This is a genomic window from Brevundimonas sp. MYb52 (assembly GCF_002979535.1).
GTDB lineage: Bacteria > Pseudomonadota > Alphaproteobacteria > Caulobacterales > Caulobacteraceae > Brevundimonas.
On sequence record NZ_PCPB01000001.1, the window covers coordinates 1 to 52,625 of the forward strand.

At 66.2% G+C, this 52,625-nt stretch carries 66 protein-coding genes and 1 pseudogene (1 of these 67 running past the window's edge); 56 read left to right on the top strand and 11 right to left on the bottom strand.

Annotated features, from left to right (window positions below):
• Positions 1 to 235: 235 nt before the first annotated feature.
• The 3 genes from CQ039_RS00005 to CQ039_RS00015 all read left to right on the top strand — a co-directional run bounded on the left by CQ039_RS00005 (position 236) and on the right by CQ039_RS00015 (position 3,312).
• Positions 236 to 1,384, top strand: a complete 1,149-nt coding sequence (locus tag CQ039_RS00005; protein WP_105563627.1) for a GNAT family N-acetyltransferase — start codon at positions 236 to 238, stop codon at positions 1,382 to 1,384.
• A gap of 17 nt (positions 1,385 to 1,401) precedes the next feature.
• Entirely contained in the window at positions 1,402 to 2,310 is a 909-nt protein-coding gene (locus CQ039_RS00010; protein ID WP_105563684.1) for a cupin-like domain-containing protein, read from the top strand.
• Positions 2,311 to 2,415: 105 nt separating this feature from the next.
• Positions 2,416 to 3,312: a GIN domain-containing protein gene (locus tag CQ039_RS00015; protein WP_105563628.1), complete on the top strand. Its 897-nt coding sequence runs from the start codon at positions 2,416 to 2,418 to the stop codon at positions 3,310 to 3,312.
• Between the two features lie 163 nt (positions 3,313 to 3,475).
• Here CQ039_RS00015 and CQ039_RS00020 read toward each other — a convergent pair whose 3' ends face one another.
• On the bottom strand, positions 3,476 to 4,222 hold the full coding sequence (locus CQ039_RS00020) for a porin (RefSeq protein ID WP_105563629.1): 747 nt from the start codon (positions 4,220 to 4,222) through the stop codon (positions 3,476 to 3,478).
• A 595-nt stretch (positions 4,223 to 4,817) separates the two neighbouring features.
• On the opposite strand from CQ039_RS00020, the gene rpsJ reads away from it, so the two are divergent.
• The 29 genes and pseudogenes from rpsJ to CQ039_RS00165 all read left to right on the top strand — a co-directional run bounded on the left by rpsJ (position 4,818) and on the right by CQ039_RS00165 (position 20,476).
• Entirely contained in the window at positions 4,818 to 5,123 is a 306-nt protein-coding gene (gene rpsJ / locus CQ039_RS00025) for a 30S ribosomal protein S10 (protein ID WP_105563630.1), read from the top strand.
• Between the two features lie 23 nt (positions 5,124 to 5,146).
• A complete protein-coding gene (rplC, locus tag CQ039_RS00030) occupies positions 5,147 to 5,887 on the top strand; it encodes a 50S ribosomal protein L3 (protein WP_105563631.1) in 741 nt (246 codons plus the stop codon).
• A complete protein-coding gene (gene rplD, locus CQ039_RS00035; RefSeq protein ID WP_105563632.1) occupies positions 5,887 to 6,525 on the top strand; it encodes a 50S ribosomal protein L4 in 639 nt (212 codons plus the stop codon). The genes rplC and rplD overlap by 1 nt, the downstream gene beginning before the upstream one ends.
• Positions 6,525 to 6,830: a 50S ribosomal protein L23 gene (locus tag CQ039_RS00040; RefSeq protein ID WP_105563633.1), complete on the top strand. Its 306-nt coding sequence runs from the start codon at positions 6,525 to 6,527 to the stop codon at positions 6,828 to 6,830. The genes rplD and CQ039_RS00040 overlap by 1 nt, the downstream gene beginning before the upstream one ends.
• Before the next feature lie 4 nt (positions 6,831 to 6,834).
• Entirely contained in the window at positions 6,835 to 7,671 is an 837-nt protein-coding gene (gene rplB, locus CQ039_RS00045; protein ID WP_105563634.1) for a 50S ribosomal protein L2, read from the top strand.
• A gap of 2 nt (positions 7,672 to 7,673) precedes the next feature.
• Positions 7,674 to 7,952 (top strand): 30S ribosomal protein S19, encoded by a 279-nt coding sequence (gene rpsS, locus CQ039_RS00050; RefSeq protein ID WP_105563635.1) that lies wholly within the window; start codon positions 7,674 to 7,676, stop codon positions 7,950 to 7,952.
• Positions 7,953 to 7,955: 3 nt separating this feature from the next.
• Positions 7,956 to 8,336 (top strand): 50S ribosomal protein L22, encoded by a 381-nt coding sequence (gene rplV, locus CQ039_RS00055; RefSeq protein WP_105563636.1) that lies wholly within the window; start codon positions 7,956 to 7,958, stop codon positions 8,334 to 8,336.
• Positions 8,336 to 9,079: a 30S ribosomal protein S3 gene (rpsC, locus tag CQ039_RS00060; protein ID WP_105563637.1), complete on the top strand. Its 744-nt coding sequence runs from the start codon at positions 8,336 to 8,338 to the stop codon at positions 9,077 to 9,079. The genes rplV and rpsC overlap by 1 nt, the downstream gene beginning before the upstream one ends.
• 6 nt (positions 9,080 to 9,085) lie before the next feature.
• Positions 9,086 to 9,526 carry a 50S ribosomal protein L16 gene (gene rplP, locus CQ039_RS00065; protein ID WP_105563638.1) on the top strand — a complete coding sequence of 147 codons (441 nt, stop codon included), beginning with the start codon at positions 9,086 to 9,088 and terminating at the stop codon, positions 9,524 to 9,526.
• Entirely contained in the window at positions 9,523 to 9,720 is a 198-nt protein-coding gene (gene rpmC / locus CQ039_RS00070) for a 50S ribosomal protein L29 (protein ID WP_105563639.1), read from the top strand. Before rplP ends, rpmC begins: the two co-directional genes overlap by 4 nt.
• Positions 9,721 to 9,730: 10 nt before the next feature.
• Positions 9,731 to 9,973: a 30S ribosomal protein S17 gene (rpsQ, locus tag CQ039_RS00075; protein ID WP_105563640.1), complete on the top strand. Its 243-nt coding sequence runs from the start codon at positions 9,731 to 9,733 to the stop codon at positions 9,971 to 9,973.
• Positions 9,974 to 9,991: 18 nt separating this feature from the next.
• Positions 9,992 to 10,360, top strand: a complete 369-nt coding sequence (gene rplN / locus CQ039_RS00080) for a 50S ribosomal protein L14 (protein ID WP_021698481.1) — start codon at positions 9,992 to 9,994, stop codon at positions 10,358 to 10,360.
• A 1-nt stretch (position 10,361) separates the two neighbouring features.
• Positions 10,362 to 10,670 carry a 50S ribosomal protein L24 gene (rplX, locus tag CQ039_RS00085; protein WP_105563641.1) on the top strand — a complete coding sequence of 103 codons (309 nt, stop codon included), beginning with the start codon at positions 10,362 to 10,364 and terminating at the stop codon, positions 10,668 to 10,670.
• Positions 10,670 to 11,230, top strand: a complete 561-nt coding sequence (rplE, locus tag CQ039_RS00090; RefSeq protein WP_105563642.1) for a 50S ribosomal protein L5 — start codon at positions 10,670 to 10,672, stop codon at positions 11,228 to 11,230. The genes rplX and rplE overlap by 1 nt, the downstream gene beginning before the upstream one ends.
• Positions 11,231 to 11,249: 19 nt before the next feature.
• Positions 11,250 to 11,555, top strand: a complete 306-nt coding sequence (gene rpsN, locus CQ039_RS00095; protein ID WP_105563643.1) for a 30S ribosomal protein S14 — start codon at positions 11,250 to 11,252, stop codon at positions 11,553 to 11,555.
• A gap of 15 nt (positions 11,556 to 11,570) precedes the next feature.
• Entirely contained in the window at positions 11,571 to 11,969 is a 399-nt protein-coding gene (gene rpsH, locus CQ039_RS00100; protein WP_105563644.1) for a 30S ribosomal protein S8, read from the top strand.
• A gap of 1 nt (position 11,970) precedes the next feature.
• A complete protein-coding gene (rplF, locus tag CQ039_RS00105) occupies positions 11,971 to 12,504 on the top strand; it encodes a 50S ribosomal protein L6 (RefSeq protein WP_105563645.1) in 534 nt (177 codons plus the stop codon).
• Between the two features lie 3 nt (positions 12,505 to 12,507).
• The gene (rplR, locus tag CQ039_RS00110) at positions 12,508 to 12,864 is read left to right on the top strand and encodes a 50S ribosomal protein L18 (RefSeq protein ID WP_105563646.1); all 357 of its coding nucleotides are present in this window, start codon (positions 12,508 to 12,510) and stop codon (positions 12,862 to 12,864) included.
• Between the two features lie 13 nt (positions 12,865 to 12,877).
• Positions 12,878 to 13,483, top strand: a complete 606-nt coding sequence (gene rpsE, locus CQ039_RS00115) for a 30S ribosomal protein S5 (RefSeq protein WP_105563647.1) — start codon at positions 12,878 to 12,880, stop codon at positions 13,481 to 13,483.
• A gap of 5 nt (positions 13,484 to 13,488) precedes the next feature.
• A complete protein-coding gene (gene rpmD, locus CQ039_RS00120) occupies positions 13,489 to 13,683 on the top strand; it encodes a 50S ribosomal protein L30 (RefSeq protein WP_105563648.1) in 195 nt (64 codons plus the stop codon).
• A gap of 165 nt (positions 13,684 to 13,848) precedes the next feature.
• A pseudogene (gene rplO, locus CQ039_RS00125) lies at positions 13,849 to 14,310 on the top strand (50S ribosomal protein L15); the annotation flags it as partial.
• A 279-nt stretch (positions 14,311 to 14,589) separates the two neighbouring features.
• Positions 14,590 to 15,969: a preprotein translocase subunit SecY gene (gene secY, locus CQ039_RS00130; RefSeq protein ID WP_105563650.1), complete on the top strand. Its 1,380-nt coding sequence runs from the start codon at positions 14,590 to 14,592 to the stop codon at positions 15,967 to 15,969.
• A gap of 21 nt (positions 15,970 to 15,990) precedes the next feature.
• Positions 15,991 to 16,551, top strand: coding sequence for an adenylate kinase (locus CQ039_RS00135; RefSeq protein ID WP_105563651.1), 561 nt, complete (start codon positions 15,991 to 15,993; stop codon positions 16,549 to 16,551).
• Positions 16,552 to 16,652: 101 nt separating this feature from the next.
• Positions 16,653 to 17,330, top strand: coding sequence for an energy transducer TonB (locus CQ039_RS16915; RefSeq protein WP_199188057.1), 678 nt, complete (start codon positions 16,653 to 16,655; stop codon positions 17,328 to 17,330).
• Between the two features lie 137 nt (positions 17,331 to 17,467).
• Positions 17,468 to 17,836, top strand: coding sequence for a 30S ribosomal protein S13 (gene rpsM / locus CQ039_RS00145; RefSeq protein WP_105563653.1), 369 nt, complete (start codon positions 17,468 to 17,470; stop codon positions 17,834 to 17,836).
• Between the two features lie 16 nt (positions 17,837 to 17,852).
• The gene (gene rpsK, locus CQ039_RS00150; RefSeq protein ID WP_105563654.1) at positions 17,853 to 18,242 is read left to right on the top strand and encodes a 30S ribosomal protein S11; all 390 of its coding nucleotides are present in this window, start codon (positions 17,853 to 17,855) and stop codon (positions 18,240 to 18,242) included.
• A gap of 94 nt (positions 18,243 to 18,336) precedes the next feature.
• Positions 18,337 to 19,356 (top strand): DNA-directed RNA polymerase subunit alpha, encoded by a 1,020-nt coding sequence (locus tag CQ039_RS00155; RefSeq protein ID WP_105563655.1) that lies wholly within the window; start codon positions 18,337 to 18,339, stop codon positions 19,354 to 19,356.
• A gap of 119 nt (positions 19,357 to 19,475) precedes the next feature.
• A complete protein-coding gene (rplQ, locus tag CQ039_RS00160) occupies positions 19,476 to 19,892 on the top strand; it encodes a 50S ribosomal protein L17 (RefSeq protein ID WP_105563656.1) in 417 nt (138 codons plus the stop codon).
• Between the two features lie 95 nt (positions 19,893 to 19,987).
• Positions 19,988 to 20,476 carry a GNAT family N-acetyltransferase gene (locus CQ039_RS00165; protein WP_105563657.1) on the top strand — a complete coding sequence of 163 codons (489 nt, stop codon included), beginning with the start codon at positions 19,988 to 19,990 and terminating at the stop codon, positions 20,474 to 20,476.
• A gap of 41 nt (positions 20,477 to 20,517) precedes the next feature.
• On the opposite strand, the gene CQ039_RS00170 is transcribed toward CQ039_RS00165, so the two are convergent.
• Together CQ039_RS00170 and CQ039_RS00175 are read right to left on the bottom strand one after the other, a co-directional pair.
• A complete protein-coding gene (locus tag CQ039_RS00170) occupies positions 20,518 to 21,375 on the bottom strand; it encodes an ABC transporter permease subunit (RefSeq protein ID WP_105563658.1) in 858 nt (285 codons plus the stop codon).
• A complete protein-coding gene (locus CQ039_RS00175) occupies positions 21,365 to 22,285 on the bottom strand; it encodes an ABC transporter ATP-binding protein (protein ID WP_105563659.1) in 921 nt (306 codons plus the stop codon). The genes CQ039_RS00170 and CQ039_RS00175 overlap by 11 nt, the downstream gene beginning before the upstream one ends.
• 100 nt (positions 22,286 to 22,385) lie before the next feature.
• Here CQ039_RS00175 and CQ039_RS00180 point away from each other — a divergent pair, with 100 nt between their 5' ends.
• The 4 genes from CQ039_RS00180 to bla all read left to right on the top strand — a co-directional run bounded on the left by CQ039_RS00180 (position 22,386) and on the right by bla (position 27,421).
• On the top strand, positions 22,386 to 23,612 hold the full coding sequence (locus CQ039_RS00180) for an ectonucleotide pyrophosphatase/phosphodiesterase (RefSeq protein ID WP_105563660.1): 1,227 nt from the start codon (positions 22,386 to 22,388) through the stop codon (positions 23,610 to 23,612).
• A 68-nt stretch (positions 23,613 to 23,680) separates the two neighbouring features.
• Complete coding sequence (locus tag CQ039_RS00185) at positions 23,681 to 24,988, top strand: TCR/Tet family MFS transporter (RefSeq protein WP_105563661.1); 1,308 nt, start codon at positions 23,681 to 23,683, stop codon at positions 24,986 to 24,988.
• 99 nt (positions 24,989 to 25,087) lie between these two features.
• Positions 25,088 to 26,476 (top strand): trypsin-like peptidase domain-containing protein, encoded by a 1,389-nt coding sequence (locus tag CQ039_RS00190; RefSeq protein ID WP_105563662.1) that lies wholly within the window; start codon positions 25,088 to 25,090, stop codon positions 26,474 to 26,476.
• A gap of 66 nt (positions 26,477 to 26,542) precedes the next feature.
• Entirely contained in the window at positions 26,543 to 27,421 is an 879-nt protein-coding gene (gene bla, locus CQ039_RS00195; RefSeq protein WP_199188411.1) for a subclass B3 metallo-beta-lactamase, read from the top strand.
• Here bla and CQ039_RS00200 read toward each other — a convergent pair.
• Positions 27,418 to 27,840, bottom strand: a complete 423-nt coding sequence (locus tag CQ039_RS00200) for a VOC family protein (protein WP_105563664.1) — start codon at positions 27,838 to 27,840, stop codon at positions 27,418 to 27,420. The two genes, bla and CQ039_RS00200, sit on opposite strands and share 4 nt — an antisense overlap.
• A gap of 87 nt (positions 27,841 to 27,927) precedes the next feature.
• On the opposite strand from CQ039_RS00200, the gene CQ039_RS00205 reads away from it, so the two are divergent.
• The 11 genes from CQ039_RS00205 (at position 27,928) to CQ039_RS00255 (ending at position 35,233) form a co-directional block, all read left to right on the top strand.
• A complete protein-coding gene (locus tag CQ039_RS00205) occupies positions 27,928 to 29,235 on the top strand; it encodes a replication-associated recombination protein A (protein ID WP_105563665.1) in 1,308 nt (435 codons plus the stop codon).
• 7 nt (positions 29,236 to 29,242) lie between these two features.
• Positions 29,243 to 29,632 (top strand): hypothetical protein, encoded by a 390-nt coding sequence (locus tag CQ039_RS00210; RefSeq protein ID WP_105563666.1) that lies wholly within the window; start codon positions 29,243 to 29,245, stop codon positions 29,630 to 29,632.
• A 68-nt stretch (positions 29,633 to 29,700) separates the two neighbouring features.
• Positions 29,701 to 30,141, top strand: a complete 441-nt coding sequence (locus CQ039_RS00215) for a hypothetical protein (RefSeq protein WP_105563667.1) — start codon at positions 29,701 to 29,703, stop codon at positions 30,139 to 30,141.
• An 84-nt stretch (positions 30,142 to 30,225) separates the two neighbouring features.
• Positions 30,226 to 30,954 carry an RluA family pseudouridine synthase gene (locus CQ039_RS00220; protein ID WP_105563668.1) on the top strand — a complete coding sequence of 243 codons (729 nt, stop codon included), beginning with the start codon at positions 30,226 to 30,228 and terminating at the stop codon, positions 30,952 to 30,954.
• Positions 30,955 to 31,028: 74 nt separating this feature from the next.
• Positions 31,029 to 31,523, top strand: coding sequence for a hypothetical protein (locus CQ039_RS00225; RefSeq protein ID WP_105563669.1), 495 nt, complete (start codon positions 31,029 to 31,031; stop codon positions 31,521 to 31,523).
• Positions 31,524 to 31,572: 49 nt separating this feature from the next.
• Positions 31,573 to 31,971, top strand: coding sequence for a fluoride efflux transporter CrcB (crcB, locus tag CQ039_RS00230; RefSeq protein ID WP_105563670.1), 399 nt, complete (start codon positions 31,573 to 31,575; stop codon positions 31,969 to 31,971).
• Complete coding sequence (locus CQ039_RS00235; RefSeq protein WP_105563671.1) at positions 31,968 to 32,963, top strand: RluA family pseudouridine synthase; 996 nt, start codon at positions 31,968 to 31,970, stop codon at positions 32,961 to 32,963. The genes crcB and CQ039_RS00235 overlap by 4 nt, the downstream gene beginning before the upstream one ends.
• On the top strand, positions 32,960 to 33,637 hold the full coding sequence (locus CQ039_RS00240) for an HAD-IA family hydrolase (RefSeq protein WP_233190232.1): 678 nt from the start codon (positions 32,960 to 32,962) through the stop codon (positions 33,635 to 33,637). Before CQ039_RS00235 ends, CQ039_RS00240 begins: the two co-directional genes overlap by 4 nt.
• A gap of 8 nt (positions 33,638 to 33,645) precedes the next feature.
• A complete protein-coding gene (locus tag CQ039_RS00245) occupies positions 33,646 to 34,410 on the top strand; it encodes an ATP12 family chaperone protein (RefSeq protein WP_105563672.1) in 765 nt (254 codons plus the stop codon).
• 80 nt (positions 34,411 to 34,490) lie between these two features.
• Positions 34,491 to 34,937: a hypothetical protein gene (locus CQ039_RS00250; protein WP_105563673.1), complete on the top strand. Its 447-nt coding sequence runs from the start codon at positions 34,491 to 34,493 to the stop codon at positions 34,935 to 34,937.
• Positions 34,934 to 35,233, top strand: coding sequence for a transcriptional regulator (locus CQ039_RS00255; RefSeq protein ID WP_105563674.1), 300 nt, complete (start codon positions 34,934 to 34,936; stop codon positions 35,231 to 35,233). Before CQ039_RS00250 ends, CQ039_RS00255 begins: the two co-directional genes overlap by 4 nt.
• 4 nt (positions 35,234 to 35,237) lie before the next feature.
• Here CQ039_RS00255 and CQ039_RS00260 read toward each other — a convergent pair whose 3' ends face one another.
• Complete coding sequence (locus tag CQ039_RS00260) at positions 35,238 to 36,005, bottom strand: pseudouridine synthase (protein WP_105563675.1); 768 nt, start codon at positions 36,003 to 36,005, stop codon at positions 35,238 to 35,240.
• Between the two features lie 312 nt (positions 36,006 to 36,317).
• Here CQ039_RS00260 and CQ039_RS00265 point away from each other — a divergent pair, with 312 nt between their 5' ends.
• Positions 36,318 to 36,812: a hypothetical protein gene (locus CQ039_RS00265; protein WP_233190233.1), complete on the top strand. Its 495-nt coding sequence runs from the start codon at positions 36,318 to 36,320 to the stop codon at positions 36,810 to 36,812.
• 15 nt (positions 36,813 to 36,827) lie between these two features.
• On the opposite strand, the gene CQ039_RS00270 is transcribed toward CQ039_RS00265, so the two are convergent.
• Positions 36,828 to 37,454 carry a DUF938 domain-containing protein gene (locus CQ039_RS00270; protein ID WP_233190234.1) on the bottom strand — a complete coding sequence of 209 codons (627 nt, stop codon included), beginning with the start codon at positions 37,452 to 37,454 and terminating at the stop codon, positions 36,828 to 36,830.
• Between the two features lie 215 nt (positions 37,455 to 37,669).
• Here CQ039_RS00270 and CQ039_RS00275 point away from each other — a divergent pair, with 215 nt between their 5' ends.
• Complete coding sequence (locus tag CQ039_RS00275) at positions 37,670 to 39,520, top strand: phosphoenolpyruvate carboxykinase (GTP) (RefSeq protein ID WP_199183514.1); 1,851 nt, start codon at positions 37,670 to 37,672, stop codon at positions 39,518 to 39,520.
• Positions 39,521 to 39,568: 48 nt separating this feature from the next.
• Positions 39,569 to 40,579 carry an FAD-binding oxidoreductase gene (locus tag CQ039_RS00280; RefSeq protein WP_199183515.1) on the top strand — a complete coding sequence of 337 codons (1,011 nt, stop codon included), beginning with the start codon at positions 39,569 to 39,571 and terminating at the stop codon, positions 40,577 to 40,579.
• A 9-nt stretch (positions 40,580 to 40,588) separates the two neighbouring features.
• On the opposite strand, the gene CQ039_RS00285 is transcribed toward CQ039_RS00280, so the two are convergent.
• A complete protein-coding gene (locus tag CQ039_RS00285) occupies positions 40,589 to 41,323 on the bottom strand; it encodes a TonB family protein (protein ID WP_105564994.1) in 735 nt (244 codons plus the stop codon).
• A 129-nt stretch (positions 41,324 to 41,452) separates the two neighbouring features.
• Between CQ039_RS00285 and CQ039_RS00290 the strand changes: the two genes are divergently transcribed.
• Positions 41,453 to 42,259 carry a transglycosylase SLT domain-containing protein gene (locus tag CQ039_RS00290; protein ID WP_105564987.1) on the top strand — a complete coding sequence of 269 codons (807 nt, stop codon included), beginning with the start codon at positions 41,453 to 41,455 and terminating at the stop codon, positions 42,257 to 42,259.
• Positions 42,260 to 42,356: 97 nt separating this feature from the next.
• Positions 42,357 to 43,499, top strand: coding sequence for a DUF2336 domain-containing protein (locus tag CQ039_RS00295; protein WP_105564988.1), 1,143 nt, complete (start codon positions 42,357 to 42,359; stop codon positions 43,497 to 43,499).
• A gap of 72 nt (positions 43,500 to 43,571) precedes the next feature.
• Here CQ039_RS00295 and CQ039_RS00300 read toward each other — a convergent pair whose 3' ends face one another.
• The 3 genes from CQ039_RS00300 to CQ039_RS00310 form a co-directional block, all read right to left on the bottom strand.
• Positions 43,572 to 44,045, bottom strand: a complete 474-nt coding sequence (locus tag CQ039_RS00300) for an Hpt domain-containing protein (RefSeq protein ID WP_105564989.1) — start codon at positions 44,043 to 44,045, stop codon at positions 43,572 to 43,574.
• A gap of 62 nt (positions 44,046 to 44,107) precedes the next feature.
• A complete protein-coding gene (locus tag CQ039_RS00305; protein WP_105564995.1) occupies positions 44,108 to 44,884 on the bottom strand; it encodes an NAD kinase in 777 nt (258 codons plus the stop codon).
• 31 nt (positions 44,885 to 44,915) lie between these two features.
• Positions 44,916 to 46,049: a DUF2336 domain-containing protein gene (locus CQ039_RS00310; RefSeq protein ID WP_105564990.1), complete on the bottom strand. Its 1,134-nt coding sequence runs from the start codon at positions 46,047 to 46,049 to the stop codon at positions 44,916 to 44,918.
• A 164-nt stretch (positions 46,050 to 46,213) separates the two neighbouring features.
• On the opposite strand from CQ039_RS00310, the gene CQ039_RS00315 reads away from it, so the two are divergent.
• The 4 genes from CQ039_RS00315 (at position 46,214) to CQ039_RS00330 (ending at position 52,225) form a co-directional block, all read left to right on the top strand.
• Positions 46,214 to 46,978 carry a class II aldolase/adducin family protein gene (locus tag CQ039_RS00315; protein ID WP_105564991.1) on the top strand — a complete coding sequence of 255 codons (765 nt, stop codon included), beginning with the start codon at positions 46,214 to 46,216 and terminating at the stop codon, positions 46,976 to 46,978.
• Positions 46,975 to 47,748 (top strand): hypothetical protein, encoded by a 774-nt coding sequence (locus tag CQ039_RS00320; RefSeq protein WP_105564992.1) that lies wholly within the window; start codon positions 46,975 to 46,977, stop codon positions 47,746 to 47,748. The genes CQ039_RS00315 and CQ039_RS00320 overlap by 4 nt, the downstream gene beginning before the upstream one ends.
• A gap of 110 nt (positions 47,749 to 47,858) precedes the next feature.
• The gene (locus tag CQ039_RS00325; RefSeq protein ID WP_105564993.1) at positions 47,859 to 48,992 is read left to right on the top strand and encodes an efflux RND transporter periplasmic adaptor subunit; all 1,134 of its coding nucleotides are present in this window, start codon (positions 47,859 to 47,861) and stop codon (positions 48,990 to 48,992) included.
• Complete coding sequence (locus CQ039_RS00330; protein WP_199183544.1) at positions 48,992 to 52,225, top strand: efflux RND transporter permease subunit; 3,234 nt, start codon at positions 48,992 to 48,994, stop codon at positions 52,223 to 52,225. Before CQ039_RS00325 ends, CQ039_RS00330 begins: the two co-directional genes overlap by 1 nt.
• A 140-nt stretch (positions 52,226 to 52,365) precedes the next feature.
• Here CQ039_RS00330 and CQ039_RS00335 read toward each other — a convergent pair whose 3' ends face one another.
• On the bottom strand, positions 52,366 to 52,625 hold the 3' portion of the coding sequence (locus CQ039_RS00335; protein WP_105564753.1) for a cytochrome c family protein. Its footprint extends 250 nt past the window's final position; 260 of the gene's 510 nt are visible here — the last part of the coding sequence; its start codon lies beyond the right edge, outside the window; its stop codon occupies positions 52,366 to 52,368.

The following is a 52,625-nucleotide window of genomic DNA, read 5'->3' on the forward strand; positions in this document are numbered from 1 at the left end:
GCAAGCGCGGCGGGCCAAGTAAAGCGTAACAAGGCGGCCTCCCGGAGCAATCCGGGGGGCCGTTTTGCCGTTGGGGCCGAAAGGCGCGCTCGCCCGATTGAGACAGGTCAAGGTCGGCCGGCAGAGCCTGGGTCATGGGTCGTTCACCATGGCTTTCAACCGTGTCGAAACGGACCAGGGCTAGAAGCGCGAAGCGGAATGGAAATTGCTGCTCGTTTCGCGCAAAGGGGGATTTATGATCGGCGCACTGACTGTTGATATTCGCGATCTCGCAAGCCTGACGGCGGGCGAGCGCGCGCAATGGTCCGCGTGGGTCGCCGCCGATCCGGATCTGGCCAGCCCCTATTTCCGCGTCGAGTTCGCGCAGATCGCGGCGGGGATCAGCCCCGGCTGCGCCCTGGCCGTGTTCAAGCGGGACGGGGAGGTGGTCGGCTATTTCCCCTATCAGAAACGCGGCGCGTCCATTCTGCCCATCGCGGCGCCGATGAACGACTACCACGGGGTCATCGGTCCCGTTGCGCTTCGGCCGTCGCTGGCCGAAACGGCGGATCTGCTCGGCGCGCCCCGCTTCAGCGTCAACGGCTGGGTGGGCCGTGAGCCGGATCGAGTTCCGAGCGAGAGCTTCCGCACCGCCATTTGTGACCAGGGTGGCTATGAGGCCTGGTATGCAGCGCGTCGAAAGGCGTTTGGCAAATACTTCAAGGACAAGGAACGCGCTCGGCGCAGCATGGCGGCAGAGTTCGGCAAGGTCGAAGTTCTGATCGGTCAGCGCGACCCGGCCTTGCTAGACGAACTGATCGCATTGAAACGCGAGCAGTACCGGCGCACGCGTCGCCACGACATCTTCGCCTGCGGCTGGACCCGAGACCTGTTGCACGCCCTGATGGCCTATGATGGCGCTGACTTCGGCGCGTCGTTGGCCATCCTGCGCGTCGGCGGTCAGGTGGCTGCGCTTGAGTATTCGCTTCACGCCGGCCAGCGCTACCATTTCTGGTTCCCTGCCTATGTGCCTGCTCTGGCGCGCTGTTCGCCGGGCATCCTGCTGAGCATGGAGACGATCCGGTTGGGCTCGGAGCAGGGCTTCCGAGATTTCGACTACGGCTTTGGCGGCGAGGCCTACAAGCGCTACTTCTGCGACACGGTGCAGCCGGTCGTCGAGGCGACAATCCTGCGGCCGGGCTTGAGCGCGGCTCTTGGCCAGGCGGGGGCGTCGCTGCTGTCCCTGGCGGGCGCGGATCGTGGGCGGCGGATCGGCCAGAGCGTGAGGCGGCGCTGGAACGCCATCGAAGCCTGCGAGGTGACGCCCTCGGGTCGGCTGCGCGGCGCCGCCCAGGCCGCCGGCGCGGCATTGTCCAAGGTCGCCAGCCGTGGGAAAATCTCATGATGAAAGAGGATCAGTCGATGTCCGACCGTCGCACACGCTATCCGGGCCCCATCGCGCAGGCCGGCGTGATCGCGCATGACCTGATCGCCCAGGGATTCGCCGAGGACGCCGCCCTGGCGGCCCTGCTGGATCGCTATCCGGCCGAGTTGTTTGACATCAACCTGTACGACTACGACGACGAAGGTCAGGTCTCGTTGCGGACCGGGGCGCGCGGGCGGCTGGACGGGGCGCAGCTTCTGGAGGCGATCCAGCAGGGCAGGCTGTGGGTCAATCTGCGCGACGTGGAGACCGGCTGGCCCGAGCTGTGGGCCGCGGCCATGGCTGAGTTCAAGAAGGTCGAGGCGGCCTATCCCGGCCTGAAGGCGGTCAAGAACGCAGGGCAGTTGATCCTGTCGTCGCCCAAGGCGCGGGTGCCCTATCATTTCGACGCCGCCGGGGTGGTGTTGTTCCACCTGCGCGGCCGCAAGCGGATCTTCGTCTATCCGGGCGACGAGGGCCATCTGCCCGAGCGCAACATGGAGCAGGTGGTGGCGCGTCAGACGACCGAGGAACTGCCCTATACCCTGGCCTTTGAAGATGACGCCCATGTGGTGGACCTGGAGCCGGGGCAGGCGCTGACCTGGCCGCTGTATGCGCCGCACCGTGTCGAGAACCTGGATCGGTTCTGCGTCTCCCTGTCGATGGACTTCCAGACCTGGCCGTCGCGATTCCGCAACGGGGCGCTCTACACCAATGCCGTGATGCGCAGCCGGGGCGGTTCGCCGCGCTTTACGGACCAGATGGGGCAGGGCGCGCTGGCGGCGCGCTGGGCGGCGTCCCTGGCTCTGCGTCGCATGGGCGCGCTCAAGAGCAAGATCGCCCACTTTGAGCGTGAGTTCGAGCCCGAGGTCGGCGCGGCCGACGGGGCGGGGGCGCTCAAGGCCTGAGTGACGGAAGATCGGTTTCTTACAACGACTTCATGACCTCGATTTAAAATGACTTGGGCGGCGGGCGCGGCCAGTTTCATCTCACATCTGGAGAGGGACACCGCCATGAAGATCGCCGTTTACGCCGCCGCCTCAGCCGCCGTACTGACCGCGCTGGCCGCCGCGCAGCCCGCCGCTGCGCAGGAGGCCGAGATCCGCAATGCGGTGGCGCGCGTCATCGTCATCCCCGAGGATCGCGCCGACATCGCCGTCGAGATCACGCCGGGCTCGGCCGACCTGCCGCAACTGACGGTCGAGCGGCGAGGCGACAAGGTGCGCATCGACGGCGGCCTGGGGCGCCGCCGCAGCGTGATGCAGTTCAGCAACGACAGCATCCGCGAGTGCAACAACGGTCGGGCCGACGCCCGTCAGCCGGGCGAGGGCGCGACGGTCGTCCTGGCCGGCAAGGGTCGCATCCGACTGGAAGATGCGCCGCTGGTGGTGCTGCGCACCCCGCGTGACGTGGATGTGGAATCGGGGAGCGGCGTCTATGGCGCGGTCGGCCGCGGGGCGCGCTCCGTGGAACTGGGCGCCGGCGGTTGCGGCAACTGGACCGTGGCGAATGTCGATGGTCGCCTCGACATCGGCGTGGGCGGCTCTGGCACGGTGCGCGCGGGAACCTCGCGGTCCCTGGAGGCGTCGGTCGGCGGCTCCGGCTCGATCTTCGCCGGGGCGACCGGGGCCCTGGAAGCCAATGTCGGGGGGTCCGGCAGCATCGCTGTGACCAGCATCAACGGTCCGGCGGATGTCTCCATCGGCGGGTCGGGCGACGTGACCATTCGGGGCGGCCGCGCCACGAGCATGGACGTGGCTGTGGCCGGTTCGGGCAATGTCCGCTTTGATGGCGTCGCCGCCAGCCTGGACGCCTCGATCGCCGGATCGGGCGACGTGCGGGTAAGCGAAGTGACGGGCGTGGTGTCGCGTTCGATCGTCGGTTCGGGCGAGGTGCGCGTCGGACGCTGATCCGATCTCCCTTGCTACGGAAGAAGGCCCGGGAGCGTGGAACCCCCCGGGCCTTTTTGCTGCGCGGCGTGCGGCGCCCAGGTTGCGCGCAAAGAAAAGCCCCGGCGGATTGCTCCGCCGGGGCTCCTCGCTTCGACCGGAAGGTCGAAGGTCGTTCGTTGGCTTAGAAGCCGCGGAGCGGCAGGCCAGCCAGGGTGCGGCCCAGGTTGGCGCCGGCGCGGTCCAGCGACTGCAGGGTGCCACCGAAGTTGTAGCGAGCGCCGATCATGAAGACGTCGGCGTCGACGTCGACGTTGGCGAAGTCGCTCGAGACGCGCTGGTACGTGCCGGTGACGCTGAACGGGCTGTTGGCGAACTGGTACTCAGCGCCGGCGCCGTAGGCCCAAACGTCGGCTTCGCCTTGGTCGGCGTCGACGTTCGAGTACGACACGCCAGCGTTCAGGCGGAACGACGGGTTGACGTAGTAGGCAGCGTCGCCGCCGACGGTCCAGGCGTCAGCGCCGTCCAGGTCGGAGTAGGAGACCAGGCCGGTCAGGGTAGCCGAGGCCAGGTACTTCTGGACTTCAGCGCCGACCGTGAAGGTCTCGTCGTCGCCCAGGTCCGTGACGCCGGCGAAGCCGCCGATGCGCAGGTCGGAACCGAAGGTCTTGGTCAGGTGGGCGGCAGCGGCGACCGTGGTGTCGTCGCCGAAGTCGCTGTCAGCATAGTTGACGGCCCCGTTGACGGTGACGGTCCATTCCGGGGCGACCTTGAAGGCGCCGACGCCGTCCAGGTTTGCGCCGTCGGTCTTGAAGCCTTCAGCGTCGGTGTGGACGTAGGCGATGCCGGCCGAGCCGACAGCGTCTTGAGCAAAGGCGGGAGCGGCGATCAGGGTCGCGGCGGCGACGGAGGCGAGGAAGACGGTTTTCATTATGATTATCCTTTTTGTGCGCCGCCGGGTTCGCACCGTGGCGGCAAGGGGAAGATAGGCCCCGCTTTGTCGGTTTGCCGTTACGAACTTGTCATATTTCAGTGGTTTGGGGCCAATGTTGCCGATGGGTGACGCATTGCGGCACGTTTGCGTCGGCACGCGGTGCGGGATTGCGGCGAACCCTTAACGGGGGCGTCATGTCGCCCCGCTTTCGCCTCAGGCGTTAAGCCGAGCGCTGAATCTGACGTCTGACGAGCCCTATATATAGAGTCCAGGGGAGGGAGCGCAGACGGTCGGGCCGCGAGTCGCAAACCCCCGCCACGTCTCGGTTTCCGCGCTTGACGAAAAAGGAATCGAAGGGCATAAGCACCCTTCTTGTTGGACCGGCTGTGCACTCTCGGGTGCAGACGCGGTTCGCAGGGACGACCTAAGTTACTGTTCTTTGCAGCATTCTTGGGATTTTACGGCCTTCGCGGGAAACTGCGTGGGCCAATCGTTTTTGCGGATTTGCGTTCCTTGGGGCTCTGCCCGAGGCTTCGGTCTTTGAAATGGTTCACAGGGACGCGGTTCCGACCGCTTGGGAATAACAACCGATATGGATCAAAGCATCCGCATCAGGCTCAAGGCCTTCGATCATCGCGTCCTCGACTTTTCGACGCGCGAGATCGTCAACACCGCTAAGCGCACCGGGGCGACCGTTCGTGGTCCGATCCCGCTGCCGACCCTGATCGAAAAGTTCACCGTGAACCGCTCGCCGCACGTCGATAAGAAGTCGCGCGAGCAGTTTGAAATCCGCACGCACAAACGCGTGCTCGACATCATCGACCCCACCCCGCAAACCGTGGACGCGCTCATGAAGCTCGACCTGTCGGCCGGTGTGGACGTCGAGATCAAGATTTAAGAAAGAAAGAGGCGGGATCCGACATGCGTACGGGCGTGATCGCCAAGAAACTGGGAATGACGCGCGTCTTCGCTGAAGACGGCGCACATATTCCGGTCACGGTTCTGCAGCTTGATGGCTGTCAGGTCGTGGGTCAGCGCACTCAAGAGCGGGACGGCTACGTCGCCCTGCAACTGGGTGCCGGAACCAAGAAGGCAAAAAACACCAACAAGGCTCAGCGCGAAGTTTTCGCCAAGGCCGAGGTTGAACCTAAGCACTATGTGACCGAGTTCCGCGTTGACGCGGAAGGTCTGCTGGACGTGGGCGCCGAACTGTCGGCCGATCACTTCCTGGCGGGTCAAAAGGTCGACATCCAGGGCGAGACCATCGGTAAGGGCTTCGCTGGCGCCATGAAGCGCTGGAACTTCGGCGGTCTGCGCGCCACGCACGGCGTCTCGCTGTCGCACCGCTCGCACGGCTCGACTGGCCAACGCCAGGACCCGGGCAAGACCTTCAAGGGCAAGAAGATGGCTGGCCACTACGGCCAGGAAGTCGTCACCCAGCAGAACCTGACCGTCGTCCGCGTGGACGCCGAGCGTGGCCTGATCCTGATCAAGGGCGCTGTCCCCGGTCACGACGGCAGCTACGTCAAGGTTCGCGACGCCGTTAAGAAGGCTCGCCCGGCTGACGCTCCCTTCCCGGGCGCTGTGAAGTCGGCTGCTGCTCCGGCTGCTCCGGCTGCTGCTGCTCCGGCAGTGGAAGCCAATGAAGGCGGTGAAGCGTAATGAAACTCTCGGTCATCAAACTCGACGGCAAGGCTGCCGGCGACGTGGAACTGTCGGAAGCCGTCTTCGGCATCTCGGACATCCGCGGCGACCTGCTGGCTCGTTACGTCAACTGGCAGCTGGCCAAACGTCGCGCCGGCACGCACAAGGTTCAAACCCGCAACGAGAACTCTCGTACGGGCAAGAAGATGTACAAGCAAAAGGGCACCGGCGGCGCTCGTCACGGTTCGCGCCGTGCACCGCAGTTCGTCGGCGGTTCGCGCGCCTTTGGTCCGGTTGTCCGTGACCACGGCTACTCGCTGCCGAAGAAGGTCCGCGCCCTGGCTCTGCGTCACGCTCTCAGCTCGAAGGTCAAGGCCGGCGATCTGATCGTGGTCGACAGCGTTTCGGTCAAGGAAGCCAAGACGGCCTCGCTGCGCGAGACCTTCGGCAAGCTCGGCTGGACCAAGGCTCTGATCATCGCGGGTCCGGAAGTCGAAACCAACTTCGGCCTGGCCGCTCGCAACATCCCGCACATCGACGTCCTGCCGAACGCCGGCCTGAACGTCTATGACATCCTGCGGGCCGACAAACTGGTGCTGACCAAGGCGGCTGTCGAAGCCATCGAGGCGCGCTTCGCTGAGAAGGAAGCCGCATAATGGCCGCCGCTCAACCCACCGCCAAGCACTACGACACCATCCTGGCTCCGATCATCACGGAAAAAGCCACGATCCTGTCGGAGCAGAACAAGGTTGTCTTCCGCGTCGCCGGCACGGCGACCAAGGACGAGATCGCTGCTGCGGTCGAAAGCCTGTTCAAAGTCAACGTCCTCAAGGTCAACACCCTGGTTCAAAAGGGCAAGACCAAGCGTTTCCGGGGTATCCTGGGCCGTCGCGTGGACATCAAAAAAGCAATCGTGACGCTGGCCGATGGTCAGTCGATCGACGTGACGACGGGGCTCTAATCAGATGGCTCTGAAGCATTACAATCCGACGTCGCCGGGCCGCCGCGCCCTGGTGCTGGTCGACCGGTCCGAGCTCCACAAGGGCCGTCCCGAGAAGTCGCTGACCGAAGGCCTGACGAAGTCCGGCGGTCGTGGCGCAGGTGGTCGTATCGCTGTCCGCTTCCGCGGCGGCGGCGCCAAGACCCTGTACCGCAAGATCGATTTCAAGCGTCGCAAGTTCGACGCCATCGGTACGGTCGAGCGTCTGGAATATGACCCGAACCGCACGGCCTTCATCGCTCTGGTGACCTACGCCGACGGCGAGAAGACCTACATCATCGCGCCGCAACGCCTTAAGGCCGGCGACACGGTGATCTCGGGCGAAAAGACCGACGTGAAGCCGGGCAACGCCATGCCGCTCCGTTCGATGCCGGTGGGTACGATCATCCACAACATCGAAATGAAGCCGGGCAAGGGCGCTCAGCTGGCCCGTTCGGCCGGCGCCTATGCTCAACTGGTCGGCCGCGATCAGGGCTACGCCCAGATCCGTCTCGGCTCGGGCGAGCTGCGTATGGTCCTGGACGCCTGCATGGCCACGGTGGGCGCGGTTTCGAACCCCGACCACATGAACCAGAACCTCGGCAAGGCCGGTCGCGTTCGTCACATGGGCTGGCGTCCGCACGTTCGCGGCGTCGCCATGAACCCGATCGACCACCCGCATGGTGGTGGTGAAGGCCGGACCTCTGGTGGTCGTACCCCGGTTACGCCGTGGGGCAAGGACACCAAGGGCACCCGCACCCGCAAGAACAAGGCTACGGATAAGTTCATCATCCGTACTCGCCACGTGAAGAAGGCTCGCTAAGAATGGCCCGCTCCTCCTGGAAAGGCCCGTTTGTCGACGGGTATCTGCTCAAGAAGGCCGACGCCGTTCAAACGTCGGGCCGCAAGGATGTGATCAAGACCTGGTCGCGTCGCTCCACCATCCTGCCCCAGTTCGTCGGTCTGACGTTCGGCGTCCACAACGGCCAGAAGCACGTGCCGGTGATGGTCAACGAAGACATGGTCGGCATGAAGTTTGGCGAGTTCGCCCCGACCCGGTCGTTCCCGGGTCACGCGGCGGACAAGAAGGCCAAAAGGAAGTAACTGATGGCCAAGTCCAACAACCCCCGCCGCGTCGGCGCCACCGAGGCTCGCGCCAAGCTGGTCAACGTTCGCATCAGCCCTCAAAAGCTGAACCTGGTCGCCGCTTCGATCCGCGGTCTGCCGGTTCAGAAGGCGCTGAACGAGCTGGAATTCAGCCGTAAGCGTATCGCCACCGACGTCCGCAAGGTTCTGTATTCGGCCGTTTCGAACGCCGAGAACAACCACAACCTCGACATCGACAACCTGGTTGTCGCTGAGGCCTTCGTGGGCAAGAACCTGGTGATGAAGCGCTTCGCGAGCCGCGCTCGTGGTCGCTCGTCGCGCATCCTGAAACCGTTCAGCGAGATCACGATCGTGGTCCGTGAAGCCGGCGAGGCCGCCTGATGGGACAGAAAATCAATCCGGTCGGTCTGCGCCTCGGCGTCAACCGCACGTGGGACAGCCGCTGGTTCGCCGGCGGCGCCGACTACGCTCGCCTGCTGCACCAGGACCTGAAGCTGCGCACGTGGCTCAAGGAACGCCTGGTCGCCGCTGGCGTCTCGCGCATCATCATCGAGCGTCCGCACAAGAAGTGCCGCGTGACGATCTACGCCGCCCGTCCGGGCGTCGTGATCGGCAAGAAGGGCGCTGACATCGAGAAGCTCCGCAAGGACATCTCGGCTCGCACCGAAGGCGAAGTTCACCTGAACATCGTCGAAGTCCGCAAGCCGGAAACCGACGCGCAGCTGATCGCTGAGAACATCGCACAGCAGCTGGAGCGCCGGATCGCCTTCCGTCGCGCCATGAAGCGTTCGATGCAGTCGGCGATGCGTCTGGGCGCCAAGGGCGTTCGGATCAACGTCTCGGGTCGCCTCGGCGGTGCTGAAATCGCTCGTATGGAATGGTACCGCGAAGGTCGCGTGCCGCTTCACACCCTGCGTGCCGACATCGACTACGGCTTCTATGAAGCCAAGACGACCTACGGCATCATTGGCGTGAAGGTCTGGGTCTTCAAGGGTGAAGTGCTCGAGCACGATCCCATGGCTCAGGACAAGCGTTGGGCCCTGGAAGCCTCGGGTCCGTCGTCCAACGAAGGCCGTGGCGGCCCCCGCGGTGATCGCGGTCCGCGCCGTGGTCGTGAGGGCTGATAGGTCATGTTGCAACCTAAAAAGACCAAGTACCGCAAGGCCTTCAAGGGCCGCATCCATGGCTCGGCCAAGGGTGGTTTCTCGCTGAACTTCGGCTCCTACGGCCTGAAGACGGTGGAACCCGAGCGTATCACTGCTCGCCAGATCGAAGCGGCTCGCCGCGCGATCACGCGTCAGATGAAGCGTCAGGGCCGCGTCTGGATCCGGGTCTTCCCGGATCTGCCCGTCACGGGCAAGCCGGCTGAAGTCCGGATGGGTAAGGGCAAGGGCGCTGTGGACCATTGGGCCGCACGCTGCCACCCGGGCCGCATCCTGTTCGAAATCGACGGCGTGCCGGACGATGTGGCTCGCGAAGCTCTGCGCCTCGGCGCGGCCAAGCTGCCGGTCCGCACCAAGGTGGTCACCCGCCTCGACGCCGGCATCGCTCACCTTGAGGAAGCGGCATGACCAAGATCGCCGATCTCCGGGGCCAAACCCCCGACCAACTGGCCGACGAGCTGCTGAAGCTCAAGAAGGAACAGTTCAACCTGCGCTTCCAGGCCGCCACCGGTCAGATGGAAAAGACTCACCGCGTTGGTGAAGTCCGCAAAGACATCGCTCGCATCTCCACGCTTCTGCGTGAGAAGCGCGCAGCGGTTTAAGGAAACACCTATGCCCAAACGTATTCTTGAAGGCGTGGTCGTGTCCGACAAGGGCGACAAGACGGTCGTCGTGAAGGTCGAGCGCACTCTGCTGCACCCGGTCCTGAAAAAGATCGTCCGTCTGTCCAAGAAGTACCACGCTCACGATGAGGGCAACGCCCTCAAAGTCGGCGACGTCGCACGCATCGTCGAGTGCGCCCCCAAGTCCAAGCTGAAGCGTTGGGAAGTCGTTTCCCCCGCCTCGGCTTCCTAAAGAAAAGGATCGGATCCTATGATCCAGATGCAAACTAACCTGGAGGTCGCCGATAATTCGGGCGCTCGCCGGGTCATGTGCATCAAGGTGTTGGGCGGCTCCAAGCGCCGCTACGCCTCGGTGGGCGACACCATTGTCGCCTCGGTGAAGGAAGCTATTCCTCGCGGCCGCGTGAAGAAGGGCGACGTTGTTCGCGCCATCGTCGTGCGCACCGCCAAGGACATCCAGCGCAAGGACGGCTCGGTCATTCGTTTTGACAAGTCGGCCGCCGTCATCGTCAACAAGCAAAACGAGCCGGTCGGCACGCGGATCTTTGGCCCGGTTCCTCGCGAACTGCGCGCCAAGAACCACATGAAGATCATCTCGCTGGCTCCGGAGGTCCTGTAATATGGCCGCCAAGATCAAAAAGGGCGACAAAGTCGTCGTCCTGACCGGCAAGGACAAGGGACGCACCGGCCAGGTGCTGAAGGTTCTGCCGACCGAAAACCGCGTCGTCGTGCAAGGCGTCAACATGGTTCAGCGCCACACGCGCCCGACCCAGGCTGACCCGCAAGGCGGCATCAAGCACAAGGAAGCCTCGCTTCACCTGTCGAACGTCGCGATCGCCGACGCCAACGGCAAGGCGACCCGCGTCGGCTTCAAGGTCGAAGGCGACGCCAAGGTTCGCTTCGCCAAGACCACGGGAGACGTCATCTAATGGCTGACACCAAGTACACGCCGCGTCTCAAGACCGAATATCAGGCTCGCATTCGCGCCGCCCTGAAAGAGCAGTTCGGTTACACCAACGAGATGCAGATCCCCAAGCTGGACAAGATCGTCCTGAACATGGGTATCGGTGAAGCTGTCGCAGACTCCAAGAAGGCCAACGCGGCCCTCAAGGACCTGACGGCCATCGCCGGCCAGAAGGCCGTCGCCACCAAGGCTCGTAACTCCATCGCCGGCTTCAAGCTGCGTGAAGGCATGGTCATCGGCGGCAAGGTTACGCTGCGCGGCGCCCAGATGTACGAATTCCTGGACCGGTTCATCACGATCGCGCTGCCGCGCGTGAAGGATTTCCGCGGCCTGAAGGGGACTTCGTTCGACGGTCGCGGCAACTACGCCACGGGTCTGAAGGAGCACATCGTGTTCCCCGAGATCAACTACGACCAGATCGACCAGATGTGGGGCATGGACATCGTTGTCTGCACCACGGCCAAGACCGATGCGGAAGCCAAGGCTCTCCTCACCGAGTTCAATTTCCCGTTCATCAAGAACTGAGCGGGAAGGGAAGAGAACAATGGCTAAGAAAAGCGCCGTAAACCGTAACGAAGCCGTCAAGGCCCTGGTTGCGAAGTATGCCGCAAAGCGGGCTGCCCTTAAGGCGACCGCCAACGACGAGAGCCTGCCGCTGGAAGAGCGTTTTGACGCTCGCCTGAAGCTGGCTGAGCTGCCGCGCAACTCGGCTCCGTCGCGCATCCGCAACCGCTGCGAAGTGACGGGCCGTCCGCGGGCCTTCTACCGCAAGCTGAAGATGAGCCGGATCGCCATGCGCGAGCTGGGCAACCTGGGGCAGATCCCCGGCCTGACCAAGTCGAGCTGGTAAGGGGAGCGAACAGATATGATGATCAACGATCCCCTGAGCGACATGATCGCTCGCATCAAGAACGCGGCGACCCGCAAGCGTTCCAAGGTGCTGACCCCGGCCTCGCGTCTGCGCCAGCGCGTCCTCGACGTGCTGCAGGACGAAGGCTACATCCGCGGCTATTCGCTGGTTCAAAACCCTGGCGAGTTCCCGCAGTTCGAGATCGAGCTGAAGTACTTCGACGGCCAGCCGGTGATCGCTGAGATCGCCCGCGTGTCGAAGCCCGGCCGTCGCGTCTATTCGGCCATCGGCGATCTGAAGCCGATCAAGAACGGCCTCGGCATCTCGATCCTTTCGACTTCGAAGGGCGTCATGTCTGACGCCAACGCCCGCGACGCTAACGTCGGCGGCGAAGTCCTCTGCAGGGTCTACTGATATGTCCCGTATTGGCAAGAAAACCATCGCTGTGCCGAAGGGCGTGACTGTCACGCTCAACGGTCAGACCGTCTCGGTGAAGGGTCCCAAGGGCGAACGCTCGTGGACCGTGGCCGAAGAAATCGAAATCACCCAGGGCGACGAGGGCCTCTCGCTGGCCCCGCGTATGGACACGCCTCGCGCTCGCGCGATGTGGGGTCTGTCGCGCACCCTGGTCGACAACATGGTTGTCGGCGTGACCGACGGCTTCGAGAAGACCCTGGAACTGGTCGGCGTGGGTTACCGCGCTGCCCTGAAGGGCCAGGCTCTGTCGCTGCAGCTCGGCTTCTCGCATGAAGTCGACATCGCGCCGCCGGCCGGCGTCACCTTCGTCGTGCCCAAGCAAACTGAGATCAAGATCCAGGGCGCTGACAAGCAAGTCGTGGGTGAAATCGCCGCCGTGATCCGCAAGCTGCGTCCGCCGGAGCCCTACAAGGGCAAGGGCGTGCGTTACTCGGGCGAAAAGGTCCGGCGCAAGGAAGGCAAGAAGAAGTAAGTCATGGCTCTTTCTCTGCAACAACAAGCCAAGCGCCGCGCCGAACGCAACCGTCGTCGCCTCAAGGCTGTCGCCAACGGCCGTCTGCGTCTGTCGGTCTTCCGTTCGGACAAGAACATCTCGGCTCAAATCATCGACGACGCCCAGGGCGTCACGGTGGCCGCCGCCTCGTCGCTGGAAGGCGGCAAGGGTTCCAAGGGGTCGGACGTCGCCGCAGCTGCTGCGATCGGCAAGCTGATCGCCGAACGCGCCAAGGAGAAGGGCGTCACCGACGTCGTCTTCGACCGCGGCGGCTACATCTATCACGGCCGCGTCAAGGCGCTGGCGGAGGCCGCGCGTGAAGCCGGCCTGAACTTCTAAGGGATCGAGAAGCATGGCTCGTGAACCCCAACGCGGACAAGGTGGTCAGAACCGCGACCGCCGCGACCGTAACGCTCCCGCTGTCGATGGCCCGGATTCGGACATCGTCGAAAAGCTGGTGCACATCAACCGCGTCGCCGCCACCGTTAAGGGCGGCCGTCGTTTCTCGTTCGCAGCCCTGATGGTTGTGGGCGACGGCAAGGGCCGGGTCGGCTTCGGTCATGGCAAGGCGCGTGAAGTGCCGGAAGCCATCCGCAAGGCGACTGAAGAAGCCAAGAAGACCATGATCCGCGTTCCGCTCCGCGAGAACCGCACCCTGCACCACGACGGCAACGGCCGTTGGGGCGCCGGCAAGATCATGATGCGCGCTGCCCCTCCCGGCACGGGCGTCATCGCTGGTGGTCCGATGCGTGCGGTCCTCGAAACCCTCGGCGTCCAGGACGTCGTCGGCAAGTCGACCGGTTCGTCGAACCCGTACAACATGATCCGCGCGACCTTCGAAGCTCTGAAGGTTCAATCGTCGCCGCGTCAGGTTGCTGCAAAGCGTGGCAAGAAGGTCGCTGACCTGATGGGCCGCCGCAACGACGGCGCTTCGGCGCCTGAAGCAGTCGAGGGCTGATAGACATGGCCAAGAACGAAAAAGCCACCGTCACGGTCCGCCAGACGGCCAGCCCGATCCGCCGCAAGTCGGATCAGCGCGCCACTCTGTCGGGTCTGGGTCTGAACCGCATCGGCCGTGAGTCGACGCTGGAAGACACCCCCTCGGTCCGTGGGATGATCGCCAAGGTCGCCCACATGGTCGAAGTGGTCGAAAAATAAGACGTTGCGCCCTCTCCCGGAAACGGGGGAGGGCGTTTCTCTTTTGAAGAAGCATCTTGCGATGCTGAGACGGGCCGCTTAGAAGCGGCCTTCAATTTATCCAACGCCGAGTCAGGTGCGATCAATTCGATCAACCTGGCGCTAGCACCCGAAAGGATCAGGCACATGAAACTGAACGAAATTCGCGACAACGAAGGCGCCCACAAGAAGCGCATGCGCGTCGGCCGCGGCCCGGGTTCGGGCAAGGGCAAGACCGCCGGTCGCGGCGTCAAGGGTCAGAAGTCGCGTTCGGGCGTCGCCATCGGCGGCTTCGAAGGCGGTCAAATGCCGCTCTACATGCGTATGCCGAAGCGCGGCTTCAACAACCCGAACGCCCTGAAGCTGGCTGAAGTGAACCTGTGGCGCGTGCAAGAAGCCATCGACGCCGGCAAGCTGGACGCCAAGGCTGAAATCAACGGCGCCGCGCTGGTGGCCGCCGGCGTGATCCGTCGCGTCAAGGACGGCGTGCGCGTCCTGGGTGAAGGCGAACTGAAGGCCAAGCTGAACCTGGTCGTGTGGTCGGCCTCGGCCGGCGCCATCAAGGCCATTGAAGCCGCCGGCGGTTCGGTTGAGCAACAGCGCATCGCCGCTGAAGCCAAGGCCGCTGCTCGCGTCGCCAAGCGCGAAGCCGCCAAGGGCAAGGCTCCGGCCGCCAAGGCTCCGCTGGGCGACGCCAACAAGATCTCGGCCCGCGCCAAGCGCGCCGCGGCCAAGGCCTAAATCGATATCGTCATCCCGTGCGAGCGTCGCTGATGCGGCGTTCGCCGGGATCATCCGCACCGGGATGACGAAATTCATGAAAGCGGCCCTCGCAAGACGGCCGCTTTCCGCCTATCTGACGACGGGCATAGTCGTGGGGACCGCCTAATGGCTTCGGCCGCTGAACAACTCGCCGCCAATATGAACATGGGCTCGTTCGCGAAAGCGACCGAGCTGCACAAACGCCTGCTGTTCACGCTGGGCGCGCTGCTGGTCTATCGGATCGGCACCTATGTTCCGATTCCGGGCATCAATTCCGAGGCCTTCCTGGCCTTCTTCCAGAACCCTGATGGCCAGCGCGGCATCCTGGACATGTTCAACATGTTCTCGGGCGGCGCGGTCGAGCGTATGGCCGTCTTCGCGTTGAACGTGATGCCCTACATCTCGGCCTCGATCATCGTGCAACTGATGGGCGCGGTTTACCCGCCCTGGGAGAAGCTGAAGAAGGAAGGCGGCGAAAGCGGCCGCAAGCAGCTCAACCAGTACACCCGTTACCTGACGGTCTTCCTGGCCCTGGCCCAGTCCTTCGGCATCGCCGCTGGCCTGAACGCCCAGGCCGGTCTGATTGACCAGCCGGGCATCTTCTTCATCATCTCGACGGTCACCACCCTGACCGGCGGCACCATGTTCCTGATGTGGCTGGGCGAGCAGGTGACGGCGCGCGGCGTCGGCAACGGCATCTCGCTGATCATCTTCGCGGGTATCGTGGCGGTTCTGCCGTCCACCGTGGCGCGTCTGCTGGGCCTTGCCCAACAGGGTCAGATGTCCGCTTTCACCTTGCTGTTCATCGCCGTCATGGCCGTGGCTGTGATCGTCTTCATCGTCTTCATGGAGCGCGCCCAGCGCCGCCTTCTGATCCAGTATCCGAAGCGCCAGGAAGGCAACCGCATGACGGGCGGCGAGCGTTCGTTCCTGCCGCTGAAGGTCAACACCGCCGGCGTCATTCCCGCCATCTTCGCCTCGTCGCTGCTGATGCTGCCGACGACGGTCGCCACCTTCACCGCTCAGGCCAACCTGCCTGAGTGGATGAGCTGGCTGCCGCTGGTGACGGCGCAGCTGACGCACGGCCAGCCGCTGTTCATGATCCTGTATGCGGTCCTGATCGTCTTCTTCTGCTTCTTCTACACCTCGATCACCTTCAACCCTGAGGACACGGCGGAGAACCTGCGCAAGTACGGCGGCTTCCTGCCGGGCATCCGTCCGGGCAAGCGCACGGCCGAGTATCTGGACTATGTCCTGACGCGCCTGACGGTGATCGGCGCCGCCTACATCACCGCGGTCTGCCTGCTGCCGGAGTTCCTGGTCAGCAGCCTGGGCAACAGCCTCTACTTCGGAGGAACGTCTATCTTGATCGTCGTCTCGGTCACGATGGACACTGTCGCTCAGATTCAGTCCCAACTGCTGGCGCACCAGTACGAGGGTCTGATCAAGAAGGCCAAGCTGCGTGGTCGTGGCGGTCGGGGCGGCGCCGCCCCCGCCCGACGCTAATCGGGTAGGGGAGCCCGCAAGATGAACCTGATCCTGTTCGGGCCGCCCGCGGCCGGCAAGGGCACGCAAGCCAAGCGTCTGGTCGAGGAGCGGGGCATGATCCAGCTCTCGACCGGCGACATGCTTCGCGCCGCGATCGCTTCCGGCTCGGAACTGGGCCTCAAGGTCAAGGACGTGCTGGCGCGCGGCGACCTGGTCACCGACGAGATCGTCATCGCCCTGATCGAGGATCGTCTGCCGGAGGCCGAGGCCGCCGGCGGCGCCATCTTCGACGGCTTTCCGCGCAATGTGGCCCAGGCCGAAGCCCTGGACGCCATGTTGGCCAAGCGCGGCGCCCAGATCGATCGGGTCGTTCGCCTGAAGGTCGATGACGCCGCCCTGACCGCCCGCATCGGCAAGCGTTTCGCCGAGCAGGGCCGCCCGGACGACAATCCCGAGACCTTCAAGGACCGCCTGGCCGTCTATAACGCCCAGACCGCGCCCCTGCTTCCCTACTATCAAGCCCAGGGCAAGCTGACTGAGATCGACGGCATGGGCGACATCGCCACGGTCGCCGCCGCTATCGACGGCGCCCTGGTCTAGCCTCTGATCTGAAGCGGGTTTCGGGCGTTAGACGTTCGGGTATCCGCTTTCATGGGGCGCACATGAGCAGAAGATCGTCGTCTCGAAGCGCCAGGTTCGCCATGGCGGGCGTGGCTGTCGGGGCGCTGCATCTGGCTCTGTTCGGACTGCTGGGGCATCTTCGGCCCGTCACGCCATCCACGTCATTGTCACGGCCGGTCGAGGTAGAACTCGTCCGGCCGTCGCCAATTCTCCCCTTGCCGGCGCCACCCCCGCCGAAGCCCGCGCCGGTCGAGGGCGGCGGCGCCCCTGCCGCGCCTTCGCGGGTTCATCTGCCGCCGAAGAAGATCGAACGCCCGCCCGAGGTGACGGCGCCGCCCAAGCCTGCGCCCGAGCCGCCGATGATCGTGGGCGCGGCCCCCGATGTCGGCCCGGCGCCGGGGCAGGGGCTCGGCGGCGAGGGCAATGGGTCCGGCGCAGGGCAGGGCGCCGGTTCGGGGCTCGGGGCTGGGGACGGCCCGCCGCGCCTGATCCAGGGGCCGACCAAGGACCAGATCCGTCGGCTTCACCCGCGCGAGGCCTTTCGCCAGCGCCTGAACGGCAGCGCCCGGATCGCCTGCCGCATCCGGCTCGACATGCGGCTGGAGGATTGCCGGGTCGTCGACGAGGCGCCGCCGGGTAGAGGATTCGGCCAGGCGGCTCTTGCGGCTTCGTCGTATTTCCGCTTTCGTCCTCCCACGCGCGACGGTCGCCCTGTTGAAGGACGAGAGATCACTGTGGGTGTGGAGTTCATGCCATGACGGGACGCGCTTGGCGTGCGCCCGTTGACGCACAGAGAATCCCCTGTATAAGGGCCGCTTCCGCGAAGGGCGCACACGCTCCTGGTCTGTTGACCGGAGCGGTTTCCGCGTCTGTTTAAGCGTATCTGGAGATTCTCGTGGCCCGTATCGCTGGCGTCAACATTCCGACCAACAAGCGCGTCGAAATCGCGCTTCAGTACATCCATGGCATCGGCGCGCACGCCGCCAAGGAAATCACCGCGAAGGTCGGCATTGAGCCCGCTCGCCGCGTCAACTCGCTGACCGATGCTGAAATCCTGCAGATCCGTGAAACGATCGACAAGGATCACACCGTCGAAGGCGACCTGCGTCGCGAAACCTCGATGAACATCAAGCGTCTGATGGACCTGGCCTGCTACCGCGGCCTGCGTCACCGTAAGGGCCTGCCGGTCCGCGGTCAGCGCACGCACACCAACGCCCGCACCCGCAAGGGCCCGGCCAAGCCGATCGCCGGCAAGAAGAAGTAAGAGAAAGAGCTGACCGATGGCTAAGGAACCGGGTCGCGTTAAGCGCCGCGAACGCAAGAACATCACGTCGGGCGTGGCTCACGTGAACGCCTCTTTCAACAACACCATGATCACGATCACGGACGCCCAGGGGAACGCGATTTCCTGGTCCTCGGCCGGTCACATGGGCTTCAAGGGTTCGCGTAAGTCGACCCCTTACGCCGCCCAGATGGCTGCTGAAGACGCCGGCAAGAAGGCTCAAGAGCACGGCGTGAAAACGCTGGAAGTCAACGTCTCGGGTCCGGGTTCCGGCCGTGAGTCGGCGCTTCGCGCTCTGCAGGCCGTCGGTCTGACGATCACGACCATCCGCGACGTCACGCCGATGCCGCACAATGGTTGCCGTCCGCCCAAGCGCCGCCGCGTCTAATCGCGACAGCGTTTCAGGCACCCCCAATCTCCGTCGGCTCCACCATGGCCTCGTCGACAAGGCCGGAGCCGACGAAATCCGTTCGAGGGACTCTATGATCGAAAGAAACTGGCAAGAGCTGATCCGTCCCGAGAAGCCGCAAGTCGAGGGCGGCTCCGACCCGCTGCGCAAGGCGCGTCTGGTCGCTGAGCCCCTCGAGCGTGGTTTCGGTGTGACGCTCGGCAACGCGCTTCGTCGCGTTCTGCTGTCCTCGCTGCAAGGCGCGGCGGTCACGGCCATCCAGATCGACGGCGTTGTTCACGAGTTTTCGTCGCTGGAAGGCGTGCGGGAAGACGTGGTCGACATCGTTCTGAACATCAAACAACTGGCGCTGCGCATGCACGCCGAAGGCCCCAAGCGCATGACCCTGCGCGCCACGGGCCCCGGCGTTGTGACGGCGGGCCAGATCGAAGCTCCGGCTGACATCGAGGTTCTGAACCCCGACCACGTCATCTGCACCCTGGACGACGGCGCTTCGATCCGCATGGAACTGACGGTCCAGAACGGCAAGGGCTACGTCGCCGCCGAACTGAACCGTCCGGAAGATGCGCCGATCGGCCTGATCGCCGTCGACGCCCTGTACTCGCCGGTCAAGCGCGTCGCCTATCGCGTCGAGCCGACCCGTCAGGGCCAGTCGATGGATTACGACAAGCTGATCCTGGAAGTTGAAACCAACGGCGCCGTGTCGCCGGTTGACGCGGTGGCTTACGCCGCCCGCATCCTGCAAGACCAGCTGCAGATCTTCATCACCTTCGATGAGCCGACCAAGGCTGTTGAGGCGACGGACGGCAAGCCCGATCTGCCCTTCAACCCGGCCCTGCTCAAGAAGGTCGACGAACTGGAGCTGTCGGTCCGCTCGGCCAACTGCCTGAAGAACGACAACATCGTCTACATCGGCGACCTGATCCAGAAGACCGAGGGCGAAATGCTTCGCACCCCGAACTTCGGCCGCAAGTCGCTGAACGAGATCAAGGAAGTTCTCGCGACGATGGGCCTGTCGCTCGGCATGGACGTGCCGAACTGGCCGCCCGAAAACATCGAAGATCTGGCCAAAAAGTTCGACGACCAGATCTGATCATCAACCCTCCGCCCAGCGCCCTTCGGGGCGCGGATGGGGCGGTTAGAATGAACAAGGCCCCAGGTCCCGCCCCTTTTGTTAAGGCCGGAAACCAGGGTTGAGTAGGAGAGACCCCGATGCGCCACGGCGCCGCTTACCGCAAGCTCGGCCGTACGGTCAGCCACCGCCAAGCCATGTTCGCCAACATGGCCGCCTCGCTGATCAAGCACGAGCAAATCACGACCACCCTGCCCAAGGCGAAGGAACTGCGTCCCTTCGTTGAGAAACTGGTCACGCTGGCTAAAAAGGGCGACCTGCACGCTCGTCGTCAGGCCATCAGCGCCGTCCGCGACGTGCCGCAAGTCGGCAAGCTGTTCGAAACGATCGGCCCGCGCTACGCTGAACGTTCGGGCGGTTACATCCGCATCATGAAGGCTGGCTTCCGTCACGGCGACAACGCCGCGATGGCCGTGATCGAGTTTGTCGATCGCGACGTCGAAGCCAAGGGCAAGGACTCCGGTCCGGTCTTCGCCATCGAGGGCGACGAAGCCTGATCGGCTTCTTCAACCTGAAGATATGAAAGGGCGGCTGGAGCGATCCAGCCGCCTTTTTCATTGTCCGCCGCGACGCCGGGGGCGATAGAGCCTCTATGAGGACGCCTGAAGATCGTATCGTCGCCTATACGCCCGCGGGCCGCGCGGCCTGGAAGGCCCTGAACACGGGATGGCTGGTGGAGGGCGGGTTCGCGCTGGAGGCCAAGGACCATCTGACGCTGGATGACCCCGAGGCGCAAATCCTGGCCAAGGGCGGGCATATCTTCTTCGCTGAGCGCGACGGGGTTCCGGTCGGTTGTTGCGGCCTGATCGCCATGAACGACGGCGGCTATGAGGTCACCAAGATGACGGTGCTGCCCGACGCGCGGGGCGGGGGGCTGGCGTTGCGCCTGCTGCAGGCCTGCGAGGCGGCGGCGCGGGCTGCTGGCGCGCACCGCCTCTATCTGGAAACCAGCTCGACGCTGGGGCCGGCACTGGGCCTCTACGCCCGCTTCGGCTTCGTGAACCTGCCGCCGCAACCGACGCCCTATGCGCGAGCGGACGTCTGGATGGAGAAGCGGCTCATCTCTCAGGCGAAGATCTGAGTTTGGACGCGAGCGCGTCCAAACCGATTTCGCTCTAGCCGCTACTCCTTCGACAGGTCCTGACGGGTGAACCACCACAGGGCCAGGGCGAATGGCGTGAAGCTCCAGAGGGCCAGGCTGGCGACGGCGCGCCAGGCGACGCCGTCCTGCAGGACCGCTGCGGGGACGCCGCCCAGGATGGCGGCCTTCAGGGTTTCATAGGCGACGCCGGGGAACAGCAACTGGGTCTGCCAATCGACGGAACTCCACCCCAGAAGCGGGGTGGCGGTGACCAGAAGCTCTTGGGCGACGCCGACGACCAGAGGCACGAACAGGGCGGCGAGCAGCGAGCGCGTCAGCGTCGCGGCCAGCAGGCTGAGCAGCAGGAACTGGATCACCCGCACATAGGCCAGCAGGAACAGCAGGCCGAAGGTTCGCGCCTCTTCGCCGCCGAAGCGGAAGACGAGGTCCTGGTCGAGGATCAGCCCCTTGGCGACGGCGCCGATCAGGGCGGCGGCCAGGAACAGCAGCAGGCCGATCAGGGTCATCAGCTTGACGGCCCCGGCCTTGCCCATGATCAGGTTGGCTCGGCTGTTGCGGGCGGTGATCAGGCGCCAGGTCTCCCAGCGATAGTCGCCGGCGAAGATGGTCGCCGCGCCGATCAACAGGAAGGCCAGCAATCCGGGGTTGGCCAGTTGGCCGGCGGCTGAGACCAGGGCGGCGCCCACATCAAGGACGCCGTTGGCCGCCGTCAACTGGGGCGGCAACTGCTCGCCCATGCGCTCGACCCTGGAGTCGAAGACGGCGCCGCCGATGGTTCCGGCCAGCATGACAACCGGCACGAAGATCAGGCTCCACGACAGAACCGTGCGGTTGCGCGTCAGGCGATAGGCTTCGGAGCGGATGGCGTCAGCCAGCATGGAGAGACTCGCGGATTTGCGCCTCGGTGCGCGCGGGGCCGGTCTCGGCCATGAAGACGCTTTCCAGATCGGCGCCAACCCAGCGGGCCTCGTCGATGTCTACACCCTGTTCGATGAGGGCGCGCAGCAGGGCAGGGCCTTCGGCGCGCGGAATGGCGGCCAGAACGGCGTCGCCGTCCAGCGTGGCCTTGTCGCCCAGCACGCCCATGATCCGGGCCAGAGGCGTGGCCGACAGGCGCAGGCGCTCGCCGGATGCGGTCAGTTCGCTGACCTTGCCCTCGGCGGCCAGGGTCCCGCGGTTGAAGATGGCGACGCGGTCGCAGACGCGCTGGACCTCGAGCAACTGGTGGCTGGCCAGGATGATCGTCACGCCGTCGTCGTCGGCCAGGCTGCGGATCAGCGCGCGCATTTCCTGGATGCCGGGCGGGTCCATACCGCTGGTCGGCTCATCCAGGATGACGAGGTCCGGCTTGGTCATCAGGGCGGCGGCGACGCCCAGGCGCTGTAACATGCCGACCGAGAAGCCGCGCACCTTGCGATTGGCGGCTTCGGTCAGGCCGACCCGCTCCAGCCAGGCGTCGATGGCGGCGTCCTTGCCGCCATGCGCCAGGGCCAGCCATGCCAGCACCTGACGCGCGGTCATGTAGGGCGGGAAGCGCGGCGTCTCGATCATGGAGCCGATGCGGCGCATGACGGCGGGATCGCCCGCGTGCTGGCCCAGGACCCGGACCTCGCCCGCCGTCGGCCGGATCAGGCCCAGCAGGATGCGGAACAGGGTGGACTTGCCGGCGCCGTTCGGGCCCAGCACGCCGTAAACCCCGCCGCGCGGGATGGAGAGGCTGAGCCCGTCCAGGGCGCGCACGGCGCCATAGGTCTTGGTCAGGCCGGTCGTTTCGATAACAGCGGTCATGCGGCAGAGCTTGGCCCGATGGGGATAAGCGGACAAGGCGTCTTCTGCCTGTCGCAGATTAAGCTTAGGCAATCTCCCCGAAGTGGCTTCGGAGTTCCCCATGTTTTCTCGCGTCGCGGGCCTGTGTCTGGCCCTGCTGTTGACCGCCTGCGCTACTACGCCGGCTGAGACCCCGGAATCGCAGGTCGCCGAGCCGCCGCTGGTGATGCTGATCTCTATCGACGGGTTCCGCGCTGACTATCTGGACCGGGGCGTCACGCCCAACCTGTCGCAACTGGCGGGTGAAGGAGCGACGGGGCCGATGCGACCGTCCTTCCCCAGCGTGACCTTTCCCAACCACTATACCCTGGTGACGGGCCTGCACCCCGACCACCACGGCATCGTCGGCAACAACATGATCGACGCCGAGTTGGGCCGGTTCTCGCTGGGCAACAAGCAGGCCGTGACCGACCGTCGTTGGTGGGATCAGGGGGAGCCCATCTGGGTCTCGGCCGAGAAGGCGGGCGTCAAGACCGCCACCATGTTCTGGCCGGGGTCCGAGGCCGACACGCACGGCGTTCGCCCCTCCTATTGGACGACCTTCGATCAGGGGATGCCCGGCGACGCGCGCGTGGATCGCGTGCTGCAATGGATGGATCTGCCGGCGGATCAGCGGCCGCAACTGACCACCCTCTATTTCGACATCGTCGACACCCAGGGGCACCACTATGGCCCCGACGCGCCCGAGACGGTCGAGGCCATCCGTTCGGTCGACGCCTCCATCGGCCGTCTGGTCGAGGGCTTGAAGGCGCGGGGCCTCTATGAGCGCACGGTGCTGGTGGTGGTGTCCGACCACGGCATGGCCGCGACCTCGCCCGAGCGGGTGACCTGGATCGACGACTTGATCGACCCCGCCGCCATTCAGATCGTCTATTCCGGCGCCGCCACCTTCCTGAACCCGGTCGCCGGTCGCGAGACTGAGGTCGAGGCGGCGCTGCTGGGCTCGCGCCCGCATCTGGACTGTTGGCGCAAGAGCGAGATTCCGGCGCGGTTCGTCCTGGGTTCCAACCCGCGCGTCTCGGCCATCGTCTGCGCCTCCGAGCCGGGCTGGACCTTCACGACCAGGGCGCGTCCGGTGACCAAGCCGGGCGGGGCGCACGGCTATGACAACTTCTCGCCGGACATGGCCGCCATCTTCATCGCCCACGGTCCGGGCGTGGTGCAGGGACGGCGGCTGGCCGACCTGGACAGCGTGGACGTGCAACCCTTCCTGGCGCGTCTGCTGGCCATCGACGCGCCGCACGGCGACGGGCGGGCGGAGGATACGCTGCCGGTAACCAGGCGCTGATCTGCGCATCGGGGATGGGCGCGCCGGGACGTCGTCGCTAAAAGAGCGTTCCAACAGATCGGCGTTCCATGTCCCTACATCACCCCAAGGTCCGCCGTGCGGCGATCGCCTTCATCCTCGTGACCGCGGTGCTGGACATCGTGGCCATGGGGATCGTCATTCCGGTTCTGCCGCATCTGATCGAGGAGTTCGTCGGCTCGAATGCGCGGGCGGGGCTGCTGAACGGCGTCTTCGTGGCGCTGTGGGCGGGGATGCAGTTCCTGGCCTCGCCGGTGATCGGTTCGCTGTCGGACCAGTATGGGCGTCGTCCGGTCATCCTGATCAGCTGCGCTGGGCTGGCGGCGGACTATGTGTTGATGGCGCTCGCGCCGAGCCTGTGGTGGCTGGCGGTCGGGCGGTTGATCGCGGGGGTCACCTCGTCCAGCTTCACCACCATCTACGCCTACATGGCCGACATCACCGAACCGGACAAACGCGCGCGGGCCTATGGCCTGATCGGCGCGGCCTTCTCGGGCGGCTTCGTCCTGGGGCCGGTGCTGGGCGGTTTCCTGGGCGAGTTCGGGCCGCGCGTGCCCTTCTGGGTCGCCGCCTTCATGTCGGGCGTGGCCTTCCTCTATGGCCTGTTCATCCTGCCCGAGAGCCTGGCGGTCGAGAAGCGGATGAAGTTCAGCTGGCGGCGGGCGAACCCCATCGGGGCCATGATCCTGCTGAAACGTCACGCCGAGCTGACGGGCCTCGCGGTCGTGAACTTCCTGCTCTATTTCGCCCACCACGTCTTCTCGGCGGTCTTCGTCCTCTATGCCGGGCTGAGATATGACTGGGGGCCGTGGCAGGTGGGGATGCTGCTGGCCCTGGTCGGTGTGCTGGACATGATCGTCCAGGGCGTCCTGGTCGGGCCGGTGTCGAAGAAGCTGGGCGACCGGATGACCATGATCCTGGGCCTGTGCGGCGGCACGGTGGGCATCGCCCTGATGGGTTGGGCCCCGACGGGCGTGGCCTTCATTATCGCCATGCTGCCTAACGCCCTGTGGGGCCTGGCCATGCCGACCCTGCAGTCCCTGATGACCCGGCGGGTCAGCGAGAGCGAGCAGGGCCAGTTGCAGGGGGCGAACATGAGCGTCGCCTCCATTGCCGGGGTGGCCTCGCCGCTGTTCTTCGGGTGGGTCTATTCGGTGTCGGTGGGGGAGGGCTTTGGGCCGGTGAGGACATGGCTGAGCGGCGTCGGCATAGATTCGACACTCGCGTCGGTGGTGGTGGACGCCATTTCGACGCCGGGCCTCGCCTTCTATCTGGCCGCCGTGGTCCTGGCCCTGGCTGCGCTGATCGGCTGGATCACCGCGCGGCGGGCGGAACGGGATGAAGTCACGCTCGTTTGATCGCGGCGCGGCGTCAGGCTTGGCCATTGGTCTTGATCCTGTCTCAAACCCGTTGCGCAATGCCTTGTAAACTAAGCCTTCCGAACGAGACCGGACGACATGAAGACTTCCAGATTGGCCCTCGCCGCCGCCCTGATGCTGTCCGCCTGCGGCCAGCCGCAACCGTCCAAGGCGCAGGAAGGCGTCTTCGCCGAACAGCCGCGTCAGGCTCCGCGCGACGCCGGGACGATGAAGTCCAGCTTTGCCCCTGTGGTGCGCGAGGCGGCCCCCGCCGTGGTCAATATCTCGGCGCGCGGCGTGCAGCAGGTCCGCGATCCCTTCTTCGAGATGTTTGGCGGCGGGCCGCAGTCGCGCGTGACCGGCTCGATCGGCTCGGGCGTCATTGTGCGCCCCGACGGGGTGGTGGTGACCAACAACCACGTCATCGAGAATATGCAGCAGATCCGCGTCACTCTGAACGATCGGCGCGAGTATGCGGCCAAGGTGCTGCTGGCGGATTCGCGCTCCGATATCGCCGTGCTGCAGCTGGAGGGCGTCGAGGGCAGTCTGCCGGTGCTGCGCATCGACGATCAGGAAGAACAGCAGGTCGGCGACCTGGTCCTGGCCATCGGCAATCCGTTCGGGGTCGGCCAAACGGTGACCAACGGCATCATTTCGGCGGTGAACCGCACCGAGACAGGGATCAGCGATTCCGGCTCCTTCATCCAGACCGACGCGGCCATCAACCCCGGCAACTCTGGCGGCGCCCTGGTCGACATGGACGGCGACCTGATCGGCATCAACACCGCCATCTTCTCGCGCACCGGCTCCTCGACGGGGGTGGGTTTCGCCGTGCCGGCGACCATGGTCAAGCGGGTGGTGGATTCCGCCATTGGCGGCGCCAAGTCCGTCGTCCGGCCCTGGCTGGGCGTGAAGGGCGACACCGTCAGCGCCGACATTGCTCGCAGCCTGGGCCTGTCGCGGCCGCAGGGCCTGATCATCACCGAGGTCTATCCTCAGGGGCCGGGCGCGCGCGCCGGGCTTGAGGAAGGCGATGTCATCACCGCCATCGACGGGGCCGAGATCAACGATCAGGGCGGGTTGAACTTCCGCGTCGGCACCAAGTCGCCGAACGCGACGGTCGCTGTGACCATCCTGCGCGACGGCCGGACCCAGACGATCAATGCGCGAGTTTCGACCCTCCCCGGCGAGGCTGAACCCGGTCCCGGCACGACCGTGGGGCAGGGGGCGCTGGCCGGCTTGCAAGGCGTGGCGCTGAATCCGGCTCTGGCCGACCGCCTGGGCGGCGATCCCTTTGTCAGCGGCGTGGTGGTGACGGGGGTGCAGCGCAACAGCCTGGCCGCGCGGATCGGCCTGCGTCCCAACGACCTGATCGCTCAGGTGGACGGGCGTCCGGCGACCTCGGTCGGCGTGCTGGCCCGGGCGCAGCGCGGCTCGGAACTGACCATCGTGCGCGGCGGGCGCAAGCTGACGGGGCGGTTGCCGTAATGGAACCGGGGATAGCTTCGCCTTTCCATTTGCGAACGGTGATGCCTCATGCCGAATGGCGGGATGATGATCCTGCCCTTCGCCGCCGCTCTTACCCTGCTGTCCGCAAGCGGGAACGCCCTGCATGACGATCCCCTGACGCAGCCGATTCCTGGAAACGCGGACTGGGTGAAGCCGCAGTCGCCGTTGAAGCTGTACGGAAACACCTATTTCGTCGGCACCGGCGGCCTCAGCCTGGTGCTGATCGATACCGGTGACGGTCTGATCCTGATCGACGGCGCCCTGCCTCAGACCGTGGCGGCGACGGAGGCGAGCATCCGTCACCTGGGTTTCCGGGTCGAGGACATCCGCTACATCCTGAACACCGAGGCGCACTATGATCATTCCGGAGGCCTGGCCGCCCTGACGCGCGACAGCGGGGCGCAGGTGATCACCAGTCCCATCGGCGCCGCCGCCCTGCGCACGGGCCGGGTCGACGCCCATGATCCACAGGCCGCCAATATTCCCGAGCATCCGCCGGTTCCCAATGCGCGGGGCATCGAGGACGGCGAGGCGGTTCGTCTGGGCGATACGGCGGTGACGGCGGTCTTTACGCCGGGCCATACGCCGGGCAGCGTCAGCTGGACGTGGAAGACGTGCGAAGGCGAGACCTGCGTGGACGTGGTGTTCGCCTCCAGTCTCAACGCGGTGGCGAACGGGGCCTTCACCTATAGGGCGCATCCCGACGTGACGGCGGCGCTGCGGACCTCCATCGATCGTATCGAGGCCCTGCCGTGCGACCTGCTGATCTCGGCCCACCCGGACAACTCGGGCGGCGACGTCAAGATCGCGGCCTTGGAGGCCGGGGTCACGCCCAACCCCTTCCTCGATCCGTCAGCCTGTCGCGCCTATGCCGAAAGGGCGCGGGGGCGGCTTCAGGCGCGACTGGATCGCGAAGCGCCCTAAACGCCCTTGCTGGGGCCGCCGATGGACCAAGTGTGGCCGAAGGGGTCGCGGACCTGGCCGTAACGGTCGCCCCAGAACTGGTCCTCGAGCGGCATGACAGGAATGGCGCCGGCCACCAGGGCGCGGTTCCACCACTCGTCGGGATCATCGACCTGAAGATGCAGGGTGACGCCCCTGGGGGTGATGTCGGACTCGCCGGTCCATTCTGGGAATTCGTCGGCCAGCATCAGACTGGCGCCATTGATCCTGAGGTGGGCGTGCATCAGCCGCTCGCCGTCCTCGGCGGGCATCCGCATGATCTCCTCGGCGCCGAAGGCTCGGCCGTAGAACTCGATGGCCGCCGCGCCGCCACGCGAGGGGATGGTCAGGTGGGGCGTGACGCCGCCGGTGGGGCCTTGGTTGGCCTGGGGTTCGGACATGGAGCTTCCTCGGTTGGCCCGATACTAGTGCGTGCAGTTCCGTGAACGAACGCCTATCTCTGCCGTTCCCCAATCCTTGACTGTCTCATGAGTGATCTGTTCGAAGCCTCCGGCATCCATCCCCCCGACGCGCCGCTTGCTGACCGTCTGCGCCCGCAGACGCTGGATCAGGTCGTGGGTCAGGATCATCTGCTGGGCGTCGGCGGGCCGATCCGGCGCATGATCGAGGCCGGGCGCCTGGGCTCCATGATCCTGTGGGGGCCGCCCGGCACCGGCAAGACCACCATCGCCCGGCTGTTGGCCAAGGCGGCGGGCTATGAATATCAATCGATTAGCGCCGTCTTCTCGGGCGTTGCTGACCTGAAGAAGGCGTTCGAGGCTGCAAGGATGCGACGGGCCGCGGGCCAGCAGACCCTTCTGTTCGTGGACGAAATCCACCGCTTCAACCGCGCCCAGCAGGACGGATTCCTGCCCTTCGTCGAGGAGGGGGTGGTCACCCTGGTCGGCGCTACGACCGAGAACCCGAGCTTTGAGCTGAACGGGGCGCTGCTGTCGCGGTCACAGGTCTATGTGCTGAAGCGTCTGGATGACGCGGCGCTGGATCAACTGCTGGATCGGGCGGCGGCCCTGATGGACCGACCCTTGCCGCTGACGTCGGAAGCGCGTCAGGCCATGCTGGCCCTGGCCGACGGCGACGGCCGCTATCTGCTGACCATGTCCGAGGTCCTGTTCGACCTGCCTGAGGGCCAGCCGTTGGACGTGCAGGCCCTGGCGGGCGTGCTTCAGAAACGCGCCCCCGCCTACGACAAGTCGCGCGAGGAGCACTACAACCTCATATCGGCCCTGCATAAGTCGGTGCGCGGGTCCGACCCGGACGCGGCGCTCTACTGGCTGGCGCGGATGCTGAACGGGGGCGAGGACCCGCTGTATCTGGCGCGGCGCATCGTGCGGATGGCGGTCGAAGACATCGGCCAGGCCGACCCCCTGTCCATCATCGTCGCCAACGCCGCCAAGGACACCTACGACTTCCTGGGTTCGCCCGAGGGGGAACTGGCGCTGGCTCAGGCGGTGGTCCACCTGGCCACGGCGCCCAAGTCTGTCGGGGTCTATGAGGCCTTCAAGGCGGCGAAGAAGGCGGCGCACGAAACCGGCTCGCTGATGCCGCCCGCCCATATCCGCAACGCCCCGACCAAGCTGATGAAGTCGCTCGGCTACGGCAAGGGCTACCAGTACGACCCCGACACCCCCGAGGGCTTTTCGGGCGCCAACTTCTTCCCCGACGAGATGGAGCGCCGCACCTTCTACAAGCCCAAGGGCGAGGGGCATGAGGAGAAGGTCAAGGCGCGGCTGGAACGCTGGGCGGCGCTGCGGGAACGGGCGCAAAGGGAAGGCTGAGCGGTAAATGACCAGATCACGGATTTTGGCTGTAGCGCCAATCCTGCCGATTTTCGTTCTGGCGCTTCAATACTGGGGAATCCAGCGCTCGCCCGATCTCCCAGATGTGTGGTCCTTCTGGATGTTGCTTGCGACGCTTGTTGCGGCCGTCGTTTTCTTTGGATCACTGCCCAGCCGTTGGTGGGCGGTGGCGGGTATCGGTGCGGCGGCAGCAATGGCCGGGTTCAACGTGATCGCGATCAAGTTGAATATCGCCTGGAGGGTCTCCGGCGGTGTGCCGGAGAATTGGCTTCTTGAGTTAAGCGCTATTGTCTTTGTTCTGCTGATCCCGGCGGCGCTGTTGGCTGGGACTATTGCATGCATTGCCTGCGCTCGGCGCTGGTTTGTCGGAGAGTGATCGCTGTTCATTGTTAAGCATGGCGGTTAGGGCCTAGCCTGCCCCATCGGCAACCTGGGGAGGGAAACATGACCGATATTGCGAGGCGTCAGGCGACGCCCTGGCATCTGTGGCTGGTGGGCGGACTGTCGCTGCTGTGGAATGCGACCGGCGTCTGGCAGTGGTATCAACAAGTGACGGGCGCTCCGGCATATTGGGACGCGTTGACGGCGGCGGAGGCGGCCTATCTGCGCGCCGCGCCGGTCTGGACCGACGTCGCGTTCGGCGCTGCGGTCTGGTGCGGCTTGCTTGGGGCCATGCTGTTGCTGTTTCGTCGCCGGCTGGCGTTCAACGCCTTTATCGCCGGCTTGATCGCCATGCTCGCGGACAGCGTCTACGTTCATTTTCTCAGCAATGGCCGCGAGGTTATGGGCGCCGCTGGCATGGGCTTCGGATTGCTTGTCATCCTCATCTTCATCGGCCAGATCGCCTATTCCCGATGGGCGCGCGGCAAGGCGATAATCCGCTAGGCCATAGCTGGCTATGGCTGTTTCGCTGCTTCGGCATGCCTCGGCCATGGCGAAGAAGGCCGTCCTCCGCTAAAGGCTCGGCGGGTGAAAACCCGCCAGCCCGCTTCCCTGACCGAAGAAGACATCGCCGCCGTCCGTTCGTGGGTCATCCACGAGGACGCGCACATCATCGCCTTCAACAAGCCGTCGGGCCTGTCGAGCCAGGGCGGACGCATCCAGGCCCACACCCTGGACGACCTTCTGTGGGCCTTCGCGCGCTCGAACGGCAAGCGGCCGGAACTGGTGCATCGGCTGGACCGAGACACCTCGGGCGTCATCCTGGCGGCCAAGACCAAGCCGGCGGCGGGCTTCCTGGGCAAGGCCATGCAGATGCGCCGGTTCCAGAAGACCTATCTGGCCCTGGTGTCGGCCGCGCCCGAGCCCAAGTCGGGCCGCATCACCGCCGCCCTGCGCCGCGAGGAGATCGGGCGCGAATCCTATATGCGGGTGGTCGAGTTCGACGCCCCGGGCGCGCAAGGCGCGGTCAGCGGCTATCGCACCCTGGCGGCCAGCGAGGACGGGGCTCTGGTCGAACTGTCGCCCGAGACGGGGCGGATGCATCAACTCAGGGTCCACATGGCCTCGATCGGTCGGCCTCTGGTCGGCGACGTGCGTTACGGCGGGGCCCTGACCTTCGCCGGTCGTGGTGCGCCGCGCCTGATGCTGCACGCGGCCAAGCTGTCCTTTCCGCATCCCGAGGGCGGCGAGCGCGTGACGCTGGAGGCGGCGCCGCCTGAGGACTTCGCGGCCTTGCAGGCGGCGGCGGGGCTCTAGGCGGTTCAGCTTCTGTTCAGCGTCACGGCGGAACATCCACGATAGCTCGACGCTAATCGGGCAGGAGATTTCGCATGAAACGTCTGACCTTCGGCCTGATCGCAGCCTCCGCCCTGCTGCTGAGCGCCTGCGCCAGCCTGGCCCCCTATGGTCCGCAGCAGTCCGCGCGGGGGCAGGGGTTCAGCGAGCAGCAGATTGAATCCAACCGTTTCCGCGTCACCTATAACGGCGTCGGCGCGCCCGGCCCGGTGGTCGATCGCGCCCTGTTCCGTGCAGGGCAACTGACGGTGGATCAGGGCTATGATTGGTTCGAGGTGACGCAGCGCTGGATCGACGGCCGTCCCGACAGCGCCGGCGGCGTGCGCCCCAGCGTCTCGATCGGGGCGGGCGGCGGTCGTTACGGCGGCTATAGCACGTCGGGTGTCGGCGTGGGGCTGGGTTTTGATCTCAGCGGGCCGCAGCCGACCTCGACCACGCTGGAGATCGTCATGGGGCGCGGCGCCAAGCCGGACCGCGCCGAGGCCTATGACGCACGCCGGGTTCAGGACGCGATCCGCAACCGGCTGTAAGGCCCCGCCAACCGCTGTCATTCCCGCCGTGTCGGTGTAGAAGCCCGGCATGATGCAATTTCTTCTTGTCGCCGCCGGCGGCGCCCTGGGGGCTGTGGCCCGCTATGGGCTGGGCCTGACGGTTGGGCGGCTGGCCCCTGGCTCCGCTTGGCCGTGGGGCACCTTCGCCGCCAACATCATCGGCGGTCTGCTGATGGGGCTGTTGGCCGGCTGGCTGGCGCTGAAGGTGGGCGCGGGACAGGAGAGCATCCGCCTGTTCGCCGCTGTCGGCGTGCTGGGCGGCTTCACCACCTTCTCGGCATTTTCACTGGAAGCCGCTTTGATGATCGAACGCCGTGAACTGGCCACGGCTTTCGTCTATGCGGTGGGTTCGGTGGTTCTTGCCATCGCCGCCCTGTTCGTCGGCCTGATGATCGCGCGCAAACTGTTTACCGGAGTGGGCGCATGAGCCGCGAAGTCCAGACCCTCTATGTCGCCGAAGACGAGCACGACATCCGCCTGGATCGGTGGTTCAAGCGCCGCTGGCCGCACCTGACCCATATCCAGGTCGAGAAGATGGCCCGCAAGGGCGAGATCCGCGTCGATGGCTCGCGGGTCAAGCCGCAGGACCGCCTGACCGCCGGCGCCGCCGTGCGTGTGCCGCCCCTGCCTGAGGCCAATCCGCGCAAGCCCGGCGACCTGCACGAACTGACCGAGCGCGACGTGGCCTACGCCAAGTCGCTGGTCCTCTATGAAGACGACATGGTCATCGCCCTGAACAAGCCGCACGGCCTGGCGGTGCAGGGCGGCACCAAGACCACCAAGCACGTCGACCGCCTGCTGTCGGCCTGGGGCGAGGGGATGGACCGTCCGCGTCTGGTCCACCGCCTGGACCGCGACACCTCGGGCGTCCTGCTGCTGGGCAAGGGGCCGGAGGCGGCCAAGCGTCTGGCCGGGGCCTTCGCCCGTCGTCAGGCCAAGAAGACCTATTGGGCCATCGTCATCGGCAACCCCAAGCCTTCGGCGGGTCAGATCGACATGGCGCTGAAGAAGACCGGCATCAACGACTTCGAGATGATGCGCCCGGCTGATCCCAAGGACCCCAAGGGCGAACCGGCCGAGACCGCCTTCGCCACCATCAGCCGCGCCGCCCACCGCGCCGCCTGGATGGCCCTGCGCCCCTTCACCGGCCGCACCCACCAGTTGCGCGCCCACATGGCCGCCATCGGCCACCCCATCCTGGGCGATCCCAAGTACGGCGACGACAAGTCGCGCGAACTGTCCGGGGTGCTGAAGCTGCAGTTGCACGCCCGCCGCATCGAGCTGGACCACCCGCGCGGCGGCAAGCTGATCGTCGAGGCGCCGCTCAGCCCCGAGATGAAGGCTGGCTTCGCCCACTTCGGCTTCTCTGAGGATGAAAGCGACGTCGATCCGTTTGAAGGGGTCAAGCGCCAGCGATGATGCGTCCGCTCGCCGTTTTCGACATCGACGGGACCCTGGTGGACAGCCGGGCCTCGATCCATCGGGCCTGTTGCGAGGCCGCGCGGGAACTGGGTTTGCCTGAGCCATCCTATGATCGGGTGCGCCAGATTGTCGGTCTGACGCTGGACAAGGCGCTGCATGTGCTGGAGCCGGGGCTGACCCTGGCTGAACTGGCCGACTTCGTCGCGGCGTTTCAGGCCAGCTTCCGCACCATGTATGAGGCGGGCCACGAGGAGCCGCTTTATCCCGGCGTCATGGACACCCTGCGGCGGTTGAAGCGGGACGGCTGGCGGCTGTCGCTGGCGACGGGCCAGAACCGGCGCGGGGTGGCCCGCAATCTGGCGCGCCCGGGATGGAGCGAACTGTTCCTGTCCAGCCACTGCGCGGCGGATGGTCCGGGCAAGCCCGATCCGGCCATGCTGTTCGCCGCCATGACCGCCTGCGGGGCCGACGCGGCCTCGACCGTAATGATCGGCGACACCAGCCACGACATTAGGATGGCGCTGAACGCAGGCGTGCATCCTCTGGGGGTCGGATGGGGTTTCCACACCCATGAGGAACAGGCGGCGGCAGGCGCGCATCACGTCGCCGTCGACTGTCCTGATCTGGAGGCGGCGCTGGACCGCTTCGCCGCTACTGCTCTTGCTGCCTGAGACGACCCATGTCCCACATCCCTCCGCTTGATCCCAACGTCGCCGCCCGCAAGGGCTTTCGCGAGTCCGAGGAGCGCATCAAGCGCTTCTGGACGGTCGCCGACGTGTCGAAAGACGAGGGCGGCTGGACAGTGCGGCTGGACGGTCGCACGCCCAAGACCCCGGCGGGAAACACCCTGACCCTGCCGACCGAGGCCGCCGCGCGTCTGGTCGCCGACGAATGGGCGGCGCAGGGCGAGTTCCTGGTTCCTGGAACCATGCCCGCCACCCGTCTGGCCTCGACCGCCATCGACCGGGTCAGCCAGACGCGCGAGCCGGTGGCCGCCGAGATCGCCGCCTACGCCGGATCGGATGTCGTCTGCTACCTGGCCGAGCATCCGACGGCCCTGATCGAGCGTCAGCAGGCGGAGTGGGGGCCGTGGCGCGACTGGGCGGCCAGGGAACTGGGCGTGGTCCTGCACACGGCCGAAGGCATCGTCCATCGGCCCCAGGCGCCCGAGGCGCTGGAGCGGGTCAAGGCTCTGGCTCTGGAGATGGACGACCACGCCCTGACCGGTCTGGCGACGGCGGTGCCGCTGCTGGGGTCGGCGGTGCTGGGGCTGGCGGTGCAGCGCGGGGCCCTGTCGGGCGCGGCGGCGCTGGACCTGTCGCGTCTGGATGAGGCCTTTACCGAGGAACGCTGGGGCGTGGACGAAGAGGCGGCGGCGCGCGTGGCCGCTCATCGCGACGAGGCGACTCTGTTGCAGCGGTGGTTCGAGGCGCTGCAGGGCTAACTTTCCATTTTGGAAAATAACGACTTGCCATCATGGAAACTGACGCATACTCTTTCCAGATTGGAAAGTGAGGTTTCGTCATGCCCCAGACCCCCCAAAGCCCTCAGGATGCCTTGGCGTCGATCCGGGCCGCGCGCAGCAGCGTCGCGCCATCACTGGAATATCCCCTAGGTTACGACCTGGCCTACGGCGCGGTATGCGGACTTCTGGTCGCGGGGCAGGGCATGCCTCAGCCGTGGTCGCTGATCGTCCTGCCCATCGCCCTGGGCGGTCTGGCCGTCATGGTGATGTGGTGGCGCCGGAAGTTCGGCTGGTGGGTCAGCGGCTACTCGCCAAAACGCGCGCGCTGGGTGGCGTTCGGGCTCTTGGCCGTCTTCCTCGGATTGATCAGCCTGTCGCTTTATGGCCGGTTCGTCGGGCCGTGGTGGTTGTTCATGGTGTCGGGTGCGCTCGGTTTCGTCGCGGCTATCGTGGGGAGCCGGATCTGGACGGCCGTGTGGCGGCGGGAGCTGGAGACAGGTGAATGAGCGCGCGCCCAGTCTTTGACGCGATCATCCATGCTCCGGGGCGGCTGCAGATCTGCGCCCTTCTGTCCGGGATCGACGATGCGGAGTTCGCCATGATCCGCGACCGGCTTGAAGTGTCGGACTCGGTTCTATCCAAGCATCTGAAACAGCTGGATGAGGCGGGTTATGTCACGCTTCGCAAGGCGGTGTCTGAGGGACGTCAACGGACGTGGATCAGCCTGACGTCCGCAGGCAAGAAAGCCTTCGCCAGCCATGTTGCGGAACTCACCCGAATGGCCGGACTCGCCTTGACCTGATGGATCAGCCCATCTGGCCGCTGATCAGGGCTTCACGCTCCTCGGCCGTGATCATCCGCCACTTGCCCTCGGGCAGGTTGTTCAGGTGAATCGGGCCGACGCGGATGCGCAGCAGGTCGATGACCTCCAGATCGACCATTTCACACATGCGACGGATCTGGCGATTGCGGCCTTCGGTCAGGATGAAGCGCAAGCGGTTCTGCTCCATGCGCGAGACCTTGGCGTATTTCAGGATGCGCCCGTCCAGCATCAGGCCGCGACGCAGCAGGGCCAGCTTCTTCTCCGTCACGTCGCCTTCGATGCGGACCAGGTATTCCTTGTCCAGGCGCGACTGAGGCCCGATCACGGCCTTGGCCACCACGCCGTCCGACGACAGCATCAGCAGGCCGCGCGAATCCTCGTCCAGACGGCCGATGGGGGGCAGGGAGGCGTCCTCGGCGGGCGGCGTGCCTTCACCGACCAGGTTTTCGGCGGTCAGCAGGCGCACAGCGGGGATCTTGTCCGGCTCGGGCTGGCCCGAGACATAGCCCAGCGGCTTGTGCATCAGGATGGTGACGCCCGACGCCAGGGCGGCCTGGCCCCGGTCGTTCAGGGTCAGGGTCTGGCCCGGCTCGATCTTGCGCCCCGCGTCGGTGACGCTCTCGCCGTCGATCGTGACCATGCCGGCGGCAATCAGGGCCTCGGCCTCGCGGCGCGAGCAGACGCCGGTCTGGCCCAGCCACTTGTTGATGCGGACAGGCTCAGGGCCGTCGTAGGTGCGGGTGAAAGCCATGGCGGTCGATCCTCGAAGATGCGGCTCTGTAGAGGCCGTGAGTGCGGCCAGGCAAGGCCCATTGCGACCGATGTTCGCAAAGATTTCGCGCAAGAGGTCTGAATATCGCTGAGATCAGATGACCGTGACCGGACATTGACCCTCAGCGCAGGCGGCCTATATGTTCAGTCACCCCATCGAACTGATCCAGATCGCGTTCGGCGTCGCCGTGACGCGGCGATTCACGTTTTCAGTTCCACATCAGGGGCGTTTCGCCTGATCCATTATGAACCGGCGAACGAATATTGAACGATAACCTTCGAAGGAGACGTCTTGTACGCTCAACGCAACGCTACGACCGCACCCCGCCCTCGTCAGGGCTTCAACCGTCCCGCCCCCGTGCGTCTGCGCATGGCTCTGATCATGCGCAAGGGCATGGATTTCGGCTCGCTGGGCGACATGGAGACCGCGCTTCGCTTTGACGGCGTGTCCCTGGCGCCGATCTCCACCGGGGACGCCAGTCTGGTCAGCGGCGGCGTGACCGTGCTGGCGACTGCGACGGCGGACGACATCACCGGCGGACGGGTCAAGGGCGTGGTCGTGCCGGGCGGTGCGACGGACGAGGCAGGCGTGGCTCAGACCAAGGCGCTGCTGGCGCTGGCCAAGGATCAGGGCCTGCCGGTTCTGGCCTTTGCCGACGGCGTGACCCTGACGGCCGAAGCCTTTGGCGTGACCGCGGATGCGCCGGGCGCAGTGTTCCAGGGTGGCAAGGTTGCCCTGATCAACGACCGCGCCGAACTGTCGGCGGTGGTCGCGACCATTTCCTGATGGGCGAGGGCCTGATCAGGCTCGTCTGAACACAAGGCTGATGTTGTTGGCGGGCATCTCCGTCCGCAACGTCAGCGCCAGGCCATGCGATCGGGCCAGGGCGACGACCGCGTCGCGGTCGCGCAGACCCCAGGCCGGATCGCGGGTCTTCAGGCTGGCGTCAAAGGCTTCGTTGGACGGCGCCAGAGGGACTTCGGCCTCGCGATAGGGGCCGTAGAGATAGAGCAGGCCGCCGGGGCGCGGCAGAGCGCGCTCCGCCAGCTTCATCAGCCCCTCGGTCGCCGCCCACGGGCTGATGTGGACCATATTGATGCAGACGACGGCGTCGTACTGCGCCTCGGGCCAGGTCGCCTCGTCCAGACAGTCCAAGGCCAGCGGCGTTTGCAGTCGCTCGGTCCCGGCCTCGGCGGCCCAGGCGGCGATGCTGGCGCGCGCGTCCGCGCTGGGATCGCTGGGCGTCCAGTCCAATCCGGGCAGGGCGCTGGAAAAGAAGACGGCGTGCTGGCCCGAGCCGGAGGCGATTTCCAGAACTCGCCCGCTTTTCGGCAGATGGGCGCGCAGGATGCGAAGGATCGGTTCCGCATTGCGAAGCGAGGCCGGGGAGGCCAGAGCCCCGTCAGGACGGGCGGTCAGGGTGTCCATGGTGCGCATCCGACTGTGGTATCGCCGCTCGGCGCGACGGGCGACCGGAAAACATGCTGCGACGCAGCAATTTTATTCCGAGCGGGGTGAATTCCGGCAACGGTTGACCTTGCGTCGCCTCTGGTGGCATTGCGCCTGTAACAGGGCGTGATCGGCGCCCGACTCGTCACGGCGGCGTCAGATCGTCGGACGGCACGGTTCAGGAGACCATAGTTGTGACTGCAGACGTATCGATTCCGGGACTCTATCCCGCGCCGACCGAGCACAAGGGCCTGGTCGCCTGGGTCGCCCAGATCGCGGCCCTGACCAAGCCGGACCGGGTGCACTGGTGCGACGGCTCTGAAGCCGAAAAATCGGCCATCGTCGCCGACCTGATCGGCAAGGGCACGCTGAAGGAACTGGATCAGGCCAAGCGTCCCGGCTGCTACTACGCCGCTTCGGACCCCAAGGACGTGGCCCGCGTCGAGAGCCGCACCTTCATCTGCTCGGAAGAGGAGGCCGACGCCGGCCCGACCAATAACTGGGCGGACCCGATCGAGATGCGCGACCGCCTCGACGGTCTGTTCGACGGCTGCATGAAGGGCCGGACGATGTATGTCGTCCCCTTCTGCATGGGCCCGCTGGGCTCCAAGATCTCCGCCTTGGGCGTCGAGATCACCGACAGCGGCTATGTCGCCGTGTCGATGGGCGTCATGACCCGCATGGGCAAGGGCGCGCTGGACATGCTGGGCTCCGATGGCGTCTTCGTGCCCGCCGTCCACACCCTGGGCGCGCCGCTGGCTGAAGGTCAGGCCGATGTGCCGTGGCCCTGCAACGACGACAAGTGGATCGTCCACTTCCCCGAAACCCGCGAAATCTGGTCCTACGGCTCGGGCTACGGCGGCAACGCCCTGCTGGGCAAGAAGTGCTACGCCCTGCGCATCGCCTCGATCATGGCCCGCGACGAGGGGTGGCTGGCCGAGCATATGCTGATCCTCAAGCTGACCAGCCCCGAGGGCGTGTCCAAGTACGTGGCCGCCGCCTTCCCGAGCGCCTGCGGCAAGACCAATCTGGCCATGCTGCAACCGGCGCTGGACGGCTGGAAGGCCGAGACGGTCGGCGACGACATCGCCTGGATGCGCTTCGGCGACGATGGCCGCCTCTATGCTGTGAACCCCGAAGCGGGCTTCTTCGGTGTGGCGCCGGGCACCAGCCGCAACACCAACCACAACGCGCTCGAGACCCTGGCGAAGAACACCATCTTCACCAACGTCGCCCTGACCGCTGACGGCGACGTCTGGTGGGAAGGTCTGACCAAGGAAGCGCCTGCGGGCCTGACCAACTGGAAGGGGCAGCCCCACGATCCGGCCTCGGGCGAGCCTGCTGCTCACCCCAACGCCCGCTTCGCCGCCCCCGCCGGCCAGTGCCCGGCCATCGCGCCCGAGTGGGAAGACCCGGCGGGCGTGCCGATCGACGCCATCCTGTTCGGCGGTCGCCGCGCCTCGGCTGTGCCGCTGGTGACGGAAGCCTTCGACTGGGAGCACGGGGTCTTCATGGGCTCGACCGTGGCCTCGGAAGGCACCGCCGCCGCCGAGAACAAGGTCGGCGAGTTGCGCCGCGATCCCTTCGCCATGCTGCCCTTCTGCGGCTACAACATGGGCGACTATTTCGGCCACTGGCTGAAGCTGGGCGAGAAGGCGGATGCGGCCAAGCTGCCGCGCCTCTTCTTCGTCAACTGGTTCCGCAAGAACGAGGACGGCAAGTTCGTCTGGCCGGGCTTTGGCGACAACGCCCGCGTGCTGAAGTGGATCGTCGAGCGTCTGGACCGTCAGGCCGAGGCTGTGGACACCCCGGTCGGACGCCTGCCGACCAAGGCTGCGCTGGACCTGTCGGGCCTGAGCCTGTCGGACGCCGACCTGAAGATCCTGCTGGACGTCGACGCCGACGTCTGGACCGAGGAAGCCAGCCTGATCCCCGCCTTCTACGAGAAGTTCGGCGATCGCCTGCCCAAGGCTCTGTGGGGCCAGCACGCGGCCCTGACCAAGCGCCTAGAAGAGGCTCGCGCCGCCAAGCTGGCCGCCGAGTAAGACAAAAGCCGGGTTGAAATCGGGGCGCGGGAGGTCGAAGGACAGCCCGTGCCCCTTTTCAATTCTCAAGACATCCTTGTGGTCGGCGCGGGCGTTCTGGGCCTGTGCACGGCGGCGGAACTGGCCCGGCGCGGCCATGTCGTGACCGTGGTCGATCCCGGCGGTCTGAACGCCTCGGGCGTGGCGGCGGGAATGATCGCCCCGGCCATGGAAAGCGCTATCGACGACCTGAGCCCTGATCACGCCGAACTGCTGCGGCGCGCCCGCGACGCCTGGAGCGAGTTCGCGGAGGCGACGGGCGTTCGGCTAGACCGTGGCGCGGCTGAATGGCGCGGGGGGAATATTGAGGCTCTGGCGGGGCGGCTAGCGACGCTAGGCTTCGCCTATGACTATGACCGCGACGCAGGGCGGCTGACGACGGACGAAGACTGGAAGGTCGAGCCTGAGCAGGCGCTGGTGGCGCTGTGCCGGGGTGTTCGCACTCTTGAAGGCCGGGCGACGGACCTGGTGCGCCTTGACGCTCGCTGGCGCGGCGAGACAACGGCAGGGCCGGTCGAAGCTGATCATGTCGTGCTGGCGACCGGGGCGGGGGCGGCGCTGGATGGCCTGCCCGAGGACGCCGCACGGCTGCTGGCTTTGATCGCGCCCATCCGAGGTCAGATTGGTCTGGTCAGCGAGCGGCTGGTCGAACACGTCGTGCGTGGTCCCGGCGCCTATGTGGCGCCGATGGGGCTAGGCTGTGTGATCGGGGCGACGATGGAGGCGGGCGAGCGGTCGTTGACGCCTGATCCTGAACGCTGCGCACAGATGCTGGACGCGGCCTGGGCCGTGCTGGGCCAGACGCCGCGACCGCTGACAATCGAGTGGCGCGCGGGCGTGCGTGGGGCGACGCCCGACGGTCTGCCGATGGCGGGGGCGGTCGGGGGCGGGCTGCATCTGGCCCTGGGGCCGCGTCGCAACGGCTGGCTGCTGGGGCCGCTGGTCGCGGGCGTGGTGGCTGACGAAGTCGAGGGCCGGTCCTCGAAAGAACCGACCCTCGCCCCCCGTCGCTTCACCTGACGTTCGAGCCTACTCGGGCAGGGTGAAGCGAATGGCCATGCTGACGCGGGCGCCGTCGACGGCCTGACCATCGACCGTGCGCGGGCTGAGGCGGAAGTAGCGCGTCAGGCCCAGAGCGGCGCGCCCGAAGCCTTGATTGCCCGGCGTTTCCGAGGCGACCGAACAGCCGGTCAGGCTGCCGTCCACCTTGACCAGGCAGGACAGGTTGGCCACGCCGCTGACGCCGCGCGCCTCGGCGTTGGAGGGGTAGGCCCGCATCATCTGCTCGGCCGACGGCTTCCTGAGCCAGTCGGGGTTGGTGATGACTGGCGGCGAGCGCACCGGTTCGGCGGCGACCGCCGTGCCGGTCGAAGGCTCGCTGGCGGGGGCGGTGATGTTGATGGCCGGTCCGGCGTCAATCGAGGTGACGGGCGCGATCGGAACCGGCAGCGGCGCCACGTTGGACGGAATCACCGTCTCGGGCCGATGGATCGGCGGAGTCGGCGCCGGAGGAACCTTGGGCGTGACGGTCGGTTCCGGCGGCTTGGGCATGGGCAGGATGTCGATGCGCGTGATCGGCCCCTCGCTTTCCACGGGAATGTCCGCCAGCTCAAAGCGTTGGTTATAGAGCCAGACCCCGGCCCCGACATGGACCAGGGCGGAAACCCCGATCGCCGCCCACATCCAGCGCGGGATCGGCTTTTTCCGTTCGGCGAAATCGATGGGGCTGACCAGTCCGGGGCCGCCCGCGGTTCTCATCATCATGGCCTTCAACGCCTCCTGTCGTCGGCCCTCCCCAGCGCCCACGGAACAAAGTTCGCGCCAGGCTTGCGGCTTTATTGCGGCGCTTGTTTATTAGGCTTTCATTAACCTTGGTTAGCGACCGTCAACCATATGAGCGTAGGAGCGATTCCATCATCCGGCGGGGTTGAGGCGGCCATTCGGCGTGCGTCCAGCACGACCGGCGTGGACTTCGACTTCCTGATGAAGACGGCGCGTCGCGAAAGCGCGATGAACCCCTCCGCGCGGGCCTCGACCTCGTCGGCCTCAGGCCTGTTCCAGTTCATCGAGCAGACCTGGCTGGCCACGGTCAAGCAGCACGGCGCCAAGCACGGCTATGGCCAGTACGCCGATCTGATTCATCGCGGCGACGACGGCCGCTGGCGGGTGCAGGGCTCGGCCCGCAACGTGGTGCTGGACCTGCGCTTCGACGCCCAGGCCGCCTCGGCCATGGCGGCGGAACTGACGGCCTCGAACGCCGCCTATCTGCGCGGCCGCACGGGGCAGGAGCCAGGGGCAGGCGATCTCTACGCCGCCCACTTCCTCGGCCCGGCGGGCGCCGCCAAGCTGATGGAGGCCATGCAGTCGCGGCCGGGCGCCAGCGCGGCCTCGCTGTTCCCCGACGCGGCCTCGGCCAATCGCTCGATCTTCTACCGCAATGGACGTCACGCTACGGTGGCCGAGGTTCACGCCAACCTGCAGCGCACGGCGGGCGAGGGCGCGCCGGCGTCGGGCGTCGGGTCGGCTCCGAAGAACGCCATGCCGGACCTGAGCGAGAAGGATCGCATGCTGGCGGCCCGTCTGGATCGGCTGAAGCAGGACCAGAGTCTGCTGGCTTTGCTGCTGGGGCAGGACGGTCAGGGCGGCAAGAGCAGCGGGTTTGGCGGAGCCTTCGCACCGCCTGCGGAGACCTCTGTCTGAACGAACGTAGTTTCGCCTCACTCCTAACGAGGCGTTAACTATGTAAAGCTAAGCGTGACGATTGATTCTTCGCCCGCCTAGCTCATGAGCTCCTTGCATGACCGCCTACCGCGCCCGACTGACGGAAAGCGACATCCGGCGCCTGATCAAGTCTGACGCGGAAGACGAGCGCGCGGCGGCGGCGCACAAGCTGTGCCGAAGCATCGACCGGATGCCTCTGGACGAGGCGGATCGCGCGGCGGCGCAGAAGATCCTGATCGTCATGGCCAATGACACGGCCGAACTGGTGCGTCGCGCCCTGGCGGTGACGCTGAAGGCCTCCGACCTGATGCCGCGAGAGGTGGCGCGTCGTCTGGTCGCCGACGTGGATAGCGTCGCCCTGCCCATCATCACCAGTTCGCCGGTCTTTACCGATGACGACCTGATCGAGATCGTGCGCGCCGGTTCGGTGGTGCGTCAGAACGCCGTGGCCTCGCGCCATCGCGTGCCCCGCGACGTGGCGACAGTTCTAGCGGCCGAGGGCGGGGTATTGGCGGTGCGTGCGCTGGCGGCCAACGACAACGCCGACATTTCCGAAGCGGCCCTGGGCGTAGTCATCGACCGGTTTGGTCAGACCTCCGAGATCGTGGCCGCCATTGCCTATCGTCAGGTCCTGCCGCTGTCGGTGACCGAGCGGCTGGTGGCCCTGGCCAGCGACGCCGTGCGCGAACATCTGGTGACGCGTCATGCGGTGGCGCCCGAGACCGCCATCCAGTTCGCCCATTTCGCGCGCGAGCGGGCGACGGTCGATCTGGTGGATCAGGCGCGGGTCAGCAACGACCTGTCGGCCTTTGTCGCCGGATTGAACGCGCGCAAGGCGTTGAACGCCTCATTGCTACTGCGGGCCTTGGCGCGCGGGCAAATGGCGCTGTTTGAGCACGCACTGGCCGAACTGACCGGCACACCTCATCATCGCGCCTGGCTGATGGTGCACGACGCCGGGCCCCTGGGTCTGAAGGCCATCTATGATCGGGCGGGCCTGCCTCCGCGCCTGTTTCAGGCCTTCCGGGCAGGCGTTGATACCTGGCGCGCCTTGCAGGCCGAGGGCGGCGACACCGCCAGCGACGACTTCCGCCAGCGGATGTTGGAGCGTTTCCTGAGCCAGCGCCCCAATACGTCACGCGACGATCTGGCCTACCTGATGGAGCGACTGGACCGTCCGGCGGCCCAGAACGCGGAAACTGCCGTCAGCGCCGCCTGATCAAACGCCAGGCAAGAAAAAAGGCGCCCCGGCATCGGCGGCGCCTTTTCCTTGGCTTTTCTTCGCCAGCCGTCAGGCCAGATGTTCGGCGACGCGCGCTTCCAAGGTTTCGGCCAGTTCGCGACCGACCGGGTGCTCGTCGGTCTGGATCTCGTCACGGACCACGGCGCGGATGGCGTCGATGTGAGCGTCGAGGATGGCCACCGAGGCCTGCATCCGCTTGTCGGCGTCGTCCATCATCCGGCACAGCGAACCGGCGATGCGGGTGACCAGCGGATACTGATAGGTGGCGCCCAGCCCCTTCAGGTCGTGGGCGCGGAAATAGAGAGCCTCGGCCGTCTCGGGCGTATAGCCCTTGGCGCGGATGTCGGCCTGGGCCTGATCCAGCTTGACGATTTCGTCGTTCAGCCACTGGCCGAACTGGGCCGACATGGCCTTGAGGGCGGCCTCGGCCTTGGCGATGGCGTCGGCGTCGATGCCGCCGAAGCCGCCGACCTTGGCGCGCAGCGGGTTGGGCGGACGAATGACCTGGGGAGGGTTGCTCACGTGACGGGCTCCTGAACTCGTGAGGTCACCTTATGCGGCGGAGCCTTAAAAACCCGTGACGTTCAACTGGCGAACTGCTCGGCCATGACGCGCTCCTCGAATGAGCGCCCTGCATCGAACAGCATGGTCAGGCTGATGTCGCGGCGTTCGCGCACCTCGACCCGAGTGACGCGGCGGACTTCGAAATTATCGGCGGTGGCGCTGACCGGGCGCTTGTCCGGCTCCAGCACCTCGAAGCGCACCCGCGCGGTATGCGACAGCAGGGCGCCGCGCCAGCGCCGGGGACGGAAGGCGCTGATCGGCGTCAGCGCCAGACTGGGCGCATCCAGAGGGATGATCGGGCCGTGCGCTGACAGGTTGTAGGCGGTTGAGCCAGCGGGCGTGGCCACCATGCAGCCGTCGCAGCTCAGTTCCTCCAGCCGCACCTTGTCGTTGATGCTGACACGCAGCTTGGCGGTCTGGCGCGTCTGACGCAGCAGGGAGACCTCGTTGATGGCCAGGCCGCTGTGGACCTCGCCGCTCTCGACCCAGGCATCCATCTGCAGAGGATGGATGACGGTGCGGTCGGCCTCGGCCAGGCGAGCCGGCAGATCGTCTTCGTCGTAGTCATTCATCAGGAAACCGACCGAGCCCCGGTTCATGCCATAGACCGGGGTGCGGAGCTGCAGGTTGTTGTGCAGGGTCTCCAGCATGAAGCCGTCGCCGCCCAGGGCGACGATCACGTCCGCTTCGGCCACCGGCACGGAGCCGTAGCGTTCGGTCAGCCGTTCGCGCGCCGTTTCCGCTTCAGGGCGGTCGCTGGCGACGAAGGTCAGGGCGAGGGGGGCGGAGGTGTTCACGCCTTCACGCAAGCTGAGCGGAGCCTCTGTGTCAAACGGAAGCGCCGCCGACATCGGCCATCAAGAGGCGAAATTCATAGGCGGCCTGATCGGCTGAACGCTCGGCCAGACGCCAGGCCGAACTGTCGGGATCGCGCGGGAAGCCTTTGTTCAGCTTGCGGATTTCGGTCAAGATTGCAGGAAAGGCGGCGCGATCCAGTCCAACGGCGATGCAGGCCAGGAACAGGGGGCGCGCCGTATCGCCGCCCAGGGCGTGCAGAACCTGAGACACCTCGAACCGGCCCAGGGTCGCCAGGCCGTGGGCGAAGACGCCCAGCTTTTCCTCACGCAGGGCGCGGATGAGATAGGCGGGGCGAAGCTGGCCTGCCGCATGCAGTTTGGCCACCAACCGCGCGTCGATGTCTTCGGCGGCGGGCAGGGCGGCCACGGCCTTCCATTCGACGCCGGCGCCTTGGTGGACGGCGGCCTGGACGGCTTCGGCCAGTCGCGCGGGATCGAGGGGAAAGCGGTCGCTGATCGCCTGTCGCAGGGCGTCGCCGACCCATTGATACAGGCGCAGGGCCAGGGTCTCGTCCAATGACGGATGACGGGTCAGCGGCGCGCGCAGGGCGGCCAGTTGTCGCGATCGGGCGACCAGGTCGGCGAAGGCGGCGGTTTCAATGCGAGCGCTGCGGTTGGTGGCCAAGGCGGTCATCACCGCCGGATCGCCGCCGGCGACGATGGCGCGCGCCACGGCGGCGCCGATGTCGGGGCGCAGGGCGACCTGAATCTGATGTTCGATCGAGCAGTCGGCCAGAAGCTGCAACAGGTCGTTGTCGAGCAGCAGCGGGCTGGCGGCGATCACCGGGCGAGCGATGTCGATCTCGTCGGCGGCCAGCATCCGCACCAGGGCGGCGGGGGGCCAGTCGGCCTTGGCCAGCCGCTGGGCCAGAGCCTGGCGTATTTCGCGCTCCGCGTCGCGGGTCAAGGCGATGAAGATGTCGGCCAGGGCTTCGGGCGCGCCGCCGTGGGCGCCGGCGGATTCATAGAGGCCGGCGATCCCCATCAACAGGCGGTTCTGATCATCGGGCGAGCGCTTCTTGGCCAGGTCCAGCAACTGGTTCAAACCGGACAGGGGAACGGCCTGCGAGGGCTTGGCCGGATCTAGCGGAACGACTGTGGACACCGGCGGCTCCGCGGATCGAAAAACGGCCGCGTAAGGCCGCGCGTCATCATCGTGCGCGGGCGTGAAAACAGGGTTAACGAAATCCTTCTGCAGCGGACGCGGGTCGCTTGACGGCGAGGCAAGGCGGGGCGACCTTCAACCTAACAATGATAAGGGAGGTCGTTATGGCGGACGGATCGACGTCGTCGCTGAAATCGCGGGTGTCCGAGGCCGAGTGGCAGGTGCGAGTCGAACTGGCGGCGCTTTACCGCTTGGTGGCCTTGCACGGGTGGGACGACATGATCTTTACCCATATTTCCGCCCGCGTGCCCGGACCGGAGCATCACTTCCTGATCAATCCCTACGGCTGGTATTTCGATGAAATTACAGCCTCTTCTCTGGTGAAGGTCGATCTGGACGGCAACATTGTTCAAGAGACGACCAATTTCATCAATCCGGCCGGATTCACCATTCACTCGGCCGTCCATGCGGCGCGCGAGGACGCCAAGTTCGTCATCCATCTGCACACGGTGAGCGGCGTCGGCGTGGCGGCCCAGAAAGACGGTCTTTTGCCCATCAGCCAGAACGCCTGCCTGTTGCAGCATCAGGTGGCCTATCACGGCTATGAAGGCCTGGCGCTGAACCATGACGAGCGCGAGCGACTGGTGGCCGATCTGGGCGACAAGCCGCTGATGCTGTTGCGCAACCACGGCACGATGGCGGTCGGCGAAACGGCGGCCCAGGCCTGGGTTGGCATCTTCTTCCTGGAGCGGGCTTGCGCCCAGCAGGTGGCGGCCCTGTCGGGCGGGCGCGAGAACGTGCTGATCGCCCCGGACGCCGCCCAGGCCGAGACCAAGGACCAGGGTCGCGGCATAGGCTTCGTCTCCGCCTTGGCCTGGCCCGGCGCCCTGCGTCAGCTGGAACGAAAATCACCGGGCTACGACGTGTGAAGGCGGTCGGGGGGCTGCTGATCGGGCTGGGGTTATCGGCGGTTGGGGCGTCGTCGGCCGCCGCCGGGGCCTGGAACCTGCCAAAGGGGCAGGGGCAGGCGATCCTGAAGTACGAGGACATGCGCGCCGATGAGGCCTTTGGCCCGTTCGGCGGCCGGTTCGACCTGCCCGGCGGGCGGGTCGATCGCACCGCCTCCCTGCTGGTCGAATATGGCGTGACCGACCGGCTGACCCTGCAGGTCAAGGGAGAGTGGCAGCAGGGGCGCGACGCCTATATCGACTTCGACGGGCGCGGCCCGTTGGAGATCGGCGGGCGCTGGCAGGTCTATCGCGATCCCGAAAATGTGGTGGCGGTCTATGCCGGCTACGCCCAGGGCGGCGAAGGGCGCAACGCCGGCTATGCGCCGCCGGGCGCCGGCGACAGCGATTGGGAGTTGCGCGTGATGGGCGGCCGCAGCTGGAGCGAGCCGCGCACCTTCGTCGAGGCCCAACTGGCGCGCCGTTGGCGCAGCGGCCTGACGGACGAGGTGCGGATGGACGTGACCGCCGGCGCCCATCTGGGGCAGAACTGGTTGGTGATGGGGCAGGTGTTCGCCGGTGTGACGGACAAGGCTCCGGACGGCGCCAGCGCGGGTTGGTTGTCGCTCGAAGGTTCGGCGGTGCGCCGGTTCGGCGACTGGAGCGTTCAGGTCGGCTGGCGACAAGCGGTGGCGGGGCACGAAATCGCCATATCGCGTGGGCCGATTATTGGCCTCTGGCGGCGTTTTTAGACCGACTTGCCGCGACGGAACCTGACCGGTTCCACGTTACAGATACTTTATTTGCGTAACGGCCATGACCCGCTAAGCGGGACCGCTTGTTGTCGGGGAGACTGCGTCGCGTGTTCAAACGCCATTTTTTCATTATCGTGGCGGCGTGTCTGGTGGGGCTTATGGTCCTGGCGGCGGTGCTGAAGATCACCTTGGCTGACGACAGCAAGGACGGCGCTGGCGGTCCAGGCCGAGGCGGCCCCGGCGGCGGGCGCGGTCAGACCGTGGCCGAGGCTGTCGCCGCCCCGCGTGAGTTCGCCGATCAGATCCGCGTCCTGGGCGTGGCGCGCAGCAAGCGTTCAGTCAACATCACCTCGAACACGACCGAGTTGATCACCCGCGTCATGTTCACCGACGGCCAGCGCGTCGCCGCCGGCGCGCCCCTGGTCGAGCTTCAGGCGCGCGAGGAGGACGCCGACCTGATCCAGGCCCGCGCCCAGCTTGCTCAGGCGCAGCGTGAATACGACCGTTTCAAGATCCTGGCCGAACGCGGGGTGGCCCCGCGCGTCACCGCCGAAAACGCCGAAACCGCCCTGCAGACCGCCCGCGCCGCCGTCGCAGCCTCCGAAGCCCGTCGTGGCGACCGTATCCTGCGCGCGCCCTTCGCCGGGGTTCTGGGTCTGACGACGGTGACGCCGGGCACCCTGATCTCGCCCGGATCGGTCATCACCACCCTGGACGACACCAGCGCTATCCGCGTCGACTTCCCCCTGCCGGAGCGCTATCTGGGGGCGCTGCAGATCGGCACGCCGCTGAGCGCCGGAGCCGACGCCTATGCGGGCGAAACCTTCGACGGCCGCATCGCCCTGCTGGACACGCGTGTCAACGAACAGACCCGCGCCGTCATCGCCCGCGCCGAGTTCGCCAACCCCGGCAACCGCATTCGCCCGGGCATGATGATGCGCGTCGCCGTGCATCAGGGCCGCCGCCAGAGCCTGTCAGTCCCCGAAGCCGCCGTTCAATATGAAGGCCAGGGCGCCTTCGTCTATCGCATCGCGCGTGGCGAGAACGGCACGACCGCCCAGCGCGTCGAAGTGCAGACCGGCGCCGTTGAGGGCGGCTTCGTCGAGATCCTTTCGGGTCTGGACAACAATGACCGCGTCGTCGCTTCCGGCCTGAACCGTATCCAGCCGGGCGCGCCTGTCACCGTCGGCGGCGCCCAACAGAAGGGCGGCGCGAACGCGGCTCAGGCGGCTCGCAAATGATGTTGTCCGATGTTTCGGTCCGCCGCCCCGTCTTTGCGGCGGTGGCGGCCATCGTCCTGTGCGTGATCGGCCTGGCGGCCTTCTTCTTCCTGCCGGTGCGCGAACTGCCGGACGTTGATCCGCCCATCGTCTCGGTCAACACCAGCTACGCCGGAGCCTCGGCCGAGGTCATCGAAAGCCGGATCACCGAGCCGATCGAGCAGCAGATCGCGGGCATCCAGGGTGTCGAGCGCATCAACTCGACCAGTCGCGACGGTCGCTCCAACGTCAACATCGAGTTCTCGCTGGATCGGAATATCGACGACGCGGCCAACGATGTGCGCGACCGCATCTCGCGCGTCGTCGGCCGTCTGCCGGATCAGGCCGACCCGCCCGAAGTGGCCAAGGCCGACTCGGACAGCCAGCCTATCATCATCATGTTCCTGCGCTCCACGACCATGAACCGTCTGGAGTTGACCGACTACGCCGACCGCTATCTGGTCGATCGCTTCGCCACCGTGCCGGGCGTGGCTCAGGTGCAGATCTACGGCGAGCAACGCTATGCCATGCGTATCTGGCTGGACGCCGGCGCCATGGCTGCGCGCGGGTTGACGGTCAATGACGTCGAGACGGCCCTGACCAATCAGAACGTCGAACTGCCCGCCGGCTCGCTCGAGTCGGCGCAGAAGGACTACACCGTTCGCGTGGCCCGCACCTATGCGCGGCCAGCCGACTTCGCCCAGTTGCCGATCGGCACGCGTGGTTCGGCTTCTACGGCGACGGGCGCGCAGAGCTCGGGCACGCTGGCGGCGGCGTCCACCTCCATGACCAATGGCGTGACCGGGGCTCTTGTGGGCAACGCGGCCTATGTCACGCGCCTGGGCGACATCGCCCGGATCGAGGAGGCCCCGGCCGAGGCGCGGCGCCTGTTCCGCGGCAACGGCATCGATCAGATCGGCCTGGCCGTCACCCGCCAGGCTCAGTCCAACGACCTGGCCATCTCCGAGGGCGCACGCGCCCTGATGGAGCAGATCAAACCGACCCTGCCGCCCGGCACCACGCTGGAAGTCGGGTCCGACAACTCGGTCTTCACCTCGCACGCCATCGATGAGGTCTGGATCACGATCGGTATTTCGATGGCCCTGGTGGCCCTGGTCAACTTCATCTTCCTGGGCAGCTTGCGGGCAGCAGTCATCCCCTCGGTAGTGGCGCCCATCTGCCTGCTGGCGACCTTTATCGTCCTTGCGCCCCTGGGCTTCTCGCTGAACCTTCTGACCTTGCTGGCCCTGGTTCTGGCCATCGGCCTGGTGGTGGATGACGCCATTGTCGTGGTCGAGAACATCCAGCGTCGACTGGATCACGGCGAGCCGCCGCTGGTGGCCGCCGAGCGCGGCGCGCGTCAGGTCTTTTTCGCCGTCGTCGCGACGACCGTGGTCCTGCTGTCGGTGTTCGCGCCCCTGCTGTTCCTGCCGGGCTATGTCGGGCGTCTGTTTGTCGAGTTGGCGGCGGCCATCGCGGCGGCCGTGGCCTTCTCGGCCTTCCTGGCGTTGAGCCTGTCGCCCATGCTGGCGTCCAAGATCCTGAAACCGGCGCAGAGCAACGGCTGGCTGGCGCGCCGCGTCGACCGGGCGATGGACGCGCTGAAGAATTCCTACGCCAACTCGCTGAACGCCCTGCTGGGCCGTCGCGCCGCTGTGGGCGGGGTGGTGGGCCTGATCATCCTCGTCGCGGCGGGGGCTGGGGGCATCTTCCTGGTCCTGCCCAATGAACTGGTTCCGAACGAGGATCGCGGCCGCGTCACCTTGCGAGTGTCCGGTCCTGAAGGCGCCGGCTTTGACTACACCCGCAAGATCATGCTGGGCCTGGAGCCCATCCTGGCCGAGTATCGAGAAAACGGAGAGGCGGCTAACTATCTGGTGTCTTCGCCCGGCTTCGGCGGCGGCAGCTACAACTCCGGCAACGGGGTGCTGAACCTGTCCGACTGGTCGGAGCGCAGCCGCTCGGCCGACGAGATCGCCCAGGAACTGAACGGCAAGCTGCGCGGCCAGACGGACGCCCAGGTCAACGCCTCGACCCCTGGCGCCTTCCAGCGCGGCGGCGGCAATTCCAACTCCGTCGAAATGATCGTGACGGGCGCCGAATACGGGCCGATCTACAACTGGCTGCAGCCCATCCTGGCGGCGGCGCAGGAGAACCCCGGCTTCTCGCGTCCGCGCCTCAATTATGAACCGAACGCGCCGCGCCTTCTGGTTGACGTCGATCCGCAGAAGGCGGCCGCCCTGGGCGTATCCTCGCAACAGATCGGTCGCGCGCTGGAGACCATGTTCGGGTCGCGCCGCGCCACCACCTACATCAAGGGTGGCCAGGAGTACGATGTCATCCTGCAGACCGACCGCGACAATCGTCGCGGCGTGGCGGACCTGGAGGCTCTCTACGTCTCAACCGGCGCTGGCCAACTGGTGCCGCTGTCAGCGGTGGTTACGACCCAGACCTCGGGGGATACGCCCGACCGTCGTCGTCTGGATCGCCAGCGGGCGATTACGCTTCAGGCGGACCTGAACCCTGGCACTACCATTGATGACGCCGTGGCCTTCCTCAACGCCGAGGTGGCCAAGCAGCCTCAGGGTCTGGCGACGATCCGCTGGGGTGGCGCGGCGCGCGATCAGCAGGAGGCGGGCAGCGCCGTGGGCTGGGCCTTCGCCCTGGCCCTGTTGCTGGTCTTCCTAGTGCTGGCGGCCCAGTTCGAGAGCTGGATTACCCCGGCTGTCATCATGTTGACCGTGCCCTTGGCGGCGGCGGGTGGGCTGTTCGGCCTGTTGATGGCGGGCTCCAGCCTGAACATCTACAGTCAGATCGGCCTGATCATCCTGATCGGGGTGGCGGCCAAGAACGGCATCCTGATCGTCGAGTTCGCCAACCAATTGCGCGATCAGGGGCGGAGCATCCGCGAAGCGATCATTGAGTCCTCGAGCCTGCGTCTGCGCCCCATCATCATGACCTCGATCGCTACCGCCTTTGGCGCCCTGCCGCTGATGCTGTGGCAAGGCGCAGGCGCGGGCAGCCGCCAGACGATCGGTGTGGTCATCTTCACCGGCGCGATCTTCGCCACCATGCTGACCTTGTTCGTGGTGCCGGTGATCTATGGCGTGCTGGCGCGCTTCACCAAGTCGCCGGAATACACCGCCCGCAAGATCGAGGAATGGGAAGCCCAGGAGATCGCCGAGGGCAAGACGCCGGACATGACGCCGGGTTGAGCGCGATCTACCTTTTCCCCTTGTGGGAGAAGGTGGCGGCCGAAGGCTGACGGATGAGGGGTCTCGCTATCGGTTGAGAGACCCCTCATCCGACCTCGCTCCGCTCGGCCACCTTCTCCCGCAAGGGGAGAAGGGAAGGGTCACTCGCCCGTCGGCTTGTAGCCGGTCTCTACCTTCAGGAAGGCGATGACGTCGCGGCGGTCCGTGGCGTCGCGCAGGCCGGCGAAGGTCATCTTGTTGCCGGGCAGGAAGGTCTTGGGGTTTTCTAGCCAATGATCCAGCTTGTCCGCGTCCCAGGTGAAGCTGGCGGACCTCAGGGCGTGGGAATAGCTGTACTTGTCCAGAGCCCCGGCCTGACGCCCGAAGACGCCGTATAGGTTCGGACCCGCCATGTTGGGAC

Bases quoted from the DNA above. Each gene is read 5' to 3' on its own strand.
- CQ039_RS00005 (WP_105563627.1), top strand. From the start codon at position 236: ATGATCGGCGCACTGACTGTTGATATTCGCGATCTCGCAAGCCTGACG.
- CQ039_RS00010 (WP_105563684.1), top strand. From the start codon at position 1,402: ATGTCCGACCGTCGCACACGCTATCCGGGCCCCATCGCGCAGGCCGGC.
- CQ039_RS00015 (WP_105563628.1), top strand. From the start codon at position 2,416: ATGAAGATCGCCGTTTACGCCGCCGCCTCAGCCGCCGTACTGACCGCG.
- CQ039_RS00020 (WP_105563629.1), bottom strand. From the start codon at position 4,222: ATGAAAACCGTCTTCCTCGCCTCCGTCGCCGCCGCGACCCTGATCGCC.
- rpsJ (WP_105563630.1), top strand. From the start codon at position 4,818: ATGGATCAAAGCATCCGCATCAGGCTCAAGGCCTTCGATCATCGCGTC.
- rplC (WP_105563631.1), top strand. From the start codon at position 5,147: ATGCGTACGGGCGTGATCGCCAAGAAACTGGGAATGACGCGCGTCTTC.
- rplD (WP_105563632.1), top strand. From the start codon at position 5,887: ATGAAACTCTCGGTCATCAAACTCGACGGCAAGGCTGCCGGCGACGTG.
- CQ039_RS00040 (WP_105563633.1), top strand. From the start codon at position 6,525: ATGGCCGCCGCTCAACCCACCGCCAAGCACTACGACACCATCCTGGCT.
- rplB (WP_105563634.1), top strand. From the start codon at position 6,835: ATGGCTCTGAAGCATTACAATCCGACGTCGCCGGGCCGCCGCGCCCTG.
- rpsS (WP_105563635.1), top strand. From the start codon at position 7,674: ATGGCCCGCTCCTCCTGGAAAGGCCCGTTTGTCGACGGGTATCTGCTC.
- rplV (WP_105563636.1), top strand. From the start codon at position 7,956: ATGGCCAAGTCCAACAACCCCCGCCGCGTCGGCGCCACCGAGGCTCGC.
- rpsC (WP_105563637.1), top strand. From the start codon at position 8,336: ATGGGACAGAAAATCAATCCGGTCGGTCTGCGCCTCGGCGTCAACCGC.
- rplP (WP_105563638.1), top strand. From the start codon at position 9,086: ATGTTGCAACCTAAAAAGACCAAGTACCGCAAGGCCTTCAAGGGCCGC.
- rpmC (WP_105563639.1), top strand. From the start codon at position 9,523: ATGACCAAGATCGCCGATCTCCGGGGCCAAACCCCCGACCAACTGGCC.
- rpsQ (WP_105563640.1), top strand. From the start codon at position 9,731: ATGCCCAAACGTATTCTTGAAGGCGTGGTCGTGTCCGACAAGGGCGAC.
- rplN (WP_021698481.1), top strand. From the start codon at position 9,992: ATGATCCAGATGCAAACTAACCTGGAGGTCGCCGATAATTCGGGCGCT.
- rplX (WP_105563641.1), top strand. From the start codon at position 10,362: ATGGCCGCCAAGATCAAAAAGGGCGACAAAGTCGTCGTCCTGACCGGC.
- rplE (WP_105563642.1), top strand. From the start codon at position 10,670: ATGGCTGACACCAAGTACACGCCGCGTCTCAAGACCGAATATCAGGCT.
- rpsN (WP_105563643.1), top strand. From the start codon at position 11,250: ATGGCTAAGAAAAGCGCCGTAAACCGTAACGAAGCCGTCAAGGCCCTG.
- rpsH (WP_105563644.1), top strand. From the start codon at position 11,571: ATGATGATCAACGATCCCCTGAGCGACATGATCGCTCGCATCAAGAAC.
- rplF (WP_105563645.1), top strand. From the start codon at position 11,971: ATGTCCCGTATTGGCAAGAAAACCATCGCTGTGCCGAAGGGCGTGACT.
- rplR (WP_105563646.1), top strand. From the start codon at position 12,508: ATGGCTCTTTCTCTGCAACAACAAGCCAAGCGCCGCGCCGAACGCAAC.
- rpsE (WP_105563647.1), top strand. From the start codon at position 12,878: ATGGCTCGTGAACCCCAACGCGGACAAGGTGGTCAGAACCGCGACCGC.
- rpmD (WP_105563648.1), top strand. From the start codon at position 13,489: ATGGCCAAGAACGAAAAAGCCACCGTCACGGTCCGCCAGACGGCCAGC.
- secY (WP_105563650.1), top strand. From the start codon at position 14,590: ATGGCTTCGGCCGCTGAACAACTCGCCGCCAATATGAACATGGGCTCG.
- CQ039_RS00135 (WP_105563651.1), top strand. From the start codon at position 15,991: ATGAACCTGATCCTGTTCGGGCCGCCCGCGGCCGGCAAGGGCACGCAA.
- CQ039_RS16915 (WP_199188057.1), top strand. From the start codon at position 16,653: ATGGCGGGCGTGGCTGTCGGGGCGCTGCATCTGGCTCTGTTCGGACTG.
- rpsK (WP_105563654.1), top strand. From the start codon at position 17,853: ATGGCTAAGGAACCGGGTCGCGTTAAGCGCCGCGAACGCAAGAACATC.
- CQ039_RS00155 (WP_105563655.1), top strand. From the start codon at position 18,337: ATGATCGAAAGAAACTGGCAAGAGCTGATCCGTCCCGAGAAGCCGCAA.
- rplQ (WP_105563656.1), top strand. From the start codon at position 19,476: ATGCGCCACGGCGCCGCTTACCGCAAGCTCGGCCGTACGGTCAGCCAC.
- CQ039_RS00165 (WP_105563657.1), top strand. From the start codon at position 19,988: ATGAGGACGCCTGAAGATCGTATCGTCGCCTATACGCCCGCGGGCCGC.
- CQ039_RS00170 (WP_105563658.1), bottom strand. From the start codon at position 21,375: ATGCTGGCTGACGCCATCCGCTCCGAAGCCTATCGCCTGACGCGCAAC.
- CQ039_RS00175 (WP_105563659.1), bottom strand. From the start codon at position 22,285: ATGACCGCTGTTATCGAAACGACCGGCCTGACCAAGACCTATGGCGCC.
- CQ039_RS00180 (WP_105563660.1), top strand. From the start codon at position 22,386: ATGTTTTCTCGCGTCGCGGGCCTGTGTCTGGCCCTGCTGTTGACCGCC.
- CQ039_RS00185 (WP_105563661.1), top strand. From the start codon at position 23,681: ATGTCCCTACATCACCCCAAGGTCCGCCGTGCGGCGATCGCCTTCATC.
- CQ039_RS00190 (WP_105563662.1), top strand. From the start codon at position 25,088: ATGAAGACTTCCAGATTGGCCCTCGCCGCCGCCCTGATGCTGTCCGCC.
- bla (WP_199188411.1), top strand. From the start codon at position 26,543: ATGATCCTGCCCTTCGCCGCCGCTCTTACCCTGCTGTCCGCAAGCGGG.
- CQ039_RS00200 (WP_105563664.1), bottom strand. From the start codon at position 27,840: ATGTCCGAACCCCAGGCCAACCAAGGCCCCACCGGCGGCGTCACGCCC.
- CQ039_RS00205 (WP_105563665.1), top strand. From the start codon at position 27,928: ATGAGTGATCTGTTCGAAGCCTCCGGCATCCATCCCCCCGACGCGCCG.
- CQ039_RS00210 (WP_105563666.1), top strand. From the start codon at position 29,243: ATGACCAGATCACGGATTTTGGCTGTAGCGCCAATCCTGCCGATTTTC.
- CQ039_RS00215 (WP_105563667.1), top strand. From the start codon at position 29,701: ATGACCGATATTGCGAGGCGTCAGGCGACGCCCTGGCATCTGTGGCTG.
- CQ039_RS00225 (WP_105563669.1), top strand. From the start codon at position 31,029: ATGAAACGTCTGACCTTCGGCCTGATCGCAGCCTCCGCCCTGCTGCTG.
- crcB (WP_105563670.1), top strand. From the start codon at position 31,573: ATGATGCAATTTCTTCTTGTCGCCGCCGGCGGCGCCCTGGGGGCTGTG.
- CQ039_RS00235 (WP_105563671.1), top strand. From the start codon at position 31,968: ATGAGCCGCGAAGTCCAGACCCTCTATGTCGCCGAAGACGAGCACGAC.
- CQ039_RS00240 (WP_233190232.1), top strand. From the start codon at position 32,960: ATGATGCGTCCGCTCGCCGTTTTCGACATCGACGGGACCCTGGTGGAC.
- CQ039_RS00245 (WP_105563672.1), top strand. From the start codon at position 33,646: ATGTCCCACATCCCTCCGCTTGATCCCAACGTCGCCGCCCGCAAGGGC.
- CQ039_RS00250 (WP_105563673.1), top strand. From the start codon at position 34,491: ATGCCCCAGACCCCCCAAAGCCCTCAGGATGCCTTGGCGTCGATCCGG.
- CQ039_RS00255 (WP_105563674.1), top strand. From the start codon at position 34,934: ATGAGCGCGCGCCCAGTCTTTGACGCGATCATCCATGCTCCGGGGCGG.
- CQ039_RS00260 (WP_105563675.1), bottom strand. From the start codon at position 36,005: ATGGCTTTCACCCGCACCTACGACGGCCCTGAGCCTGTCCGCATCAAC.
- CQ039_RS00270 (WP_233190234.1), bottom strand. From the start codon at position 37,454: ATGGACACCCTGACCGCCCGTCCTGACGGGGCTCTGGCCTCCCCGGCC.
- CQ039_RS00285 (WP_105564994.1), bottom strand. From the start codon at position 41,323: ATGATGATGAGAACCGCGGGCGGCCCCGGACTGGTCAGCCCCATCGAT.
- CQ039_RS00290 (WP_105564987.1), top strand. From the start codon at position 41,453: ATGAGCGTAGGAGCGATTCCATCATCCGGCGGGGTTGAGGCGGCCATT.
- CQ039_RS00295 (WP_105564988.1), top strand. From the start codon at position 42,357: ATGACCGCCTACCGCGCCCGACTGACGGAAAGCGACATCCGGCGCCTG.
- CQ039_RS00315 (WP_105564991.1), top strand. From the start codon at position 46,214: ATGGCGGACGGATCGACGTCGTCGCTGAAATCGCGGGTGTCCGAGGCC.
- CQ039_RS00330 (WP_199183544.1), top strand. From the start codon at position 48,992: ATGTTGTCCGATGTTTCGGTCCGCCGCCCCGTCTTTGCGGCGGTGGCG.